Genomic DNA, 57,671 nt, shown 5'->3' with positions numbered 1-57,671 from the left:
AGCACGAGCGTGATCCGGTTGATCTGCCATGACACTTTTGCCGCAAGCGCCTGGTCGCCGGGCACGGCGACAAGCGCGGCCCGCATTGCCTTCGGCGCCACCAGCGTGGTCGAAAGACGCAGCGAAATCGGCAGGCCGATGCCGATGATCAGGAAGGCGCATGCCGCCAGGAGCAGCGAAAACTTGATCGCACTGGTTTCGGCCGGTACCGGGAACAGCAGCGCCGCCAGCGGCAGGAAGACACAGAATATCCCGAGCGCGGCAATGGCGATGAAGATCGCCGCGTTGACCAGCGTGAACAATTGGTAGGTGCCGCCGCCGACGGGTTTGGCGAGCGTGGTCATGCGCGCCCACTCCACTTCGGTGTAGGAAAAGCCCGGCCACTCCATATGGCCGTCGCGGATCGCCGTCATGCCCTTGGCCCAGAACGCCAGCCGCGCCAGCGCGCCGCCCGTCATACCACTCATCGCCACCCCCTATGAATGATGCCCCCGGGATCATACCATCCCCGGTGCAAAGCGACAGTCGCGTACGGCCTGTTTACTGGAACCCGACGGCATCGACCGCGCCCTTCGGGCAGCCAGCCTTGGCTGTCGGCGCCGAGGCAAGCAGCAGGGCACCGAGCGAAGCGTTCGAAGCGATCGGGCCGGTCAGGCCGAGCGTCAGTTCGCCGATCAGCCGCCTGCCGTTCGAAGGATCGACCACGCAGGACACGCGGACCCGGTCGCCCGCGCCTTTGCCGAAGGCACTGTCGAAGGTGCTGCGGATCTGATCGGATGTCAGTTGCTTGCCGATGTTCTTGATGAAGAGATCGCGCACCGGCGACGCATTCATCGCGCGCATCAGGTTCAAAGCGACGGCGAAATACTCCTGCTGGCTCTTGCCGTAGCAGGTGCCGTGCTTGATCCATTCATGCCTTTCGAGGGCGGATGCGGTGCCCGGCATCACCTGGTCGAGTTCCGCTCGCGTTTTCGGGTCAAGGGTGACCGGCGGCAAGTCTCGCCAGTGCGCCGGATCGTCGTTCGCCTTGTCGCTTGCGGCGACCTGGCAATAGAAATTTCCGTTCGGCTGCGGCCACAACCCATGCAAGGTGAAGTGGGTCGCCTCGAAACCGGCGGCGGTCTGCGCACGGCATTCGGCCTTGCTGGATTTGGTCTCGCAGAAAGCCGGCTGCCAGCTCAGCGCGAAGACATATTCCGGCTTTCCGGACGCCGATGGCTTGTTCGGCTCGGCAGGCGCCGGTGCAGCCGGCATCGTCGACGCGCTGCCGCCCGAAACACGACCGCAGCTGATCTTAACCCAGCGGCGCTCCGGATCGGCGCCCGGCACGCGAATGAGATAGTGCGTGGGCGCGTCCTTGTTGCCGGCCAGCAGATCATAACTCTGACCAGCCGCGGTCGAGACATTGCCGGGATTCTTGCTGCTCTTGATCGCCTGCGTTGCCGGACAGGCGGCATCGGCGACGAAAGAGCCGGTCATCTTCACATCGGCCCGCGCCGCGCTTGCGCCAGCAAACGCAACAAACACCGCCCCCCATATCGCCCAAATCCGCATTCCGGCACTCCTCGTGATTCACGCCGCAAGCTAGAAACTTGCGACATGTCAGAATTACGATTTCTTTCGCCGGCCGTAAAAACAATCGCCAGCGCATTGAGACGGCTCCCGCGCGGTCGATCAGGATCCGCCCGCCTCCACCCGTTCCGTCAGGGTGCGCAGCAGATCAAGCGAGGCTTTCAGCGCGTCGGCGTCCATACCCTCCGAAACGCGGTTCGCCCAAACATGCTGGCGTGTGCCGATATTCTTGACCGCTGCCCGGCCGGCATCGGTTATCGACAACAGCTTGGCGCGGCGATGCGCCGGGTTGTCGGCGTAGGCGGCAAGCCCCTCCGCAGCCAGTATGTCGGCCAGCCGCTGTACACTCTGACGGGCGAGACCCATGTCGCGGGCGATGTCGGCCACAGATTTCGGCTCCTTCAAAACTGCACCCAAAACCTGCCAGCGCGCTGCCGTCAGCCCGGTTGGAGCGGCCAGCCGGTCGGCCGCATCCAGAAAACTGCCGTTCATCCTGAACACGGCAAGCACCAGTTCGGTGAGCACATTTGCCGCTTCGGTCCTGGTCGTCATTTCTGGCCGGCCTCGATGGTCGCGACGAAATTATTAACGGCTTCGGCTACGACCTCGGGCTTGTCAAGCATCACCCAATGGCCGCTGCCCGCCACGATCTGGCGCGGAATGTCCGTGCGCAGCCGGTAGAGCGCGGCTGGAGTGTCACTGGCCTCGGTAGCCAATACGAACATAGGCCCGCGATACGCATCGAGTGCCGGCTCCGGGTTCCATTCGGCCAGTGCCTTGCCGACACTTGCCCTCGCCGCCGGATCGACCACTGCCGCATCGGCCAGAACACGCTGGCGAACAGCCGCGTTAGGGCCGGCAATCGACGTGTAATAGGCGTTCAGGACATCACGGCCTTGCGGACCGGCCAGATCGCGGACAAAGCCGTCACGAATCGCCTGCGGCAGCGCACGAGGATCGGTCGCCGGGTCGACGAGCAAGACACCGGCGACCCGGTCGGCATGGCTGGCGGCATAAGCGAGCGCCACGCCACCGCCGCCGCTGTGCGCGACAATGAGAAACCGCTTCAGGCCAAACGCGTCGGCCACGGCACCGACATCCATTGCACGACCGTCATAACCATAGTCACCGTCCTGCGCCGGCGCGGAGGCGCCATGACCGCGAAAATCGAAGGCTACCGCCTCGCGGCCTTCGACGGAGAGCTGCATCACCCGGTCCCAGTGGGAAGCGCGGCTGCAATCTCCATGCAGGAACATGATCGGCAGGCCATTGCCGGCGTTGATCCTATAAGTGGCAAGCTGGCCTTGCGGGCCTGGAACAGTGGACGTCATCATGGTCATCTCCCTGGTTTCCTGACTGAACGCAGCAATCCCTGACAACAGGGTGATCGTCGTGAAGGCGAAGCCCGCCAGCAAGATTGCACGCCGCGAAATGGCCCCGGTGGTTTTCATAGTCATACCCCCAATCTGCCGCTGACCATTTGACAGTATGCTGTCATGTAATCACATTGACAGCATGCTGTCAACTACCGTCGAATGGGTACCTACGTCCCTTGACGTCGATCGCTGCGTCGCCCAACAGTCGCCGACGGGAGCGAGACATGCCATTTGACAAGCAGAGGATGCTGGCATCGCCGACCGGCGCCGAGCTCAACCTTTATGTGAAACACGCCATCGGCCAACCGCGCGCCATTGTCCAGGTCAATCACGGGTTGGCCGAGCACGCGGCGCGCTATGCCCGTTTCGCCGATTTCCTTGGCGAGCGCGGCTACCAGGTCTACGCGCACGACCACCGTGGCCACGGCGCCACCAAGGCGCCCGACGCGCCACCTGGCAGGTTCGCCGATGTGGATGGCGGTGCCAAGGTCATCGCCGATGTCGCCGCCGTCCATGATCTCATCGCCAGGGAACAGCCGGGCCTGCCGGTCATCGTCTTCGGTCACTCCTTGGGCGCGTCGGTCGCGCTGAACTTTGTCCTCCGCCACTCGGCGCGCATCCATGCCGCCGCGATCTGGAACGGCAATTTCTCGGCCGGACTGCTCGGCCAAATCGCGCTGGCCATGCTTGGTTGGGAAAAGTTCCGGCTTGGCTCAGACGTGCCGTCGCGCCTGCTGCCCCGGCTGACGTTCCGGGCCTGGGGCAAGGCGGTGCCCAATCACCGGACGCCGTTCGACTGGCTGTCGCGCGATGCCGTTGAAGTCGAGAAATACATCGCCGACCCGCTTTGCGGCTGGGACGCATCGGTGTCGATGTGGCAGGACATCGTCATGATGACGCTGCATTGCGGCAGCGACCGCAATTTTTCCGGCGTGCGGCGCGACCTGTTCGTCAATCTGGTCGGAGGCGAGCAAGATCCGGCCTCGGACGGCGGCAAGGCGGTCAGCCATCTTGCCGGCCGGATGCACATGATGGGTTTTTCGAATCTCGTTTCAAAGGTTTACGCCAAAACCCGCCACGAAAGCCTGAACGAGATCAACCGAGACATCATCATGGAGGATTTTGCCGCCTGGGCCGACCGCGTGCTGAGGGCACAGTGATACTGGCCCATTGCAAGGGCCGTGACAGCGGCGCGCGGGATTGATAGAGGCTGCGCTTTCGATCAACCACGGTGATCCATGACTGAGCCTCCGCTCAAAGGCATCCGCGTCATCGAACTCGCACGCATCCTCGCCGGGCCATGGGCCGGACAGCTGCTTGCCGACCTCGGCGCCGACGTGATCAAGGTCGAGAGCCCGGACGGCGGCGACGACACCCGCAAATGGGGACCGCCCTTCGTCATCGGCCATGACGGCGAGAACCTTTCGGCCGCTTATTACCATTCCTGCAACCGCGGCAAGCGCTCCATCGCCATCGACTTCTCGACGCCCGAGGGTGCCGAGACGGTGCGCCGGCTGGTCGCGACATCGGATGTGCTGATCGAAAACTTCAAAGTCGGCGGACTGAAGAAATACGGCCTCGACTATGACAGCCTGAGGAAAATCAACTCGCGGCTGATCTATTGCTCGATCACCGGTTTTGGCCAGTCGGGACCGTATGCGCCGCGTGCCGGCTATGATTTCATCATCCAGGGCATGGCCGGCATGATGTCGATCACCGGCGAAGCCGGCCGCGAACCGCAAAAGGCGGGCGTCGCTATTTCAGATGTTTTCACCGGGCTTTATTCGGTCATCGCCATCCAGGCGGCGCTTCGCCATGCCGAGAAGACCGGCGAAGGCCAGCATATCGACATGGCGCTCTACGACACCCAGATCTCGACGCTCGGCAACCAGAACCTCAACTATCTCGTCTCCGGACAGTCGCCGGTGCAGATGGGCAATGCGCATATGAACATCGCGCCCTACGAAGTGGTGCCGGTGAAAAATGGCCACATCATCCTGGCGGTCGGCAATGACGGCCAGTTCGCAAAGTTCTGCGCTGCCGTCGGCCTCGATGAGCTGGCGTCGAACCCTGACTTCGCCACCAATCCCGCCCGCGTCGCCAACCGGGCGAAGCTGCGCGAGCATATGATCGAGGCGCTGAAAGCCTTCGATCGCGACCCGTTGCTGGCCAGACTTGAGACTGCCGGAGTGCCGGCCAGCCCGATCAACAACATCGGCCAGATGTTTGCCGACCCGCAGACCATAGCGCGCGGCATGCGGCTCGACCTCGATGACGGCCATGGCAATCTCTTGCCCTCGGTGCGGGCGCCGATGGTCATGTCCGGCACGCCGCTGGTCTATGAGCGCCCGTCGCCGCGTCTCGGCGAACACACCCAAGAAATCCTTGCCGAACTGGAGAGGTCAGGAAAATGAAGACCGGCGGACAACTCATCGTCGATGCGCTCGAAGCCAACGGAACGGACCGTATCTATTGCGTACCTGGCGAATCCTATCTGGCGGTGCTCGACGCGCTGCATGATTCACCGATCCGCACAATCGTCTGCCGCCAGGAGGGCGGTGCCGCAATGATGGCCGACTGCCACGGCCGCCTGACCGGCAGGCCCGGCATCTGCTTTGTCACCCGCGGCCCAGGCGCCACCAATGCCTCGGCCGGCATCCACATCGCGATGCAGGATTCAGTCCCCCTCATCCTGTTCATCGGCCAGGTCGCCAGCCACGCCAAGGGGCGCGAGGCCTTCCAGGAGGTCGACTACGTCAGGTTCTTCGGCGATATCGCCAAATGGGTGGTCGAGATCGACGACGCCGCACGCATACCCGAATTCGTCACACGCGCCTTTGCGGTGGCGACGTCCGGTCGCCCGGGCCCGGTCGTCATCTCGCTGCCCGAGGACATGCTGACCAGCCTCGCCGAGGCACCGGACGCCCGGCATTATACCCCTGTCGAGACGCGGCCTGGCGAAGTCGAGCTCGACGCACTGGAAGTGTTGCTCAACAAGGCAAAGCGGCCCTTCGTCATCCTCGGCGGTACGCGCTGGGACGCGCAGGCCGTTGCACGGATGCGGACGATAGCCGAAGCCTGGTCGCTGCCGGTCGGCTGCTCCTTCCGCCGCCAGATGCTGTTCGACCATCTCCACCCGAACTATGCCGGCGATGTCGGCATCGGCATCAATCCCAAGGTAGCAACCGCCATCAAGCAGGCCGACCTTGTGCTGCTGATCGGCGGCCGCATGGGCGAGATGCCGTCATCCGACTACACGCTGCTGAAGAGTCCCTACCCCGACCAGACGCTGGTCCATATCCATGCCGACGCCGGCGAACTCGGCCGCGTCTACCGGCCGGCGCTGGCGATCAATGCCTCGCCTGCCGCTTTCGTCGAAGCCTTTGCCAGACGCAAGCCGGCCGCAACGCCGGTGTGGGCGGCTGAGGCAGCGAAGCTGCACGCCGCCTATCTCGACTGGTCGACGCCTCCGGAGAGCGGCCCCGGCGCCGTCCAGATGGGGCCGATCATGAATTATCTCGAAACGATGCTGCCGGACGACGCCATCCTCACCAACGGCGCCGGCAACTACGCCACCTGGGTGCATCGCTACCATCGCTTCCGGCGTTTCGGCACGCAGGCAGCACCCACATCCGGCTCGATGGGCTACGGCACGCCGGCGGCGGTCGCCGCCAAGCAGCTTTTCCCCGACCGCGACGTGATCGCCTTCGCCGGCGACGGCTGTTTCCTGATGAACGGCCAGGAATTCGCCACCGCCGTGCAATACGGGCTGCCGATCATCGTCATCGTCGTCAACAATGGCATCTACGGCACCATCCGCATGCATCAGGAGCGCGAATATCCCGGCCGTGTCGTCGCCACGGACTTGAAGAATCCCGACTTTGCTGCTTTGGCCCGTGCCTATGGCGGCCATGGCGAGACGGTGGAAAAGACCGCCGACTTCGCCGCGGCCTTCGAGCGAGCGCGGGCCAGCGGCAAGCCGTCGATCGTAGAGATCAGGCTCGACCCTGAAGCCATCACGCCGACCCGCACGATGACCCAGATTCGCGACAAGGCCTGACAAAACAGGATGATTGCCCTGTTTTGTCGTCGTGATCTGCCTATTTGGCCTTCTCGATCTGGCCGCGGATCTCGCCGTCCGCGTGGGCCGCGGTGTGGATGTTGACGTAATATTTGCCAGCCTCAAGATCGGTGGCCTGGGCATCAGTCAATGTCGCCGAACCCTTGATCGGGCTCTTCAGCTTGCCTTCGAACGGCACCACTGGATCGGCGTTTTGACCCTTTTCCGCTGGGCCGTGAATGTGTGCGGCCTTCGCCGGCCCGCTGAGGCCGGAATATCTCACGGTCCAGCTGAGTTTCTTGGTGGCGGTGTTGAACCTGAGCGTGGCGGTGCCCTTGCCCTTCGTGGTGACGGGCGGGTTCTGCTGAGCACCATCGAGCGTCGCCGCCATCTTTATGGTTTCGGCCAAGGCCGGTGAAGCAGAGAAGATGGCTGCAGAAATGGCCAGCGCCGAAAGCATCGGCGTGAAGGACTGGATGCGCATGGAAACCTCCGTTGTGACACCCTTGGGCGGGTGCACCGGCACAACGATTTTGCGAGCGGATGTTTCCGCCGGTAACGTTCATTTTACCTCCCACTAAAAAGGGGCGGTCGCCCGCCCCTTTTCCGCTACAAGCCAGTTTGACAGCCCTATTTGATGGCCTTGTCGGTGATCGCCGTCGTGTAGGCGCCGGTAGGCTCCTTGCTGATGATCTTCTGGTCGAGCAGCGCCTTGGCGGTGCGCTCGTAGGTCGCCGGATCGAGCTTGCCATCGGCATTGTCGATCAGCTTGGCGACTTCGCCCATCATGCGCTTCTGGTGATTCTCGTCCTGGCCGCCATTGTCCATGACGATGCCGGCCGCTTCGTCGGAATTGTCGACGGCGTATTTCCAACCCTTCATCGAAGCGCGCACGAAACGCACCATCTTATCCTCGAAGGCCGGATCCTTGAGCTTGTCCTCCAGGGCATAGAGCCCGTCTTCGAGCAGATCGTTGCCCATGGCGGAATAGTTGAAGACGGTCAGCTCTTCCGGCTTGTAGCCGGCGTCGATGAGCTGCCAGTACTCGTTATAGGTCATGACCGAAATGCAATCCGCCTGCTTCTGGATCAGCGGCTGCACGTCAAAGCTCTGCTTGAGCACGGTGACGCCGTCCGGCCCGCCATCGGTCTTGAGGCCAAGCTTGTTCATCCAGGCATAGAACGGATACTCGTTGCCGAAGAACCAGACGCCGAGCGTGTGGCCCTTGAAGTCGGCTTCCGTCTTGATCGGACCGTCCTTCGGGCAGACCAGCTCCATGCCGGCCTTCTTGAACGGCTGGGCGATGTTGACCAGCGGCACGCCCTTCTCGCGCGCAGCCAGCGCACCGCCCATCCAGTCGACGATGACGTCGGCGCCGCCGCCGGCAATAACCTGCTCCGGTGCAATGTCCGGTCCGCCGGGCTTGATGTCGACGTCGAGGCCCTCGGCGTCATAGAAGCCCTTGGCCTTGGCGACATAATAGCCGGCGAACTGTGCCTGGGTGACCCATTTCAGCTGCAGCGTCACCTTGTCCGCGGCCATCGCCTGGAACGCGGCAAGCGACATCGCGCCGGCCAGCATCGAAACAACAAGTCTTTTCATGTTTTTACCCTCTGAAGTTAGCGCCCTAAACCCACCGCCCCTATCCACCACGGACAGAGGGATGCCAAAACGTGACTGCTCTCTCGAAAAGAGCGACCACGCCATAAAAGACCGAACCCGCAAGTGCTGCAACTGCGATTTCCGCCCACACCATGTCGATGTTCATCCGCCCGACTTCCGTCGAAATGCGGAATCCCATGCCGACCACCGGCGTGCCGAAGAACTCGGCGACGATGGCGCCGATCAGCGCCAGCGTCGAATTGATCTTCAACGCGTTGAAGATGAAGGGCGCGGCCGCCGGCAGCCGCAGCTTGAACAGCGTCTGCCAGTAGCTCGAGGCATAGGTGCGCATCAGGTCGCGCTCCATATGGCCGGAGGCGGCAAGCCCGGCGACGGTGTTCACCAGCATCGGGAAGAAGGTCATGATGATGACCACCGCTGCCTTCGACTGCCAGTCGAAGCCGAACCACATGACCATGATCGGCGCGACGCCGATGATCGGCAGCGCCGACACCATATTGCCGATCGGCAAAAGCCCGCGCCGCAGGAACGGCACGCGGTCGGCGGCGATGGCAACGAGGAAGCCGGCGCTGCTCCCCACCACATAGCCGAAGATAACCGCCTTGAAGATGGTCTGCCTGACATCGGCCCCCAGCACCGGCAGCGATCCGACGATGCGTGCACCGACGGCGCTTGGCGGCGGCAACAGGATGAAGGGAATGCCGGCACCACGCGTCACCGCCTCCCAGATGATCAGGATCCAGGCGCCGAAGATGGCCGGAATGATCAGGCGCAGGGCGGTTGACGCCCAGCGCGATGTCGGGCGAAACGACGACAGGACCGTTACGTAGCGCCAGGCCAAAAACCACGCCGCGACGAGCAGCAGATAGAAGGATGCGCGAGCGCTGCCCTCATTGCCGGTTATGCCGGCGAGCAGCATCCACGCTGCGCCATGCGCGCCAAGGAACAGCAACACCACCCCGATCATCGGTGGAAAGTTGTCGGCCTCGATTGCCACGAGCAGCAAAATGAAAATCAAAACCGTAGTCGCCATGCCGTAACCGGGCGTAGCACTGACGAGCGGCCAAAGAAGCAGCGCGCCGACAAGCAGGACAAGCGCGGCATACCCCTGCCAGCATCGAGGCGTGATTGAGGAAAGGCTCAGGATGGAGCTCATGCCGGCCTCCCGCCCATGGCGCGGTCGACAAGGCGCCCGGCGATGCCGACGACCATCACCAGCAGCGCCGCGACCACCGACCCGGCAACCAGAGCCGACCAGATGTCGATGGTCTGGCTGTAGTAGGCGCCGGCGAGCAATTTGGCGCCGATGCCGGCGACGGCGCCGGTCGGCAACTCGCCGACGATGGCGCCGACCAGGCTGGCGGCCACCGCCACCTTCATCGAGGTGAACAGGAACGGCACCGAGGCCGGCACCCGCAATTTCCAGAAGGTCTGCGAGGCACTGGCATTATAGGTGTGCATCAGGTCGAGATGGGTGAGCTCGGGCGAGCGCAGTCCCTTCACCATGCCGACCGCCACCGGGAAGAACGACAGATAGGTCGAGATCAGCGCCTTCGGGATAAGCCCGGTGATGCCGACCGCCGCCAGCACGACGATGATCATCGGCGCCACCGCCAGGATCGGAATGGTCTGCGAGGCGATGATCCACGGCATCAGGCTGCGGTCGAGCGTCGCCACATGCACGATGCCGACGGCGATGACGATGCCGAGCGCCGTGCCGAAAGCAAAGCCGAGCAGCGTCGACGACAGCGTCACCCAGGCATTGTAGACAAGGCTGCGGTTCGAGGTGATGCTACGCAGAAAGGTGTTTTCGAAAAAATTCACCGCCACCTGATGCGGCGCCGGCAGCGTCGGCTTCGGCTGTACCAGCGTCTTGCCGATGAATTCCACAATACCCGGCGTCTGATTGGCGCGGCGGTCGAGATCGCGCTGGAACGGCGCGTTGAGGATGACAGCCATGACGTACCAGACGACGACGACGCCCAGGAGGATCGAGGTCACCGGAACGATCTTGTCGCGAAACGAGTCCATCTAGCAGGCCTCGCCGGGTAAGCGCCCTCCTCTCCCCAACGGGGAGAGGGTGGCCGGAGCGAAGCGGAGGCCGGGTGAGGGGGTAGAAATCTTTCCGTCGAGGCAAGCCAAGATCGTATCAAGGACCGCTCGGCGTTCGGCCAAGACTTCATGGTTCCAGAACCGAAGAACGGAATACCCGTGACCATTCAGCCAAGCAGTTCTCGCGGCATCGGTTGGAGATTCCGCGTGCTGGCTGCCGTCGATTTCCACGATCAGCGCGCTCTCACGACAGACGAAATCTGCAAAGAACGGCCCAAGCGGCACTTGCCTCACAAATTTGTAGCCGTTGAGATGGCGCCCTCTTAGTTCCCCCCAAAGCCTGTATTCAGCCTCGGTCTCGTCAAACCGCAGCTTTCGAGCGCGAGCGGTCGCCCCGATCTTTCTTTTGGTCGGATCCGCCAAGGCCCCCTCACCCGACCTCCGCTTCGCTCCGGCCACCCTCTCCCCGTTGGGGAGAGGAGGGAGCTCATCTTCCGCCGCCTCAATCATCATAGCTGTGCCCTGCCCTCAGCCCGTCGCGCACGCGTGCCGCGATGGCCAGGAACTCCGGCGTCTCGCGGATATCGAGCGGCCGCTTTTTCGGCAGCGTCGATTCTATGACGTCGCTGACACGCCCCGGGCGCGGCGACATGACGACGATGCGCGTCGACAGATAGACCGCCTCAGGGATCGAATGGGTGACGAAGCAGATAGTCTTGTTGGTCCGCTCCCAAAGCTCCAGCAACTGTTCGTTGAGGTGATCGCGCACGATCTCGTCCAGCGCGCCGAACGGCTCGTCCATCAACAAAAGGTCGGCATCGAAGGCGAGCGCCCGCGCGATCGAGGCGCGCTGCTGCATGCCGCCCGAAAGCTGCCAGGGGTATTTCTTCTCGAAGCCGCTGAGGTTGACAAGGTCGAGAGTGCGCTTGATGCGCGCCGCCTGCTCCGCCCTGGACAGGCCCATGATCTCCAGCGGCAGTGCCACATTGCGCTTGATCGTGCGCCACGGATAAAGTGCGGCCGCCTGGAAGACATAGCCATAGGCGCGGCTCTGGCGCGCCTGCTCGGGCGTCATGCCGTTGACGGAGATGGCTCCCGATGTCGGCTTCTCCAGATCGGCGATGACGCGCAGCAAGGTCGTCTTGCCGCAGCCGGAGGGCCCGATGAAGGACACGAATTCCCCCTTGCCGATGGTCAGGTCGACATTCGACAGCGCCTGCACCGGACCATCATTGGTCTGGAAGGTCAGGCCAAGCTTGCTTGCCGAAACAACGGCTGGCGATACTCCCGTCATCGGCCGTAGCCTGTCGCTTCCGGCCACTGCGGCGCCGGCCGGAATCCCATTGATTTTACCCTGATGTTGCTTTCCACTCGCCCAGTCCTACTCGCCCCAGTTCTACTCGCCCCAGTTCTACGCGCCCCAGTTCTATGCGCCCTTGTCCCATCAGATAGACGCCCGGAGTTGCCCCGATGTCGCCCAAACCAACTTGCCATCTTATCCGCCCTGAAAGCTCTTATGAAGGCAAGCAGGGCCTGAGTTATTTCGCCGGTATCGCCGCCGAAACAGTCGGCTCGTCCGGCATCTGCATGCATCTGCTGACCATGCCGCCGGGTGCCCGCGCCAAGGCGCATATGCACGAAAACCATGAAACCGCGATCTATGTGCTCTCCGGCGAAGTCCATACCTGGTATGGCGACCGGCTCGAACAGCATATCGTGGTCAAGGCCGGCGATCTTTTCTATATTCCCCCCGGCGTGCCGCATCTGCCGGCCAATCTGAGCGACGGCCCCGCCTCGGCGGTCATTGCCCGAACCGATCCCAACGAACAGGAAAGCGTCGTCCTGCTGCCGGAACTGGACGGGTTGGTCGCCTGACGCCGGCATCGAGGCAGCGGTCGTCATCGGCACCGTCACGAACATGATTTCAGCGGCCCTATCTCCTCAAGGCCGGGAATGGTCACGAAGAAACCGTCCCCTCCTCTGTTGATGACCTTGACGACATCCGTGGTCGTGCCCTCCTCGCCCTCGGCGAAACAGGTGGAGCTCAACAACAAGGTGCCAGGCGCTGTCGTCAGTCGCTGTGCGAACTGGCAGCCGCTGCCATAGGTTTCGACGCCGTCGGCGGTCAGCACGACATAATCGTCGCTGTCCTGATAACCGAGCCGTACACCAGCGCAACCGACCTCATTGCCAAAGGAGCCGGCAAGGACGTCAGCCGCCGCCGGCCCGGCGGCAAGGATCACCGCGGCCATTGAGATAATCGCTCCGTGGCTCGCCAAGCTCAAACGCCCGTCGCCGGGATGCCCGTCCGTTCCACCTTGCGCGGCGCGGAAATTTCCTTCCACGTCGACAGCGCCCGGTTGACCGCCGCGTTCGGCTCGCGAGCGACGAACTCGCCATGGCCGGGCTTCGCCTTGACCTCGTTTTCCTCGATCGACAGTTCGCCGCGCGAGAAGACGAAGCGCGGCAGGCCGGTTACCTCAAAACCTTCGAAGACATTGTAGTCGATCACCGACTGCTGCTTCTTGGCCGTGATCTTCTTCTTGCGCTTCGGGTCCCAGACGATGATGTCGGCGTCCGCGCCTTCGACGATGGCGCCCTTCTTCGGGTACATGTTAAGGATCTTGGCGATGTTGGTCGAGGTCACCGCGACGAACTCGTTCATCGTCAGCCGGCCGGTGTTGACGCCGGTCGTCCACAGCACCGGCAAACGATCCTCGAGCCCGCCGGTGCCGTTCGGGATCTTGGTGAAGTCGCCGACGCCGTTGCGCTTTTGTTTGGTGGTGAAGGCACAATGGTCGGTCGCCACCACTTGCAGCGACCCGGCCTGCAGGCCGGCCCACAGCGAATCCTGGTGCCATTTGTTGCGGAAGGGCGGGCTCATGACACGCCGCGCCGCATGGTCCCAGTCCTTGTTGAAATATTCGCTCTCGTCCAGCGTCAGGTGCTGGATCAGCGGCTCGCCGAATACCCGCATGCCTTTCTGGCGCGCCCGGCGGATGGCTTCGTGCGCCTGCTCGCAGGAGACATGCACGACATAGAGCGGCACACCGGCCATGTCGGCGATCATGATGGCGCGGTTGGTCGCCTCGCCTTCGACTTCAGGCGGGCGCGAATAGGCGTGTCCCTCCGGGCCGCTGTTGCCCGCCGCCAGCAGCTTCTGCGACAGCGCCGCCACCACGTCGCCATTCTCGGCATGGACCAGCGGCAGCGCGCCAAGATCGGCACAGCGCTGGAACGACGAATAGAGCTCGTCGTCATCGACCATCAGCGCGCCCTTGTAGGCCATGAAATGCTTGAACGAGGTAATGCCCCTGTCGACGACGGTGGCCATCTCGTCGAACACCTGCTTGCCCCACCAGGTGATCGCCATGTGGAAGGAATAGTCGCAGGACGCTTTCGAGGTCTTGTTGTCCCACATCTGCAGGGCCTCGAGCAGCGACTGCTGCGGCGCCGGCAGACAGAAATCGACGACCATCGTCGTGCCGCCGGCAAGGGCCGCGCGGGTACCGGATTCAAAGTCGTCGGCCGAATAGGTGCCCATGAACGGCATTTCGAGATGGGTATGCGGGTCGATGCCGCCCGGCATCACATAGCAGCCGCTGGCGTCGAACTCATGGTCGCCATGCAAATCCGAGCCGATGCCGATGATCTTGCCGTGCTTGAACAGCACGTCGGCCTTCCACGTGCGGTCGGCGGTGACGATGGTGCCATTCTTGATGACTTTGGACATTTTCATGTTCCCTTTGTTCTCTTCGCGCTTCTTGTGAGCGGCGTTGCGAGGCTATCCCATCATTCGACAATCACCGCCGTGTCGACGACCGCATGGAACAGCACGTCGGCGCCGGCCGCTGCCCATTCCTTGGTGATTTCCTCGGCCTCGTTGTGGCTGAGACCGTCGACGCAGGGGCACATCACCATTGCGGTGGGTGCGACGCGGTTGATCCAGCAGGCGTCATGGCCGGCGCCGGAGACGATGTTGCGATGCGTATATCCCAGGCGCTCCGCCGCATCCCGCACAGCCTTGACGCAGCCCGCGTCGAAAGTGACCGGGTCGAAATGGCCGACCTGCTCGATTTGATATTTGATGTCGAGCGCGTCGCAGATCGTGTCGATGCCTTCGCGGATGCGCCCGTCCATGGCGTCCAGCACCTCCTTTTCCGGCGAGCGGATGTCGATGGTGAAGACGGTGCGCCCGGCGATGATGTTGCGCGAGTTCGGATAGACCTCCATATGGCCGACCGCGCCGACGGCGTCGGGCTGATAGTCCATGGCGATCTCGTGCACCAGTTCGATCACCCGCGCCATGCCGAGCCCGGCATTGCGCCGCTTCGGCATCGGCGTCGAGCCGGTGTGCGCCTCCTTGCCGGTCAGCGTCACCTGCAGCCATTTCAACCCTTGCCCGTGGGTGACGACACCGATATCGATGCCCTCGTCCTCAAGGATCGGGCCCTGCTCGATGTGCAATTCGAAGAAAGCGTGGATCTTGCGCTCGCCGACTTTCTCGGTGCCCTTCCAGCCGATCCGTTCGAGCTCCTCGCCGAATTTCTTGCCGTCCTTGTCGACATGCGAATAAACGTCGGCCTGGTCGAGCACGCCGGCGAATACCCCGGACGCCATCATCGCCGGCGCAAAGCGGGCGCCTTCCTCGTTGGTCCAGTTGGTGACGACGATCGGGTGCTTGGTCTTGATGCCGAGATCGTTGAGCGAGCGCACGACCTCCAGGCCGCCGAGCACGCCGAGCACGCCGTCATACTTGCCGCCGGTCGGCTGGGTGTCGAGATGGCTGCCGACATAGACCGGCGGCAGGCTGGGGTCGGTGCCTTCGCGACGGGCAAACATCGTACCCATCTCGTCGACGCCCATTTCGAGCCCCGCCTCATCGCACCAGCGCTTGAACAGATGCCGCCCTTCGCCGTCCTCGTCGGTAACGGTCTGGCGATTGTTGCCGCCGGCAATGCCGGGGCCGATCTTCGCCATCTCCATTATCGAATCCCACAAACGGTCTGAATTGATTCGCAAATTCTCGCCGGGGGCGGCCATATTCTAAAACCTCATTGGTTGTGGCACGCCAGCGTCCCCCTCCCCCTCGAGGGGAGGGTGGCCGCGAAGCGGTCGGGTGGGGTCGGCTGACATGCGCGCGACCTTCTCCTTGACCACCTGTGCGACATGCCAGGCGCTGTTTATGACATCGGGCTCATCGACGCGAAAGATATCGAACCCGAGCGATCGCAGATAGGCATCACGGACGGCGTCGTGCCGTTTGCCCTTCTCCTGTTCGTGCAGATCACCATCGACTTCAACGACCAGCTTTACCGCAAGGCAAGCAAAGTCGACGATATAAGGCCCGATCGGACACTGGCGGCGGAACTTGATGCCGGCCGATTTCAATTCGCGCAGTTCATACCACAGCAGGGATTCGCCTTTGGTCGCATGAACTCGAAGCGCGCGCGCCTTTTGGCGCATTTCGAAGCTCACGCGGGTCCGGGGCATCATAGGCACCTATGCGGCCGAAGGTCAGGCTGGCGCACTGCCGCACCGACCCCACCCGGCCGCTTCGCGGCCACCCTCCCCTCGAGGGGGAGGGAAAGCTGCGGCAAATTCGTCAATCCACGGCCCTCAGCACTTCGCGCACATGGTCGATCAATTCGTTGATCTGACCTTTGGTGATGATCAGCGGCGGCGATAGCGCGATGATGTCGCCGGTGGTGCGGATCAATGCACCACGCTCGAACGCCTTGACGAAAGCCGAGAAGGCCCGCTTCGTCGGCTGGCCGGTGATCGGCGCCAGCTCGATCGCGCCGATCAGGCCGATGTTTCTGATATCGATGACGTTCGGCTCGCCCTTCAGCGAGTGCAGCGCGTCCTCCCAGTACGGCGCCAGTTCCTCGCCGCGCGTCAGCAGCCCCTCTTCCTTGTAGGTGTCGAGCGTGCCCAACGCCGCCGCGCAGGCGATCGGATTGCCCGAATAGGTGTAGCCGTGGAAGAACTCGATCATGTGCTCGGGCCCAGTCATGAACGCGTCGTGGATTTCCTTCTTTACGAACACCGCGCCCATCGGGATGACGCCGTTGGAGACGCCTTTGGCGGTGGTCATGATATCCGGCGTGACACCGAAATAGTCGGCGGCGAACGGCGTGCCGAGACGGCCGAAACCGGTGATGACTTCGTCGAAGATCAGCAAGATGCCGTGCTTGGTGCAGATCTCGCGCAGCCTCTCGAGATAGCCCTTCGGCGGCAGGATGACGCCGGTGGAACCGGCCACCGGCTCGACGATGACGGCGGCAATGGTCGAGGCGTCGTGCAGTGCGACGATGCGCTCCAGCTCGTTCGCCAGTTCCGCGCCATGCTCCGGCACGCCCTTGGTGAAAGAGTTCTTTTCCGGCAGATGCGTGTGTGGCATGTGATCGACGCCGCCGAGCAGCGTGCCGAACATCTTGCGGTTGGTGACAATGCCGCCGACGGAGATGCCGCCGAAATTGACGCCGTGATAGCCGCGCTCGCGGCCGATCAGACGGGTGCGCGAGCCCTCGCCTTTTACGCGGTGATAAGCGATTGCCATCTTCAGCGCCGTCTCGACCGATTCCGAGCCGGAATTGGTGAAGAACACATGGTCCATGCCCTTCGGCGCGATGTCGACCAGCCGGTTCGCCAGCTCGAACACGATCGGATGGCCCATCTGGAACGCGGGTGCGTAGTCGAGCTCTGCCGCCTGGCTCTGGATCGCCTCGGTGATCTTCGGGCGGCAGTGGCCGGCATTGACGCACCACAGGCCGGCGGTGCCGTCGAGCACCTTGCGCCCGTCGCTGGTCGTATAGTGCATGTCCTTGGCCGACACCATCATGCGCGGCGCCTGCTTGAACTGCCGGTTTGCCGTGAACGGCATCCAGAATGCGCTGAGATCGTTCGGCGTGACTTTCAGCCGGTTGGACATGACCAAGACTTCCCCTTGTAACCTGTTTCGGTGCGGCTAACGCTTGGTCTTTCCAACGCTTGGTCTTCGCGACGTTTTCGTGCTACGCAAATTTTTGACCGGTTGGACAAACGTTAGCACCGCCTTATCAGCGGTCAAGGGATTACTAGCGGAAATGCGGCTTTCGAAGTGCGCTCCACAGGGCGAGGAAAAACTGGTCCAGAGAATTGGTCCAGACACTCCTCACGGCGAAGGTTTTGCGGGGTGACGGGGGCGGTCGAAAGCTCCCCTCCTCGCCGCACCCGCATTCAGCTGGAAAAGCGCGAGCTCATCCTGGAGGCGGCGCTAGAAGTCTTCTCCACCAACGGTTTTCGCGGCTCGACCATCGACCAGATCGCCGAAGCCGCCGGCATGTCGAAGCCGAACCTGCTCTATTATTTCCGCCGTAAGGAGGACATCCACGAGACGCTGATCCAGCGGCTTCTCGACACCTGGCTGGCGCCGCTGCGCGAACTCGACGACATCGGCGATCCGCTAACCGAACTGCGCAGCTACATCAGGCGCAAGCTGGAAATGGCGCGCGATTTCCCGCGCGAGAGCCGGCTGTTCGCCAATGAGATCCTGCAGGGCGCGCCGCGCATCATGCCGATGCTGGAAGGGGAGTTGAAGACGCTGGTCGACGAGAAAGCCAACGTCATCAAGGGCTGGATGCGCGCCGGCAAGATTGCCCGCACCGACCCCTGGCACCTGATCTTTTCGATCTGGGCGACAACGCAGCATTACGCCGATTTCGACGTCCAGGTCCGCGCCGTGCTCGGCCCCGACCGCGGCGGCGACGGCCGCTTCGAGGACGCCGCAAGATTTCTTGAGCAACTGTTCATCGACGGGCTGAAGCCGAAGGGCTGACGACCATGATCCCGAAAAGTGGAAGCCGGTTTTCGGACAAGATCATGGTCAAAACAAAGATAGGGTTCAGGCGCTGCGCCGCTCGGCCGGAAGCGTCTCCAGCAGTTGTTCGAGCTTGGCGATCGAGTTCTGCTCGGCGAGCGGCGTGTAGACGATCAGCTTCATGTCCGAGCCGTCGTCGATCGACAGGCTCATATGCTCGAACGCCATGGCGCCTGCCGTCGGATGCCTGACATGCTTCACACCCGACAGGTTGCGGGCCACATCGCGCAGCGGCCACCATGCCCGAAACTCCGGGCTCGAGCGTGTCATCAGCGCGATCAGCCGCTCGAAATCCGGGTCGCCGACATATCTGGCGCTTTCCGCCCGGAATGACGCCAGCACGGCACGCGCCAGTTCCTCCCAGTCGACGAGCAGGCGCCGATGCTGCGGGCTGGTGAAAACCATATGGACGATGTTGCGGGCATCGCCCTCCAGCAGGCCATAGTCGCCGAACACGGCTGCCGCGGCAGAATTCCAGGCCAGCACGTCCCAGCGCCGCCCAAGGACATAGGCCGGCTGCAGGACCAGGCTCTGCAGCATGTGCAGCAACGGGCCATCGACCTTTTCCGGCGCATCGAGACGACGCTCCGGCTGCGGCCGGCCGGCAAGGATGAACAGATGCCGTTGCTCGGCCGTGTCCAGGCGCAACGCCTGACTGAGCGCCGTCAGCACCTCCACCGATGGCCTGACGTCGCGGCCCTGCTCCAGCCAGGTGTACCAGGTCGTGCCAACGCCGGCGATCATCGCCACCTCCTCGCGCCGCAGCCCGGGTGTGCGCCGGCGCAGGCCGGTCGAGATGCCCGTGGCCGATGGCGTCAGCCTTTCGCGCCGCGAACGCAGAAAGGCGCCAAGCTCGCGGCGACGGCTGCCTTCGGCAGAATGCGTGGTGGAATCCATCGGCGCTATTATAGCAGTACCGATACCAGGATAAAGTTTGAACTGTTTGGCATGCGTCTGGTGCCCCATCTTTCTGCTCAGAGCGATGACATGGAGGCTCTGAACATGGAACTGAAAGACAAGACGATCCTGATTACCGGCTCGACCGACGGCGTCGGCAGAGTCGTGGCGCAAAGGCTCGGCGCCGGCGGCGCCCGCATCCTGGTGCATGGCCGCGACGCGACAAGGGGCAAGGCGACCGTGGCCGAGATCGAAGCCGCCGGCGGCAAGGCCGAGCTGCTTGTCGCCGACCTCTCCTCCCTGGCCGAAGTCCGCCGCCTCGCCGAAGCCGTCCGCGCCAGGACTGACCGGCTCGATATCCTCATCAACAATGCCGGCGTCGGCACAGCCGGCCCCAACGCGAAACGGCAGGTCAGCGCCGACGGCTACGAGCTGCGCTTTGCCGTCAATTATCTCGCCGGCTTCCTGCTCACTACGGAGCTGCTGCCGCTGCTCAAGGCCAGTGCGCCGGCGCGCATCATCAATGTCGCCTCGGCCGGGCAACGGGCGATCGACTTCAGGGATGTCATGCTGACCCGCTCCTACGACGGCGTTCGTGCCTACTGCCAGAGCAAGCTGGCGCAGATCATGTTCACCATCGATCTGGCGGAGCAGCTGAACGGCACCGGCGTCACGGTCAACAGCCTGCATCCGGCAAGCTACATGAACACCACGATGGTGCGGCAGGCGGGCGTCACACCCTGGAGTTCGGTCGAAACCGGCGCCGAAGCCATCATCAATCTCGCCACATCGCCCGCGCTGGAAGGGCGAAGCGGCCTCTATTTCGACGGCCAAAGGGAATCCCGCGCCGATGCGCAAGCCTATGACGCGAAGGCGAGGCAGCAGTTGCGTGAATTGAGCCTCGGTCTTGTCGGGCTCGCACCCGCTTCCGCCACATCGAAGAAAGAAAATTCATGATCGAGAAAACGCAGCACGCCGTGATCATCGGCGGCTCCTCCGGCATTGGCCTCGCCACCGCGAAAAAGCTGCTTGGCCCGGGGATGAAGGTGACGATCACCGGGCGCAGCAGGGAAAGGCTCGACAATGCATGGCAAAGCCTTGGCGGCGCCGTCGAAAAAGCTGCCTTCGATGCCGCGAAGCCGGACGAGGTTCGCCGGTTCTTCAACGAACTCGGCCCTTTCGATCACCTGGTGCTGGCCGCCAGCGGCGGCAAGGGCCTCGGCCCGTTCGAAACGCTTGACCTGACCGACATCGGCGGCGGCGTCGACGAGAAGGTCCGGCCACAGCTCTCCTGCCTGCAGGCCGCCTTGCCGACGCTGAACAAGAGCGGCTCGGTGACTTTCATCTCGGCGGTGTCGGCGCAATTGTCGGCGCCGGGTGTCGCCGGCATCGCCGCCGTCAACGGCATGCTGCTGACCGTGGTGCCGATCCTCGCGATGGAGCTGAAGCCGTTACGCGTCAATGTCGTGGCGCCGGGCGTCATCGACACGCCGTGGTGGGATTTCCTGCCCGATGAACAGCGCCATGCGGTGTTTGCCGAGTATGCCGGCAAGACGCCGGTCGGCCGTATCGGCCGCGCCGAGGACGTCGCCAGCGCGATCGCATTCCTCGTCTCCAACGGGTTCATGACCGGCCAGGTGCTGACCTGCGACGGCGGCCTGCGCTTTGCGGCGTGAGCGGTGATGCGTCCACCGTTTCGGGACGGTCGCTGCTATGCCGCCTGCCCCATCAGCGAGAGAAACCCGCCGGTCAGCGCGACATTGGCGACAAACCCATTGATTCGGGCTGCGCGTTCCGGCCCCTGATGGTCCCAGAAATTGTGGAACATCGGCGTCGCGGCAATGAGGAACAGGATTAGCGCCGCCGCCGCGACAGCAGTCCACAAACCCGTCAACACCAACGCGCCGGCGCCGATCTGCAGGACGATGCCGGCCCACAGCGCCAGCCGCGCCTGCGGCACGCCGCGCGTCGCCATCAATTGGGTCACGAAAGCCCGGTTCTGGATGTTGCGCAGGCCGGCAAAGACGAAGGCGCCACCAAGCAGCAGACGGGCGGCAAATAGAATCTCGTTCTCAAAGTTTGCAAACATGTTCTTGATCTCCAACTGAAAACGGGCGCGCAGCTCGCGCGCCCGTTTCGTCGATCAGGCGGCCTTGGCTGCCGGCATCGGATGAAGGGCGTGGAACGGGATGCAAAGCCGGTTCCAGGTGTTGATCATGCCGAGCGCGACCGACAGCTTGACCAGTTCCTCTTCCGAGAAATGCTCGAGCGTCTGCACATAGAGTTCGTCCGAAACACCGCTTTCGGCGATCTTCGTCACCGCATCCGTCCAGGCAAAGGCGGCGCGTTCGCGTGCCGAAAATAGCGGCGATTCCTTCCAGGCCGAGACGAGATAAAGCCTCTGCTCAGTCTCGCCATCGCGCCTAGCCTCACGGCTGTGCATCTCGACGCAATAGGAGCAACCATTGATCTGCGATGCCCTGAGCTTGATCAGATGCAGCAGGCTCGCCTCGAGCCCGCATTCGTCGACCGCCTTGTTGAGTGCCGACACCGCCTTCATGATCTCCGGCGCCTTGGCGAAAAATTGCATCCGCTGTTTCATCGTCTTTCCTTTCATGCTTGCTTGGTTGAACTGGATTTCTGCGGCCGCTGATGGCGCGCCACAAAGGCGCAACTGGCAGCAATCGATCTCGGATCGCCTTCTGCCGCGTAAGTGGCCACGATGTCGGACAGCTTGGTTTCGGCAAGTGCGGCACGATAGGCGCGCTCGGCCTTCAGCATCGCGGCATTGATGCCGCATAGTTTGACGTAGGCCGATGCATCGAGCTTGACGGGACCGTTGCGGCGGATCTCGCCGCAGCGAAAGGCAGGTTCGCGCCCTTCGACAGCGAGCACGATATCGAGCAGCGTAATGCGCTCGGCCGGCCGTGCTAGCCGATAGCCGCCGGACGGCCCCGGCACTGATTCCAGAATGCCGGACGCAGTCAGCGCGTTGAGATGCTTAAGCAGATAGCTCGGCGACAGCCCGAACGCCTCGGCCATGGCAGCACCTGGCAAGGTCGCGGCGCCATCAACGCCGGCGAGCATCGCGGCGCAGTGGATGGCCGCTTCGACGCCTTCGCCCAGCTTCATTTCGCTCTCCTGTTCATGGATATAGATTATCGTGGATAACTTTTATCCGCAATAGGAAAGTCAAAAAGCGGCGCCATGAACGCCGCTTTTTTTCGCAATGCTATTCCGCCGCCACCTTGGCCATCGGATTGTTCGGATGCGTCGTCCAGTTGGCATAGATCGGCGACACCGGCCTGCCGGTGCGCTGGTCCATCACGCCGACCGCCAGCGCCTCCATGGTGATGCAGTTCTCGACCGGACAGACATTGACGCAGAGATTGCAGCCGACGCATTCGGCCTCGATCACCTCGAAATGCCTGACGCCATCGACGATTGCGGTGATCGCCTGGTGCGAAGTGTCCTCGCAGACAATGTGGCAGCGGCCGCATTTGATGCAGGCATCCTGGTCGATATGCGCCTTGGCGACGTAGTTGAGGTTGAGATACTGCCAGTCGGTGACGTTGGGCGTGGCACGGCCGACGATGTCGTCGAGCGTGGCATGGCCCTTCTCGTCCATCCAGTTTTCCAGGCCGGCGATCATCTCCTGCACGATCTTGAAGCCGTAGGTCATCGCCGCCGTGCACACCTGCACATTGCCGGCGCCGAGCGCCATGAATTCGGCGGCGTCGCGCCAGGTGGTAATGCCGCCGATACCGGAGATCGGCAGGCCATGCGTTTCCGGATCGCGCGCGATCTCGGCCACCATGTTCATGGCGATCGGCTTCACCGCCGGACCGCAATAGCCGCCATGCGAACCCTTGCCGTCGATCGTCGGCTCCGGTGCGAAATTGTCGAGGTTGACGCCGGTGATCGAATTGATGGTGTTGATCAGCGACACCGCGTCGGTGCCGCCGGCAAGGGCAGCGCGTGCCGGCTTGCGTATGTCGGTGATGTTGGGCGTCAGCTTGGTGATGACCGGCATGCGGGTATTGGCCTTGCACCAACGCACCACCATTTCGATGTATTCCGGCACCTGGCCGACCGCCGCACCCATGCCGCGTTCCGACATGCCGTGCGGGCAGCCGAAATTGAGCTCGATGCCGTCAGCGCCGGTCTCCTCGACCACCGGCAGGATCGCCTTCCAGGCATGCTCCTCGCACGGCACCATCAGCGAGACGACGATCGCCCGGTCGGGCCAGTCCATCTTGACCTGCTTGATCTCGCGCAGATTGACCTGCAGGTCACGGTCGGTGATCAGCTCGATATTGTTCAGACCAAGCAGGCGACGATCGGCGCCCCAGATGGCGCCGTAGCGCGGCCCGTTGACGTTGACCACCGGCGGCCCTTCTTCGCCGAGCGTCTTCCAGACAACGCCGCCCCAGCCAGCCTTGAAGGCGCGGATGACGTTATAGGCCTTGTCGGTCGGCGGCGCCGAGGCCAGCCAGAACGGGTTCGGCGATTTGATGCCGACGAAATTGTTGCGGATGTCTGCCATGCTCATGCCCTCCCGTTCGAGGTCAGTGCCCGATGAATGCTTTCCGCCGCGTCGCGGCCTTGTGCGACGGCCGAGACTGTCAGGTCGTCGCCGCCAAAGATGCAGTCGCCGCCGGCCCAGACGTTTGGCAGCGAGGTGCGGCCTTCGGCGTCGACCTTGATGCGGCCGGCTTCCAGGTCAAGCAAAGCCCCGCTGCCGTTGAGCGCAGCCGGGACAAAACTCTGGCCGATCGCCTTGAACACCTGGTCGGCGGTCAACGTCAGCCGCTCGCCGGTGCCGACGAGCCGGTCGCCGTCCATCGCGGTGTATTCGAGCTCGATCGCCGACACCTTGCCGGCGTCGGCAATGACCCGCTTCGGCTGCAACCAGTGCCGGATGATGACGCCGTTGGCGGCAGCCAGATCCTGCTCGAATTCGGAGGCGTTCATGTGCTCCGGGCCGCGCCGATAGCAGATCGTTACCTCTTCGGCTCCGAGCAGCTTCGATTGCACCGCCGCGTCGATCGCCGTCATGCCGCCGCCGATGACGACAACACGCCGGCCGACCGGCAGGCTGGCCAGATCACTGGCCTGGCGAAGCTCGGCAATGAACTCGACAGCATTGCTGACGCCCGGCGCCTCCTCGCCATCCGCTCGCAAGGCATTGACGCCGGCAAGCCCCATGCCGAGGAACACCGCATCGTAATTCCTGGTCAGATCCGACAGCTGGTAATCACGGCCGAGCGCCTTGCCGTTCTGGATGTCGATGCCGCCGATCGACGTGACATAGTCGACTTCAGCCTGGGCGAAATTGTCGACGCTCTTATAGGCGGCGATACCGTATTCATTGAGGCCGCCGGGCTTTGGCCGAGCTTCCAGGATGGTCACGTCGTGGCCGTAGCGGGAGAGCCGATGCGCGGCGGCAAGCCCCGCCGGTCCGGCGCCGACCACGGCGACCGTCTTGCCGGTCGGTTCGGGGCGCTCGTAGAACTGCTTGTTTTCGGCCATGGCGACATCGGTGGCGTAGCGCTGAAGGCGACCGATCTGCACCGGCTTGCCTTCGGCCACCTCGCGCACGCAGACTTCTTCGCACAGCGTCTCGGTCGGGCAGACGCGGGCGCACATGCCGCCCAAAATGTTCTGATCAAAAATAGTCTTGGCTGAGCCGATCGGATTGCCCGTCGAAATCTGGCGGATGAACAGCGGGATGTCGATCGAGGTCGGGCATGCATTCATGCACGGCGCATCATAGCAGAAATAGCAGCGGTCGGACTCGACCAGCGCCTCGTGATGATCGAGCGGCGGGTGCAGGTCGGCGAAGTTATCAGCATATTGGTCCGGCGAGAGCCGCCCGCCGGCAATGCCTTGCTTGAACTGGCCTTCTGGCATCGTCAGTTCCCCATGTTCTTGTTTTGGGGAAGGCTAGCACGTTTTATTTTTTTATCAATTGGTCAATTTTCGGTGCAAACCGCTGAAAGGGCTGAACAAAACATGATAGATGCACTCATGTTTTTTGAGCACCGTCCGTTGCGCCTCAAGGATGCGGCGCGCAGAATTGGCTATCAGGGCGGTAGGCGCTTGAGCATCGTGCGCGACTTTCAAACATTGGAGAAGGTGATGGACATTGTTCAGGAGGCGGTTCAGCGGTGGGAGCCTGTGCAAGATTTACCGCTGGCTGCCTGCCAGGTGTGGCGTCTGAAATCCGACAACTACTTTGAATTGGCCGTCGAAGGCGACTTCTTCGTCGGGACGTCCGAACGAACCCTCAAGATCAACTTCCACGGAGTGCTAGCAATTTCGGCTTATGACGACATGTTGGGAGTGACCCATGTCAGCGCTAGCAGCTCAATCCCCTTGATTGGCTCTGGCAGGCAAGCCTCCTATAGATGGCCCCTCCTCCGAGTCGAGAACTCGCACTGGTTGCGATCAATACCCGGGCCGACAGACGACTGTTCGCATTTCCTATTGCTCAGTCTCGAATGCACGGTAGAGGTGATTGCTCGTGAAGCCATAGCCGCTTGGATCTGATCACTGCGTTGCGCACCACGCCTTCCACAACCATTCCGGGCAGCGGGATAGGCCTTAGACTGGTGATGGTCCGCTCTGGTCAGGGAAGTGAGCGACATCCGGCGCATGGATCAACAACCCCTCGTTGACTGAGAGCAAAGTCGAAAACCGCAGGGCGCGCAACCCGGTAACATTTCCAATTTGCCGTCATCTTTTTTGGCCGCTGTCGGATTTTCGTCGTGAAGATCGTCCTAGAATGGATCGCGCATGATCGATGTACAAACCGCAAGGAGCACGACAATGCCACAGTCCCCCATGCCCTTCTTCTGGTACGAGCTGATGACCACCGATCTCGACGCCGCCGAGGCGTTTTACACCTCCGTGGTGGGCTGGAGGGGGCAGCCTTTCGAAGGGGCCCAGGGCATGCCGCGCTATATCGTCATGAATGTCGGCGAGCGCGGCGTCGGCGGGTTGATGACGCTGCCCGATGACGCGCGCAAGATGGGCATGCCGCCGGCCTGGGTCGGTTATATCCTCACCAGGGATGTCGATGCCGCAACGGCCTCCCTCAAGAAGGCTGGTGGCGCGGTTCACCGCGAGCCCGACGACATTCCCGGCGTCGGCCGCTTCGCCGTCGTTGCAGACCCGCAAGGCGCGATGTTCAACTTCCTGCAGCCCAGCGGCCCCGACCAGCCGCCGCTACCGTTGGCGACCCCCGGCAACATCGGCTGGCATGAGCTCTACACGTCAGACTGGAAGGCGGCGTTCGATTTCTATTCCAGCCAGTTCGGCTGGGAGAAGGGCGACGCCATGGATATGGGTCCGATGGGCGTCTACCAGCTTTTCGCCTTCGGCGGCGAGCCCGTTGGCGGCATGATGAACAAGCCCGAGCAGATCCCGGCGCCGGTCTGGCAGTTCTATTTCAACGTGCCCGGCATCGACGCGGCAGCCAAGCGCGTCACCGACAATGGCGGCAAGATCCTGATGGGTCCGATGGAGGTCTCCGGCGGCAGCTGGATCGTACAGTGCACAGACCCGCAAGGCGCGCACTTTGCTCTGACAGCGCCCGGGCATTAACGCCGCGCTGATCGCGGGGCCGCCATCGTGCGGCCCCAAGGCTGCAGCACGCCTCACGACTCACTCACCGACAGTTGAATGCAGGCCGGACTATGTGAATGGTCCGGCCTTTGGCGATGACCTATGGCCGGGCTAGGTGAAAATGGAGTCGTAGATGAAGCTTTTCGAAGGCCTCGCCGGATATCAACCGTTCGCCCTTGCCGCCTTGCGCATCATGACGGCGCTGCAGTTCATTGAGCACGGCACTCAGAAATTGTTCAATTTCCCCGTCGGCGACCATGCCGGCACCATGAGCGGGCTATCGCTGACCGCGGCCATCCTGGAATTCGGAGGCGGCATCCTGCTGGTATTGGGGCTTTTCACCAGGCCGGTGGCATTCCTTCTCAGCGGCGAGATGGCGATCGCCTATTTCATGGCGCACATGCCGCGCGACTTCTTCCCGGTCAACAATGGCGGCGATGCGGCAATATCGTTCTGTTTCATCTTCCTGTATCTGGTGTTCGCCGGCGCCGGCGCCCTGGCGCTGGACAACCGCCGCGGTGCCTGAAACGTCACCCACGCATCCGCTCGAAATTCGCGTCGAACAGCGGGATCGGCTGCATGCGCGCAGCGTGGCGTTTGCCCAGAAGCTCAATCTCGAAGCCGTCGGCTTCGTCGGCAATCTCTTTCGGCACATAGCCGATGGCGACGGACTTTTTCGAATGATGCGCGTAGCCGCCCGACGTGACCCAACCGCGCACGGCACCGCCGTACCAGATTGCCTCGTCGCCGATGACGTCGGCATCGACAGTATCGACGACAAAGGCCCGCAGCCGCAGTCTGCCGCCTTGCTTGCGCTCGGCCAACGCCGCCTGCTTGCCGATGAAATCGGCCTCTTTGCCGTAGGCGACGAAGCGGTCGAGGCCGGCCTCCAGCGGCCCATAGATCGGCCGGTATTCGCGCGCCCATGAGCCGTAATTCTTCTCGAGCCGCAGCGCATTGAGCGCGCGCGAGCCGAACAGGCCGATGCCGAATTCCTCGCCCGCCGCCATCAGCGCCTGACAGGCGGCACGCTGATATTCCGGCGCCACCCAGATCTCGTAGCCGAGGTCGCCGGTGTAGCTGACGCGCCCGACCAGGCACGGCGCCATGCCGATATCCATCCTGCTGATGGCCATGAACGGAAAGGCCGTATTCGACACGTCAGATCGTGTGACCTTTTCAAGAAGGTTCCGCGCGCTCGGCCCGGCGATCGATAAGCCGGTGAGTTTTGCTCCCAGCGCCTCGATGCTAACAGAGTCGTCCTTCGGCAGGTGCGCTTCGAACCAGCGCATGTGGTACTGCTCGGCGACACCGCTGCCGGCCAGGAACCAATCCTTACATGCAGAATTTGGACCGCCGAGATTGGCCAGCGTGAAATCGCCGATTAGCCTGCCGTCTTCCTTCAGCATCGGCGCCAGCGTCATGCGGCCGGGCCTTGGCAGCTTGCAGGCCAGCAAGCGGTCGAGCCAGGTTGCTGCACCCGCGCCGGTCACTCTGTATTTGGCAAATGACGAGATTTCCGACAGACCAACGCCCTGCCGAACCGTCTCCACTTCTTTCGCGACATGCTCGAAGTCGCTCGAGCGGCGCCAGGAGAATTCGTCCTTGACCCCTTCGGGCGCATACCACAGCGGCACTTCCAGCCCATAGGCGACGCCCCATTGCGCGCCCTCGGCCGACAACAGATCATAGACCGGCGTGGTCTTGAGCGGTCGCCCAGCCGGCAGTTCCTCGTTCGGGAAGCGGATCGAAAACCGCCGCGAATAGTTTTCGCGCACCTTGGCATTGGTGTAGGCCATCGTCGCCCAGTCACCGTAGCGCGACACATCCATCGCCCAGATGTCGGCGCCGGGATCGCCCTCGATCATCCAGTTCGACAGCGCCAGGCCGACGCCGCCGCCCTGCGAGAACCCGGCCATGACACCACAGGCCACCCAGAACCCCGGCAGGCCGCGCACCGGCCCGACCAGCGGATTGCCGTCCGGTGCGAAGGTGAAGGGTCCGTTGATGATCTGCTTGATGCCGGTGTTCTGGAACGCCGGGAAATGCCGGAAGCCGACCTCCAGCGACGGTGCGATGCGGTCGATGTCGGGTTCGAGCAGCTCGTGGCCGAAATTCCATGGCGTCTGGAACTCGGACCATGGCTTGTTGGCCTTTTCGTAAGTGCCCATGAGCATGCCGCCGCGTTCCTGGCGCAGATAGAGCTCGCCGTCGAAGTCGACCGCATGGATGATCTCCGTGCCGGTCTTCTGGTTCCAGGCGGCGACCTCCGGCATGTCCTCGGTGATCAGGTACATGTGCTCCATCGCCAGCACCGGCAGCTCCAGCCCGACCATGCGGCCGACCTCGCGCGCCCACAGGCCGCCGGCATTGACGACATGTTCGGCCACAACCTCGCCCTTGTTGGTGATGACGCGCCACAGCCCGTCGGCGCGCCGCGCAATGTCCTCGACCTTGGTGAAACGCTCGACCTCGGCACCAAGCTTCCTCGCCGCCTTGGCGTAGGCGTGGGTAACGCCGGACGGGTCGAGATGACCGTCCTCCTTGTTGCGGACGGCACCGACGAACTGCTTGGGATCGAGCAACGGCATCAGCTCGGCCGCCTCGTCAGGCGATATTTCTTCGAGGTCGATGCCGAGATAGCGGCCCTTGGCGACGACGCCGCGCAGCCAGTCGAGGCGCGCCTCGGTCGCCGCCAGCAAGACGCCGCCAGTCAGATGCACGCCGGTCGCCTGGCCGGACAGTTCCTCGATCTCCTTGTAGAGCGAGATTGTGTATTTCTGCAGCTTGGCGACATTGGGATCGCCATTGATCGTGTGCATGCCGCCGGCGGCGTGCCAGGTCGAGCCGGAGGTCAATTCATCGCGCTCCAGAAGCACGATGTCTGTCCAGCCGTGCCGGGCCAGATGGAACAGCACGGAGCACCCGACGACGCCACCGCCGATAACCACGACCTTTGCATGCGATTTCATGGGATTCTCTCTGACGCCAACGAGTTGGATGGGAACGATGAATTCGGGGAGGAGCCCCACGAGCGCGAGCCTTCGATCATCACGGCTCGCTTTGCCCGATCGCTTCCTTGCGCTTGGCCACGTACGTCTCAAGCGCCTCGCGCCTGGAGACTTCCATCACCGGCTCGACATAGTCCTCCAGCGCCTTCTTCCAAAGCCTCGTCGCCCGCGCCGTGGCATCGAGCCCGCCAGCCTCCTGCCAGGCCTCGAAATTTTGCCAGTTGGACAGCATCGGCTGGTAGAAGGCTGTGGCGTAGCGCTCCAGAGTGTGCGGCTCGCCGAAGAAATGGCCGCCGGTCGGAACCGCACCCAGAGCCTCGACAGCAAGCTCGGCCTCGTTGACCTCGATCGGGCGCAAAAACTCCATCATGTGCTGGATCATCTCGACGTCGATGATGAACTTTTCGAACGACGCTGTCAGTCCGCCCTCTTGCCAGCCGGCGGCATGGTAGACCAGGTTGCCATGGCCGAGCACCGCGCCCCACAGCGCCATCAGCGTCTCATAGGCGCCTTGCGCGTCGGCGGCATTGGAAGCCGAGCCCGGCGTTGTGCGATAAGGCAGGTTGTAACGCCGCGCCAACTGTCCGGACGCGATATTCGCCTTGGTGTTTTCAGGCGTGCCGAACGCCGGCGCTCCCGATTTCATATCGACATTGGAGGTGAAGGCGCCATACATCACCGGCGCTCCGGGGCGGACGAGCTGCGTCAGCACCACGCCGAACAGCGCCTCGGCATTCTGCTGGGCGAGCGCGCCGGCAAGCGTCACCGGGCTCATCGCCCCCATCAGCGTGAATGGCGTTACCGCCACCGACTGGCCGAACTCGGCCATCGTCATCAGCCCCTCGGCCATCATCTCGTCGAAGCGGCGCGGCGAATTGACCGAAATGATCGTGGTGACGCCGGGATCGTCGCGCATCTCGTCAAGCGTCAGTCCGCGCGCGATTGCCATCATTTCGATGCCGTCGAGCGCCCTGCCGCTGCCGATGGCCGAGACGTGAAAGCTTTTGTCGGTCAGTGTCAGATTGGCGAAATAGGTGTCGAGATGACGGGAATTCGCCGGCAATTCTACCGGCGCGCAGACCTGGTTGCCTAGCATGTGGATGCAGTTGAAATGCTGCGCCAGCCGGACGAGATCGGAATAATCGCGCAAATTGCCGGCACGGCGGCCGCGCTCCATGTCGTGCACATTCGGCGGCCCGGCGACGAGCGTGAAGTTGATGGTATTGCCGCCGAGGTGGACGGCATGGGCGGGATTGCGCGGCGTCAGCGTATAGCTGGACTGCGTCGTCTTCAGCGCTTCCTCGATCATGCCGCGATCGATGCGGACGTTCATCGTTGCATGATCGACCTTGGCCCCGGCCTTCTCGAACAGCGACAGCGCCCGCGGGCTCATCACCTCGATGCCGAAATTCTCCAGGATATGCATCGACGCTTGGTGGATCGCCTCGATCTGGTCGGCCGAGAGCATCGCCATCGGCGGATAAGGGTTTGTCACCCGCCTGAGCGGCAGTTGCGGGATGGCGGTCGGTCCCCTGTTGCTGGTTCGCTCGGCGCCGCGCTTGCGTCTTGGTTCGCTCATGCGGCGCATCAAAGCGCCGGCACGAGGATCGAGCTGTCAAGAATCCGCCACCTGCGGGCGTGATTTTAGCCAAGGCGCCATTGTGGGAATTTCACGTCGGTAAAAGCGACAACAAACGTCGGAATGTTTATACCTGCTCAGTGTCGGCCAAAGCGGCCGATGAGCCGTTAAGGAACGCAGCAAGATTCCTTTTATGTTTTCGGCCTAATGCTCTTGCAATGCGTAGGTTGAGTTTTAGTAAAATTGTAGCGATTGCCGTGCCGCTGGCGCTTTCGGCCTGCGCAACGCCGCCGAACCACATCAACGATGTCTGCGCCGTTTTCGACCAGAATGACGGCTGGTTCGACAATTGGCAGGCGGCGGCACAACGCACCGAGCAGAAATACGGCGTGCCGGTTCCCGTGCTGATGGCGACGGTGCGCAAGGAATCCGGCTTCAAGAGCAACGCAAGGCCGCCGCGCACCAAGCTGCTGGGCTTCATTCCCTGGAAACATATCTCCAGCGCCACCGGCTTCTCGCAGGCGCTCGACGGCACCTGGGCGCAATACCAGAACGAGACCGGCAGCTGGGCGGCGCGCCGCACCAGGTTTGCCGATGCCGTCGATTTTGTGGGCTGGTATCATTCCAAGACCGCCGACACGCTCGGCGTCGCCCGCAACGACACCTACAATCTGTATCTCGCCTACTATCTCGGCTGGAATGCCTATAAGCGCGGCAATCGCGGCGACGCCGACGTGCAGCGCTATGCGCATGCCACCGAACAGATGGCGCAGGACTACGCCGCGCAGCTTCGGCAATGCGCGCCCTAGCCTATTAACGGCTCTCAGCCGCCCTTGGGTTTGCGCGGCTTGCGGGTGGCGTCCTCGGCCTGTCGGCCGTCGCCGACAGTCGGCGGCATGATTGGTGCCACCTGGCTGTCGGCAGAGCTTGAGGTGCCGGTCTCTGAAACCTCGTCGCGAACCTCGTGACGGCGGGCTTTGGCGACCGCTTCGGCATTCTCCACTGCCTGACCCTCGGCATCGGCTTCAACGCTGCCAGTCTTTCCATGCGGGCGCTTTGGCGGATCTCCGGCAAAGCCCGGGCCAACACCGTGGTTTGCATCATCCGGCACGCCCTCATTTGCGGCGTGCTCCTTGTCGAATTTGATCACCGGCTCCATTTTCGCCAGCACGTCGTCGGACAGCCAGCACAAGCTCATATGGCCGTCGCCGAGATTTTTGACTGGCGGCACCGTGGTTTCGCAAAGGTTGTCCGGCACCAGTTTCTTGTAGCCGCAGCGCGTCTGGAACGGACAGCCGGACGGCGGGTTCATCGCCGAAGGGATGTCGCCCTCCAGCACGATGTGCTTCTTGACCACGCTTGTGTCGGCGATCGGGATCGCCGACAGCAATGCCTCGGTATAGGGGTGATAGGGCGGCGCGAATATCTGGTCGGTCGTGCCTTGCTCAACGATATAGCCGAGATACATGACGACGACGCGGTCGGCGATGTAGCGCACCACCGACAGATCGTGGCTGATGAACAGCATCGTCGTCTTGTTCTTGCGCTGGATGTCCATCAAGAGCTCGGTCACCGCGGCCTGGACCGACACATCCAGTGCCGAGACCGGCTCGTCGGCCACCACCACCTTGGCGTCGCCGGCAAAGGCACGCGCAACGCCGATGCGCTGTTTCTGGCCGCCTGAAAGCTGGCGCGGCTTGCGTGTCTCGAATGCCCTCGGCAGCTTCACCAGGTCGAGCAATTCCAGCATCCGCTTGCGTCGGTCGGCCACCGTGTCGCCGACATTGAACTTTTCCAGCGTACGGATGATCTGCGAACCGACCGAATGGCTGGGATTGAGCGTGTCGAACGGATTTTGGAACACCATCTGGATCGACGACACCGTGTCGACGCTGCGCTTCTCGATCCCGGTCGACTGGATCTCCTTATTGCCGAGCTTCACGCGGCCGGAGCTTGCCGTTTCGAGGCCGAGCAGCACCTTGGCCAGGGTCGATTTTCCGCAGCCGGATTCGCCTACGATCGCGACGGTCTCGGATTCGCGCGCCATGAACGAGATCGTCTCGTTGGCCTTGACGACACGGCCCTCGCTCGAGCCGAACACTTCGCTGCCGCCGACCTTGTAGTACTTCCGGAGGTCTTCGATCTGGAGCACCGGCGCACCGGGCACCACCCGCTCGTTGACCTTCTTGGCGCCGGGCGGCAGCGCCTCCCAGTCGATCTCGTTGAAGCGCACACAGCGCGAGAAATGCCCGTCATGGCCTTCGACCGCGATCATCGGAATTTCGGCGGCGTTGCAGACGCCCTCGACGAAATGGTGGCAGCGCGGCCCGAAATTGCAGCCCTTCGGCCGCTCGTGCGGTAGCGGCAACTGCCCCGGGATGGAAATCAGCGGCCGCGAATTCTTGTCGGCGCCCGGCAGCGGGATCGAGCGGAACAGGCCTTGCGTGTAGGGATGGCGCATCCGGTCGAAGACGTCCTTGATCTTGCCCGTCTCCACCGCTTCGCCCGAATACATCACCGTGATGCGGTCGCAGGTCTCCAGGATCAGGCCGAGATTGTGCGACACGAAGATCATCGAGGTGCCGAACTTCTCGCCCAGCCCCTTGACCAGGTCGACGATGCCGGCCTCAACCGTCACGTCGAGCGCTGTCGTCGGCTCGTCGAGCAGAAGCAGCGCAGGCTTCGACAGCAGCGCCATGGCAATGACGATGCGCTGCTGCTGACCGCCGGAAAGCTGGTGCGGGTAGGAACGCATCATGCGCTCGGGATCCGGCAGCTTCACCGCGCGCACCATTTCCAAGGCGCGTTTGTAAGCTTCGTCCTTCGACACCTTGTCGTGGATCAGTGGCACTTCCATCAGCTGCTGGCCGACCTTCATCGCCGGGTTAAGACTGGCCATCGGTTCCTGGTAGATCATCGCGATCTTGTTGCCGCGGATAGCTCGCAGTTCTTCGTCGGACAGTTCTCCCATGTCCTTGCCCTGGAATTTGATCTTTCCGCCAACGATCTTTCCGATGTTGGAGAGGTCGCGCATGATGCCCAGCGACACGGTCGACTTGCCGCAGCCGGATTCGCCGACAATACCCATCGCCTCGCCGGGCATGACCGTGCAGGAAAAATCCATGACCGCCGGGATTTCGCCCTTGCGGGTGAAGAAGGAGATCGACAGGTTCTCGATCTCGATGATCGGCCCATTGGTCGGCCCATTGGTCGGCTTGGCGGGATTTCGAACTGCCTCATTCATGGGTCGCTCCAATCCTTGTTCTTCAGGCATGTCGGGCCGAACCCGGCATCGATCTTCCCGGCATCAATCTTTCATAGACTGTTCGCGCAACGAATCCGCCAGGAGGTTGAGGCCGAGCACGAACGACATCAATGCGATCGTCGGCGGCAGCGCCGGGTGGATGAAGGAGCGCAGCAGCCGGCTGGCATCCTTGATCGCCGTGCCCCAGTCCGGGCTTTCCGGCGCCAGTCCCAGCCCGAAATAGCCGAGCGTGCCGAGCAGGATCGTGGTGTAGCCGATGCGCAGGCAGGCGTCGACGATCAGCGGCCCGCGCGCATTGGGCAATATCTCCCACAGCATGATGTACCAGGGCGATTCACCGCGCGTTTGTGCCGCCGCAACATAGTCGCGCGTTTTGATGTCCATGACCAGGCCGCGCACGATGCGGAACACGCCGGGGCTGGAGGCGAACACCACCGCCACGAAGATGTTGAGCTGGTTGGGATCGATGTGGATGATCTTGAACGGATCGGCATCGAAGACAAGGCCCGCATAGATCCAGCCGCCAAGTACCAACGTCAGGCCAAGCAGGATATAGAGGCGGTCGGGGCGGTTCTTGTAGCGCGTCCAGAACAGCACACTGAAGAAGATGATCGGAAACAGGAAGAACAGCCCTGCCATCGCGTAGGGGATCGGCGTGTCCATGATGCCCGGCGTCACCAGCAGGTAGAACAGGAGGATCACCGGGAAGGCCAGCACAAGGTTGGCGAGGAAGGACAGCACCGTATCGATCTTGCCGCCATAATAGCCGGCCGGCAGGCCGAGCGTAATGCCGACCATCAGCGCAAAACCGGTCGCCGCCGGCGCGATGATCAGCACGATCTGGCTGCCATAGACCATGCGGGAGAACACGTCGCGGGCGAGCTTGTCGCCGCCGAAATAGTATACAAGTTTCGACGCCGGCTCGATTGCGCCCGGCAGCGCGTCCTTCATGATCGGCACTTGGGCGAGCGGATCGAAGGGCGAGATGGTCGACGCGAAGATCGCCGTAAACAGCCAGAACAGGCAGATGCCGACGCCGACGATGCCGACGCCGCTGTCGAAAAGCTGGCCGTAAAGGCCTAGCTTCTTCTTGTAGCCGAAGCTCGCCCCCATCACCAGGGCGAGAGCGATCCAAACCGGCCAGAAGCGGGTAAGCACGCCGAGTACGACGTTGAAGGCGCTGAGATATTCGACCTGCATCCGCCGGTCTCCTATTGAACTCTGATGCGCGGATTGAGGAACGCGTAGCCGACATCGGAGATGAGCTGTGTGATCAGGACGATAAACACCGAGACCAGCGAGCAGCCGAGCAGAAGATCGATGTCGTTGTTGCCGGCGGCCTCGACCAGGGTGTAGCCGAACCCCTGGTAGCGGAACATCACCTCGACGATGACGACGCCGGTGAGCAGCCAGGGGAACTGCAGCATGATGACCGTGAATGGCGCGATCAGCGCGTTGCGCAGAGCGTGCTTTATCACCACGCTGCCGAAGGAGAGGCCCTTCAGCCGGGCGGTTCGGATATATTGCTGTGTCATCACCTCCACCATCGAGGCGCGGGTCATGCGGGCGATGTAGCCGATGCCGTAGATCGCCAGCGTCATCACCGGCAAGGTGAAATTGTAGAAGGTGATCCCTTGGCTGGCCGAGGCCGCCGAACCGTTCAGCACGCCGAGCCAGGAGGCAAAGATCACGGTGAAGATGACGCCCGAAACATATTCGGGCGTCGCCGTCGAGGCGATCGACGCCACCGACAATGTGCGGTCGGTGCGTGAGCCCTCGCGCATGCCGGCAAGAATGCCGATCAGAAGCGAGACCGGCACCATGACGGCCAGCACGCAGAGCATCAGGATGCCGGTGGCGCTGAGCGCCGGAAAGAGTTTCGAAGCGACCGTCGTCTTGAACTTGGTCGAGCAACCGAAATCGCCTTGCAGGATGCCGGAGAATGTCGGCACGACCGGATCGTTGCAGAAGGAGAAACGCTGTGCGGGCTTGCCGGTCGCCGGGTCGGTCACCGGCTGCTTGGGCATGATGCCCAGCCATTGGCCGTAGCGGATAAAGAAATTCTGCCGGTAGCCATGGTTGACCAGCCAAGCCTCAAGCTGCTCGGCGGATGTGTGCATTTCGGTCTGGCTGATCGCGAGCTTCTTCAGATTAGGCCCGAGATTGACCAGGAAGAAGACGATCATCGTCAGGCACAGCATCGTCACTGCCATGGTGCCGAGACGCCTGATAACGAAAGAAAGCATGGCGGTCCCCTGCCGGTCGGGTTGGGGGGTGGAACCGGTTTGCAAGCCGTGCGCTGCCGCCAGCGGCAGAACAAGCCTTCAGACCAGTCCCAGATGCAATACCCTTTTTATTGCAGACCCAGGCCGAAGAGTCCGCAACTTTTTGCTGCGTCGACTTCCGGTCCAAGGACCATGCAAAGAGCGAGGGAAAGGGGCGAGACGCCCCTTTCCGGATCGTCCGGTCAGGCCTGGTCGAGCCAGACCTTGCCGTAGTCGCGCTCGAAGGTCGGGTGCATCTTGTAGTTCTGCACCGCCTTGACCGAATGGCTGTAGAGCTTGCGCCAATAAGGCTGGATGATAATGCCGGAATCCTGCAGGATCTGCTCGATATCCTTCATCATTTCCTTGCGCTTGGCGGCGTCGGCAACTGCCAGCGCAGCGTTGAGCTTGGCATCCCACTCCGGATTCGACCAGGCCGTCTCGTTCCAGGCCTCACCTGTGCGATAGCCGATCGCCAGAACCTGGACGCCGAGCGGCCGCATGTTCCAGTTGGTCATCGACAGCGGATACTTCGTCCAGTCGTTCCAGAAGGTCGAACCCGGCAGCACCGTACGCTTGACCTTGATGCCGGCGTCGCGCATCTGCGCGGCGATCGCATCGCCGGTGTTCTTGTGCCAGTCTTCGTCGACCGTGATCAGCTCGTGCTCGAAATCGGCCTGGCCGGCTTCCGCCATCAGCGCCTTTGCCTTGGCCGGGTCGCGAGCAACCTTCGGCAATTCGTAGTATTCCGGATGGATCGGGGCGACATGGTGGTTTTCGGCAACCGTGCCGGCATTGCCGTAGCCGAGTTGCAGGACGACATTGTTGTCGACCGCGAGCTGCAGCGCATTGCGAACCTTCTGGTCGCCGTAAGGCTTGTTGCTCACGTTGGTGCGGCAGACGATCGTCGACGCGGTGACGACCTCCGACTTCGCCAAATCCATGCCGTCGAGGATCGACACATAGTCGGCCGACGTTTCGAAGTTGGTGTGCACTTCGCCTGCCTCGAAGGCGCTGACCATGGCCGCCGGATCGGTGCCGTAGTCGATGAACTCGATGCCGTCGAGGAAGACCTCGCCGTCCCACCACTTGTTGTCTTCACGACGCTTGTAGACCACTTTCTGGCCGACATCGTAGGAGACCAACTCGAACGGCCCAGTGCCGATCGGGCAGGCTTTGAAGTCGCCGCCTTTTTCGTCGAACGTCTTGTGGACGATGAGGCCGGGATAGTCGCACACGTTGGGAATGAGGGCGATATCCGGCTTGCTGAGCGTCAGCTTGATCGTGTGGTCATCGACCTTGGTCACCGCGCTCTCATCCAGCTTGTCGTCCTTGACCAGCGAACCGAGGCGACCTGGCATGGAATTGCCTTCGGCCTTCTTGTCGGCCCAACGCTTGAGGTTGAAGATGACGTCGTCTGCGGTGAACGGATCGCCGTTGTTCCAGGTGACGCCTTTGCGCACATGCAGCGTGTATTCGGTGGCGTCGTCATTCACGTCCCAGCTCTCCAGCAGATAGGGGCGGAACGTGTATTCGGTGGTGTATTTGACCAGCGGCTCGAGCGCCTGGCGCTCGGCATTGGCGATTTCCGACCAGTCGGACTTGCGCGGATCCTTCGGATCCTTGATCCATTGCGCGACCTTCAGTATGCCGCCTTTCTTGCCCTTCACCTCTTCCGCCTTGGCCGGCGTGGGGTCTGCGAGGCCAAGCATGCCATAAGCCATCGCCGTCGACGCGCCGAAGACGCTGGCGAGAGCCAGAAATTCGCGACGATCCATCTTGCCTGCCTTGGCATCTTCGGCCATGGCCAGGATGTGATCGGGAACGCGGTCGCCGTTACTCTTGTAGATCGTCATGACTAACTCCCATTGTTGGCTTTCTGCCTTTTAACATTCCGCATCCGCGCCATGATGTCAAAGACGGCAGGGATTGGGAACATGCCAAGGAATGTGCAACTTTGAAAGCAGGGCGGTTCGCGCGATAACGACAGTCTTGGCGCAAATTTGCTACTGCGCCAGGGATTTCGTCCGAAATCCCCACGGGCAATTAAACTGGGACATTCGCCGCTGCGCCGTTGGTTCTTCAGACAACCAACTGTTCTGCGCGAACGGCCGGTTTCAATATTCCCGTTCGTAGAAAACACCGCCTTTGGCTTCGCCGGCGTCGGTTGCCTCGCCACGCAGCTTGACGCCGCGCCCGACGTCGAGATCGACGGTTGCCTTGCCCGAGCCCGGCCTGTCGCCCTTCTGGATCGTCACGTAGGTGCGGTCGTTGAGATACTTGCCCGCCGAGACGGCGGTGCCGCCCTGTTCGTCGGTGATCACGTCGAGGTCGTCGACGCCGATCGCGCTGCGCAGGTTCTGCAGCAGGGAGGTCGAGCCGCCGACGCCGGCCAGTTGTCCGGCAGCCTCGGCAAGCTGCGCGATCTGCAGCGGCGACAGGTTCGACATCGAACGGCCGAAGATCAGCTGCGCCAGCACCTCATCCTCCGGCAACGCGGGTACCGAGGAGAAGGTGAATTTCGGGTTGTTCGCCTCGCCCGACACCACGATAGTCACGGTGGCGCTGGTCGTCTTCGATTGCGCCGTGAGATTGAGGTAGGGCACCAGAGAGCCGGAAAAGCCGACGGTGCCTTCCGTGAAGGTCAGCCGCTTGGCAAGGATCGTCAACCGCCCGCGCCGCAAGGTGAAGGTGCCGACCGCCTGGGGTGACGATGCCGGGCCGGTCAGCCGCAGCGAACCGCCGAGCTCGGCGTCGACACCCCTGCCCTGGATGAAGATCTGGCTCGGCGCATTGACCGTGACGTCGAGATTGAGGCCGCTGCCGCCGCCACCGCTGCTTGCAGCGGCCGGGCGCAACGCCTTGTCCTGGGCACGCACGGCGGCCGGCGCATTCTTGTGCTTGACGTTGAGCTCGGCCAGCGAGCCGGGCAGCTTTTCCGGTACGGTGATGACGGTCTTGGCCAGGTTGACGGTACCGGAAATCACCGGCGCGGAGATGAGCGGTCCCTTGACGGTCAGGTCGCCGCCAAGATTGGCGGTGACCACCTTGCCGTCGGTATAGCGGCCGTCGACGAGCTTGATCGACAGATCGGCCGGAAAACCCTTAGCCGGATCGATGCCGACGGTGCCGCTGGCCGAAAGGCTGCCGCGTGTCGACAGCGTGCCGGTCAGGCGATTGATCCTGGCCACGCCATTGCCGATAGCGACATCGGCAGTGATGTCGTTGATCGCAAGCCCCGAGCGCGCGTCGAGCAGGCGGGCGCCCGACGTGCGGACCGTGCCTGAGATCACCGGCGACGTCGCCGGGCCGCGCACCTGCACATCGACGTCGGCCGTGCCGCTCAGGGACAGGCCTTGCGCGGCGAGTGTCCTGGTGAGGAAGGCGAACGGCACCTTGCCGGAAAAGTTGAGATCAAGGGTGGGCCCGCCTGATGTCGTCATCGTGCCGCCGCCCTTGAGGCCGAGGCCGGCGGCATCGCTCATGTTGGCGTCGAAGGTCAGTCTGTTGCCCGAATACGTACCTGAGGATGAAACGCCCATGTCGCCGAAACCTGCACCACGGGTCTGCGACGTCTGAACGCCTGCGGCGTCGATCTTGAAGGCAACGGCCGGATTGGCCGGCGCGCCCGTCACCTTCACAGTGCCTGAGATGGAACCGGCGGCATCGAGGCCCGGCGAAAAACTGTTGGCTATCGAGATCGGGACGCGGGCCAGCGTCGCGTTGAGGTCGAACGCCTGCCCAGCCTTGCCCGTGACCGTCGCCGTGCCGCCGCCGAGGTTGAGCACCAGCCTGTCGAGGCTGGTCACTCCATTGGCGATGTTGATGGTCGAGGCCTGGGCGATGGCCGCCTTGATGCCGCGGATGGTCGCCTCGCCGGAGGCAAGTTCGACCGTCGTCGTGCCCTTGACCGCCTTGACCCGGCCGGCCGCCCTCAGCGGAATATCCTTGATGGTGGCGCCACCGGAAAAGCCGGTCCATTCGCCGTCGCGCTTGAGATCGACGTTGACGCCCCGAATAGCCGTGCCGCCGGAAGTTACGCTGTCGGCACGGATTTTGCCCGAGATCACCGGTGCCGCCAGATAGTTGGCGATCAGCGCATCGATGCTCACGGCCTTGGCCGAGACATCGCCGCGCGAGATCGAGGCCGTCGTCGCCTTGACGGCGACTTGCGGCACGGTGCCCGCCTTGGAGAAGGCGATCGTGCCGCGCACATCGCCATCGGCCTTTTCCAGTGCCAGGGCCGCAAGCGGACCGATATCGGGCAGGTCGAGCGCCACGGTGCCGGCCGGCAGGAAGGCATCGTCGAGCGCCAGGTCGCCGGAGATACGGTTCTTGCCGAGCGACAGCAAAAGTCCATTGATGGCGCGTTTGCCGTCCGATGTCGCCAGCACGGCGCTGCCCTGCAGCGGTTGGCCCGCGACATTTCCGGTGAGTTGCACATTCGCAGCCGGGTTGGCGGCATCAGCCTTGCCGGTGGCAGTGAGCTTCAGACCGGTGATCTCGCGCGCCGCGACCGAAAGCCTGTCGCTGTTGACACTCAGCGACAGATCCGGCGCGGTGCTGGCGCCTTGCGCATTCAGCGCGAAAGAGATGGCGCCTTTGGCGTCCTTGGATAGCAGCGAGACGTCGCCTAGCGCGCCTTTGACGTCGGCGCTGAGCTTGTTGTCGGCAAGGCTCGCCTGGCCGTCTGCCGTCAGCGAACCGGACGACAGCCTGACGGTATTGGCGGTGACATTGCCATTGGCGTCCCGCTTCAGCGCGGCACTGAATTGCGTTCGCTCGGCGAGCACGCCACGTACCGCCCCCGGCAGTGCCGCCGAGGCGGCGTCCGCCTTGACATTGAGGTCGATGGCGCCGTCGGCCAGCGAGACCCGCCCGTTGAAGCCGCTGTTCAACGCGTCGCTGGTCACCGTGCCGCTATCGATGACGATGGCATCGGCGGCAAGGCTGCCGGCGAGTTTGGCGGTGACCTTGCCGGCGATCAGCGGCGCGATAGTCGGATTGTCGAGGCCGATTTTTTCGGCAGTCACGGTGCCGGTGATCGGCCCGCTCCGGGCTTTCACGTCAAAGCGATCGGAGTGCAGTGCAAGCGTGATACCCTCGATCATAGCTAGATTGGTGGCGGCCGATGGCAGCGTCGCGGAAATGTCGAGCTTCGGCTGGGCGCCCTGCCCGGCCGCCGTTAGCGATATCGCCTGTAGCTCGAGCTTGATCGGGCTCTCCTTGCTGCCAAGCGACAACGGCAGGCTCGGACCGGTAGAGGCCAGGTCGAGCGAAAAATCGCTGGCACCGTTCGGATTGATGATGCCGGCTGCCTTGCCGGAGATTTTCTCGCCGGCAAGCGTCGCCTGCTCGATGGCCAGGCCGCTGGCCGACGAGAAACGGCCTGCCGCGTCGAGATCCAGCGGCCCGAGCCCAGCCTGCCGGGTCTGGCTGGTTTCGGCGCCGCTGAGCCGGGCGGTGAAGCGAATATCTGGGGCAGCCGACGATCCGGTGACCTGCGCGGTGCCGCTGAGCGCGCCCACGGCATCGAGACCCGGTGAAAAATCATTGGCAAGCGCTGCCGGCACCGCCGACAAGGTGGCAGCGAGATCAAGCGTCTGGCCGGCCGTACCCGACACGGCAACCGAACCACCGCCGACACCGAGCGCCAATTTCTCTATGCTCACCCTGCCATTGGCGATTGTCAGCGCTGATGGCTGCGCGACAGCTGCCTTGATGCCGCGGATGGTCGCCTCGCCCGAGGCAAGCTCGATGCTGGTGGTGCCGTTCGCAACCCTGACCAGCCCGGACGCGCTGGCCGGAATGCCGGCGACCGTGGCGCCGCCGCTAAAGCCGGTCCAGTCGCCATCGCGCTTCAGGTCGACATCGATGCCGCTGATCACCGTGGTTCCGGAGGTGATCGTGTCGGCCTTGATCTTGCCGGCGATTGCCGGTGCTTTGAGATAATTGGCGACCAGCGCGTTGACGGCGATTGTCTTCGCCGCCAGTTCGCCGCGCGAAATCACGGCGCTCGTCGCATCGATCGCGACCGTCGGCGCTCCGTTGTCGTTCGCAAAGCGGATGGTGCCGCGCACGTCGCCGGCTACCGACTGGCCTGCGAGTGCGGCCAGCGGAGCAATATCGGCGGCATCGAGGGTCAACGTGCCGAGCGGCAGCAGGTTGTCGTCGAGCCCGAGGTCGCCGGAGACCTTGTTGTCGGCTAACGAGACGGCAAGTCCATTGATGGAGCGCTTGCCGTCGGTTGTGACCAGCGATGCCTTGAGGTCGAGCGGCTGGTCGTCGACCGAGCCGGTCAGCGAGACATCGGCGGCGGGACTGGCGATATCGGCCTTGCCGCTCGCGCTCAGCTTGATCTGCTTCACCGCATGGCCGGACGCCGTTAGGCTGTCGCTGTTGGCCGAAACCGAGAAATCCGGTGCGCTGCGCGCGCCGCTTGCGGTAAGCCCGAAACCGACGGCGCCGCCGACCTTGGCGCCGACCAGCGGCGACAGCACCGACACGTCGCCCAGCGTACCCTTGATATCGGCCCGGATATCGGTGCCTTGCGCACTGGCGGTGCCGCTGGCGCTAAGCGTGCCGGAGGTGAGTTGCAATGCGTTGGCGGCGAACGCACCGTCCGGGTCGCGTGTCGCGGTTGCGGAAAACTGCACGCGCTCGCCGAGAACCGAGCTGATTTGCGGCGGCAGCGCCGTCGAAGCCGCGTCGGCATTCATCTTGAGCGTCATCGACAGATCGGCAAGCGCCACTGTGGCTGTTACGGACGCATTGAGCGCGTCGCTGCGTAGCGTGCCTTCGTCGACGACAATCTGTTCCTTGCTGACGGAGCCGGCGAGACCGGCGCTGACCCTGCCCGTTATCAGCGGCGCCAAAGTCGCGACGTCGGTGTTCAGGCCGGCCGCCGTCAGCTTGATGGTGACCGGCCCGCTACGGTTCTGGATGTCGAAACCATCGGAATGCACTTGCCCGATCAGGTCGTCCACCCGCGTGCCGCCCGCCACCACCGAGACCAGCGACGCGCCGATATCCACCATCGGCGCCTTGCCATCGCCGAAAGCGCGGGCCGTGGCATCCTTGATTGCCACGGTTATCGGTTGCGCCTCGCTGCCGAGGCTGAGCACGATCGGCGGCCCCTTTGCGGCGAGCTTCACCGAAAGGTCGCTGGCGCCGTTCGGATCGACAATGCCGGCGGCGGTCGCGTGCAAGGCGCCGCTGTCGATATTGGCGCGCTCGACATCGACGCCGCCGGCCGCGGTCGCCGTGCCGGCGAGGTCGAAGCTGGTCTTGCCGGCAAACAGCGGTTTCAGGGTTTCGGGCAGGAAGCGCTCGAATTCGCCATCGCCGTTGGCCTCGACATAATGACCCTTGTCGGTGAGCTGATGGCGACCGGTAAGCTGGGTGACGATCCGGCCGTCGACAACGAAGGTCCCGATGCCATTCCAGTTGGCGAGCGGTCCGGTGCCGGAAACGACAATGTTGACCGGCGGCGCGCCCGGCAGGTTGAGCAGGTTGGCGATGATGCCGCCGGCCGGCTCGGATGCCTTAAGGTCGAGGTCGAGCTTGTTGTCGGCCGGCGCGAAATGGGCTTTGGCGTCGACCGTGCCTTGCTTGCCGTCGTGGCGAACGATGTTGAGGTTGGTCTCGATCGCCAATGGTGAGGCGTCCGCCTTGAGCGCTCCCTTGGCTGCAAGTTCGGCGACACCGCTGCCGGCCAGAGCCTGCCCGAGCGCGATTTCGGGAAGGTCGAGTTGCCTGACGTCGATGGAAACCGGCAGCGTCGTCGCTCCGCTTTGGCTCGACTGTGTATTGGCCACCGGCAGCCTTGCCAACTCGATACGCTCGGCCCCAATGCGATCGGCGCTGAAGCTCTTCGACAGGAGTGCCAGCGGCGACCAATCGACGGCCACGTTGCGCGCCACCATCCAGGCGCCTTCGCGATCCTCCAGAACGACATGATCGACCCTCAGCGCGCCCGACCAGATACCGTCGATGCCGACGACAGTGACCTTGCGATCACCGGTCGAGGCCATGGTCGAGATGATGCCGGCAAGGTTTTCGCGGCCGCGCTCGGTTTTGGTCAGCACGACGAGCGCCCCCACCGCCGCTGCCACGACGATGAGCAGCGTGTAGAAAAGGATACGGAGGATGCGCCTGAATATTGCCATCAGAATGCCTGGCCGATGCCGGCATAAATGCCGAAATGAGGATCGTCGGGGCCGCGGTTGAGCGGCACCGCCGCGTCGACGCGCAGCGGCCCGAACGCCGTCAGATAGCGCAAGCCTACACCCGCGCCGACCTTCATGTCCGAAAAATCGGGGACCTGCCTGGTCGACACCGTGCCGGCATCGACGAACGGCACGACGCCGATCTTGTCGGTGACGGCGATGCGCATCTCGACCGAGGTCTCGAAGAACGAAAGCCCGCCGATCGGCTCTCCATTGCTGTCCTTCGGGCCGATGCCTTGATAGGCATAGCCGCGCACCGAACCGCCGCCGCCTGAGTAGAAGCGTCGATCTGCCGGAACATCTTGAAGACTGGCGCCGATGATAGAGCCGATGGCGACACGTTCGGCGAAAACGAATTTCGAGGCCGAATCGAGTGACTGGTAGGCCGACCCCTCGCCCTTCAGCTTGACAAACGCAGCCCCGCTCAAAATGTCGTAGCTCGGCTCGCCATAGGCCAGCACCCTGAAGCCCCGGGTCGGATTGAGCTTGCTGTCGCGATTGTCGTAGACATATTGCAGTGGAATGCTGGCGATCAGATAGGTGTGCTTGCCGAAAGCGTCGTGGATCCTCGAATAATCCAGCGCGACTTGCGCGGAAACCGTCTGCTTCTTGTCGAGTTCGTAGGATAGGCCGGTGCTGCCCTTGACCGAGAAATGGTCGTAGGCGTCGGGGTGCTCCAGCACGGTATTGACGCTGGCAATGAACTTCGACGCCGGCCCGACCACGCCCGGCTTTTCGAACATGACGCCGGCATTGTAATTGAGCTGGGTCAAGTCGTTGCTGCCGATGCCGCTGATCTTGCCGTCGATGCGCAGCTTTTCGGCGCGGCCAAACAGATTGCGGTGCCCCCAATAGCCTTCGAGGCCCAGCCCCTCGGTGTTTGAGAAGCTGCCGCCAATGCCGAAATAGCGTGGCTTGCGCTCGCTGACCTCGACACCGATCGGGATGTTGCCCTCGGCGTCGAGCGCGTCGGCTTCCTTCACCGTCACGCTGTTGAAGACCTCGAGCCCAAGCAGCCGGTCGCGCGCGTCGTCGATCTCATCGGGCGAATACTGGCGGCCGCGCTTCAGGCCGGTCATATATTCGGTGAAGTCGCGGTCGACCTTTTCGGTGCCCTCGACAGTGGTGTCGCCATAGCCGGCGACCGGGCCGGCCGCGACGGCAAGCGTCACGTCGAGCGTCGAACCGGCGTGCTCGGCGACGATCTCGCGGCCCGTCACCTTGGCCAGCGGTCTGCCTTCTTGCTTGAGTGCCCGCACGATCGCCGCCTCGGCCTTGAGCACGGCGCCCGAACTGGCGTCACCGCCGGCGATCAGGCCGAAATCGGCACTTGCCAGCCCCGCCGCATCGCCTTCCAGTCTGATGTTGCCAAGCGTGAATTTCGGCCCGGCTGCTATGCTTATCACCACCGGTATCGGCTGCGGACCCGAAAACTCGGCATCGGGCGGCAGATCGTCGAGCGGCTTGCCCTGAATAGTGATGGTGACGACACCCTCGTAGCGGGCGTCAGTGTAGAGTGCGGCAACAAGTTGCTCACGGTCACTGCGCGCCTTGGCCAGCAGGCCGAGAGAACCGGATACCGGGTGTTCCTCGTCGGCCTTCAGCGCCGAGGCGTTTTCGAGCTTCTCGGCGAGATCCTTGTCGGCGTCCGGCGCCTCGATCGTCACCGCATAGCGCAGCGGGTCGACGATATCGGCATCTTCGTCTTTGGATCCCCACAGCTTGATGCCGAAAATCTCGAAGGCTGCCGCACTTCCGGTTTCGGCAACAAGTGCCGTAGAGCACAACAATGCGAAAAGCAGGGCGCGCGAAAGCGCGCGCCGTGGCGCGGTTCCTCCCGACATCTGCCTTTCATACGCCGGCATTACGCTCCTAGCCTAGCTCGCAAACCTAAAATTGGAATGAAGTTCTGAAGCACTCGTAAAGGGGCCACAATCCAATTGCTGAAATAGACAGGGCTTGGAACTCACACCTTCTGCGTCGCCGCAAGAAAGCGTGATCCCCTGTCCTATGGAGCTACTACCGGTCACCGGCCGGAAAGCAAACCGTTGGCAGGCGGATCCTGCCGCGTCCCGATGTTGACAAGCGCGACTGAAGCTTGAAGATTTCTGGACGTAAGCACTTGTCTGGAGGGGTTTATGGCAATGCGCGCGGCTCGTGGTTTATCGATTCTTTTCCTTCTCTTTTTTGCCTGGAGCGGTGTCGCGCAAGCGGCCGAAGCCCGGCGGGTGGTGACATCGGACAATTCCGACTATTTCGGTTTCGATCTCAGATCCGACCAGAATGTCAGCCTCGACCAGTGCAAGACCACCTGCCTCGGCGACCCGGCCTGCCGCGCCTTCACCTACAACCTCAAGGCCAAATGGTGCTTCCTTAAATCCGATTACAATTCGTTGAAACCCTTCGGCGGCGCCGTCGCCGGCAAGATCGTCAACATCGATGGCGATCCCGACATCGGCGCGCCACCCGAACTCGCCTTCTTCCCCAACTGGATGGCCGACCAGGCCCAGCAATACCGCAACAAGCTCACTGGCCCGACCTACACCAAGCCGACAGAAGGGCTGACGGCGCTGAGGGCCGCCGCCGAACAGTCGGTGCTGACGGGCGATCATCGCTCGGCCATGCACAAATACGAAGCGGTGGTTTCGGTGTTGCCTTATGATGGCCAGCTCTGGCTCGAGCTGGCGCGCGAAACGCTTGCCGTCCATCCGACCGCCAACAGTTCTGAGCCGTCGACGCTGCCGGCGAACGCCACTTCCGCCGCCTTCAATGCCTACAAATTGCTGCGCACCACCAAGACGCGCGCCGACGTGCTGGCGCTGCTCGGGGACGGCCTTGATCGCCGCGATCTCTACAGGCCGGCCCTGCAGGCCTACGAGGCGAGCCTCGCTCTCGTCAATTCGCCGGCAGTCAGGGCCGCCTATCAGGATCTCAAGGCCCGCAAGGGCTTCCGCGTCATCGATCATACCGTCGATGCCGACACCAGCGCGCCACGCATCTGCGCGCAGTTCTCCGAGGAACTGGTCAAGACCGGCGTCGACTACTCGCAGTTCGTTACTGTCGACAACGCCGCTCCCAAGGGCGTCGAAGCCAAGGACAAGCAGATCTGCGTCGAAGGATTCGAGCACGGCCAACATTATGACGTGACCTTCCGCGCCGGCTTGCCGGCCGCCATTGGCGAAGTCACCGCGGCACCGGTGGTTCTGTCGATCTACGTGCAGGACCGCGCGCCTTCGGCCCGCTTCACCGGCGACAGCTTCGTGCTGCCCGCAGGCGCACGCCGCGGCCTACCGGTCGTCACCGTCAACATGAATGCCGCCGAAATGAAGCTCTTCCGCGTCGGCGACCGCTCGCTGGCCCAGCTTCTGTCGGGATATCAGTTCCTGCGCCAGCTTGACGGCTACGACATTTCGAACATCTCCGAACAGATGGGCGAGCCGGTCTGGCAAGGCCAGCTCGACATCGCCAACGACCTCAACAAGGAAGTCACCACCTCCTTCCCAATCGACGAGGCTTTGCCGAAGCGCAAGCCCGGCGTCTATGTGCTGACCGCACAAGCCGTCAACGATCGCAGCGACGACTATGATTCGCACGCCACGCAATGGTTCGTCGTCTCCGATATCGGCCTGTCGACCTATACCGGACAGGATGGGCTGAACGTCTTTGCCCGTTCGCTCGCAACCGCCAAGCCGATCGCCGGCGCCGAGCTGACGCTGCTGGCCAGGAACAATGAAATCCTCGGCACCGCGACCACCGACGCGGAAGGGCGGGCGGTGTTCAATCCCGGCCTGACGCGCGGCGACAGCGGCATGGCCCCGGCCGTGCTGATGGCCAAACAGGGCGACGACGATTTCGTCTTCCTCGATATGGGCCGCGCCGGCTTCGACCTGTCCGACCGTGGCGTCGCCGGACGGCCGGCACCTGGCGCGCTCGACGTCTATGCCTGGACCGAGCGCGGCATCTACCGCGCCGGCGAAGATGTCCATGTCGCGGCTCTTGCCCGCGACAGTGCCGCCAAGGCGGTCGAGAACCTGCCGCTGACCTTCATCTTCTCGCGGCCCGACGGCGTCGAGGACCGCCGCATCGTCAGCGACGGCGCATCGGCCGGCGGTCACGCGGTCGACCTGCCGCTGGAACCCAACGCCATGCGCGGCACCTGGACGGTGGCGATCCATACCGATCCCAAGCAGGCGGCGGTCGCCAGCCAGATGTTCCTGGTCGAGGACTTCGTACCGGACCGCATCGAGTTCGACCTGTCCTCCGACAAGCAGGAGATCGCCCAGGGCGAGACCGCCAACATCACCGTCGACGGCCGCTTTCTCTATGGCGCGCCGGCCGCGGGCCTCGCGCTCGAAGGCGAATTGACGCTGTCGACCGCCCGCGACTGGGACCGCTTCAAAGGCTATTCCTTCGGTCTCGCCGACGAACAGTCGGCTGAACCGACAGTGACGCCCTTCACCGGCCTGCCGGTGGTCGGCGAGGACGGCAAAGCGACCTTCCCGGTCTCCGTCGATCAATTGCCATCCACCACCAAGCTGGTCGATGCAAAGGTCACTGTCAGGATGCGTGAAACCGGCGGCCGTGCCGTCGAGCGCTCGCTGAATATCGGCATCCGCCCGCAGGGCCACATGATCGGCATCCGCCCGGATTTCGACGACGACGAGGTGCCGCAAGGCGGCACGGCCAAGTTCAGCCTGATCGCTGTCGACCCAGACGGCAAGCGTGAGGCGCTGAAGGGCGCGCAGTGGTCGCTGGTCAAGGTCGAGCGCAGCTACCAGTGGTACCGCTCGAGCAACTCCTGGAACTATGAGCCGGTCACCTTCACCAAGGCGGTGGCCAACGGCCAGGTCGACCTGAGCGCCGATGGCGAGGCGACGGTGTCGCTGCCGGTCGACTGGGGCCGCTACCGGCTCGAGATCGAGACAGCGGATCCGGAAGGCCCGGCCACAAGCTACGAGTTCGACGCCGGCTGGTATGTCAGTTCCACCACCACCGAAACGCCCGACGGCCTCGAGATCGCCCTCGACAAGGATACCTATGCGGCGGGCGAAGTGGCCAAGCTCAAAGTGTCGCCGCACTTTGCCGGCGAGCTGCTCGTCACCATCGGCGCCGACAAGCTCCTGAAGACCGTCACCGCCAGCGTGCCGGCCGGCGGCAGCACCGTCGACATCCCGGTCGGCGACGACTGGGGTGCCGGCGCCTACGTCACGGCAACGCTGTTCAGGCCGGGCGATGCGCAAGAGACACGTATGCCGGCGCGCGCCATCGGCGTCAAATGGCTGAAGCTCGATCCCGGCTCGCGGAAGCTTGCCGTCAGCTTGGCGCCGCCGGACAAGACCATGCCGCGCCAGCAGCTGTCGATCCCGGTGGCCGTAGCCGGCGTGCAGCCCGGCACCAACGCCTATGTCATGGTCGCGGCCGTCGACGTCGGCATCCTCAACCTGACCAACTACAAGGTTCCGGATCCGGAGAACTGGTTCTTTGGCCAGCGCATGCTCGGTCTCGAGGTTCGCGACATCTATGGCCGGCTGATCGACGGCTCGCTGGGCACAACCGGTAAGCTGCGCACCGGCGGCGACGGCGCCAACATGCAATCGCAAGGCAGTCCGCCGACCGAAAAGCTGGTCGCCTTCTTCTCCGGCCCGGTCCAGCTCGACTCCGACGGCAAGGCGCGGATCGACTTCGACATTCCGCAGTTCAACGGCACCGTGCGCGTCATGGCCGTCGCCTGGACAAAGGAAGCAGTCGGCCATGCCCAGTCCGACGTCATCGTTCGCGATCCGGTGGTGATCACCGCCGGCCTGCCGCGATTCCTGGCGCCCGGCGATTCCGCCGTCATGCGGCTCGACGTCGCCGACACCGACGGCCCCGCTGGCGACTACAAGCTGACCATCGACACGACGGGCGACCTGTCTACCGGCAGTGCCGCCTTGCCTGAAAAGCTGACGCTGGCCAAAGGCAAGCGGCAGACGCTGACCGTGCCGTTGATTGCGCAGACCGCGGGCAACGCCTCGATCACCATCAAGCTTGCGCATGCCGACGGCACCGCCGTCGAGCAGACGCTCTATGTGCCGGTGCGCCCAGCGCAACTGCCGGTGACCACCCGCATGGTCGTCGACCTCAAGGGCAATGGCGGCGCGCTGCGCGTCGACAAGGAACTGCTGGCGGCAAGCCTGCTCGATGGCGCTTCGGTCAGCGTCGGCGTTTCGCAGGCGGCTGCCTTCGATGTACCGTCGCTGCTGATGACGCTCGACCGCTATCCCTATGGTTGCGCCGAACAGACCACCAGCCGCGCCATGCCGCTTCTCTACGTCAACGAGATGGCTTCCGGCATCGGCATGGCCAGCGACCCCGATCTGCATGGCCGCGTCCAGGACGCCATCTACAAGGTGCTGAGCTATCAGGCCTCGGCCGGCAGCTTCGGCCTGTGGGGTCCGGGTTCCGGCGATCTGTGGCTCGACGCCTATGTCACCGATTTCCTCACCCGGGCGCGCGAGCAGAAATACGACGTGCCGGCCCTGGCGATGAACCAGGCGCTGAGCAATCTGCAGAACGCGATCGGCTACGATCAGGACGTCCAGGATCGCGGCAGCGAGATCGCCTATGCGCTTTATGTGCTTGCCCGCAACAAGAAGGCCTCGGTCGGCGATCTGCGTTATTATGCCGACACCCAGCTCGAAGCCTTTACCAGCCCGATGGCCGTCGCCCAATTGGCGGCGTCTCTCGCGCTCTACGGTGACACCCAGCGCTCGGAGGCAACCTTCCAGGCCGCGCTGCAGCTGGCCAAGTCGACGCCCGAATATGACTATTACCGGTCCGACTATGGCTCGCCACTGCGCGACGGCGCGGCGATCCTGGCGCTTGCCGCGGAAAGCAAACCGGTGCCGACCATCGTGCCGGCGCTGATCCAGCTAGTGACCAGGGAACGCGCCGACGCCAGGTGGACCAGCACACAGGACGAGTCCTGGATGCTGCTGGCGGCCCGCGCGCTGAAGGCCGGCAATGATTCGATCGCGCTGACCGTCAACGGCGCACCGCATGCCGGCGGCTATTCGGACCAGATCGCCGGTGGCGACCTGGCCGACAGTCCGCTGACCATCGTCAACACCGGCAGAAATCCGCTGCAGGCGGTCGTCACCACCGTGGCCTCGCCGATCCAGCCTCTGCCGGCCGGCGGCAACGGCTTTACCATCAGCCGTACCTACTACAAGCTAGACGGCACAGAGGCCAACGTGACGGAGGTCAAGCAGAACGAACGCTATGTCGTCGTGCTCAAGGTTTACGAGCAGAACACCTGGCCTTCGCGGCTGCTGATCACCGACCTGTTGCCGGCCGGCTTCGAGATCGACAATCCGGGCCTGGTCTCCAGCGCCCAATTGACGAACTTCTCCTGGCTGGCGCAGACCGATGCCGCCCATCTCGAATTCCGCGACGACCGTTTCGTCGCGGCTTTCAATCCCAACGACGGCGACGGCGACCGCAACATCACGCTCGCCTACGTCGTGCGCGCGGTGACGCCGGGCACCTATGCCCACCCGGCGGCAACGATCGAGGACATGTACCGGCCGCAATATTCGGCCCGCACCGCCACCGGCATGATGGAGGTCAAGGCGCCGTAAGGAAAAAAATGGCGGATAGGAACATGGCGATGGCGCCTTCGCAAAGGATTTTGCCAATCTTCAGCGATGCAGAAAGGGAGCCGAGGTCGCGGCCGGCTCTCCCTTCTCCCCTTGTGGGAGAAGGTGGCCTCGCGAAGCGAGGTCGGATGAGGGGTGTTCCAGCTTGGCACCAATAGCGCTCTGGCCAGCACCCCTCAACCGTCTTGGCGCTGCGCGCCAATCCACCTTCTCCCACAAGGGGAGAAGGAAGAAGGGCAGCGCCGTGCTCTCCAAAAAATTCCTCCGCCGTTCAGCCATCACGGGCATCTCCGTCACTGGCTTCCTCGCCCTCTCCGCCGCCGCCCTCTGGCAGCTCGACCGCGCATTTCCGCCGCCGCTGCCCGCTGCTTTGACGGTCTCGACCGAGGTGCAGGACCGAGACGGCCAGCTGCTGCGCGCCTTCGCTACGCCGGATGGCTACTGGCGGCTCGCTACCAGCCTGGACCAGGTCGACAAGCAGTTCGTCGACATGCTGGTCACCTATGAGGACAAGCGTTTCTGGGATCATCAAGGCGTCGACGTGCTGGCACTGGCGCGTGCCGCCGGCCAGTTCGCGACCAGCGGCCATATCGTCTCCGGTGGTTCGACGCTGCCGATGCAACTCGCCCGGCTGATCGAACCGCGCGACAGCCGCAGCCTCGGCTCGAAGATCAAGCAGATGCTGCGCGCCCTCCAGATCGAACGGCGGCTTTCCAAGCGCGAGATCCTCGAACGCTATCTGACGCTGGCGCCCTATGGCGGCAATCTCGAAGGTGTGCGCGCCGCTTCGCTTGCCTATTTCGGCAAGGAGCCGAAACGGCTGACGGTCTCGGAGGCGGCCCTGCTCGTCGCTTTGCCGCAATTGCCGGAAAAGCGGCGCCCTGACCGCAACCTCGACGTCGCCCATGCCGCCCGCGACCGCGTGCTGACCCGCATGGTCTCGGCAGGCCTGCTCGGCGAACGTGAGGCCGCGCGTGCCGCGCTCGACGATGTGTCGGGGCTGCGGCGGACCTTGCCGGCGCTCGCTGCCCATGCGGCCTATACGATGCTGTCCAAGGCTGTTCCCGGCCAGAAGCTGCAACTGACGATCCGCAAGAGTGTCCAGGAAGGGCTGGAGCAGGTGGCCAAGGATGCGGCCGCCAGGCTCGGCCCTCGCCTCTCGGTGGCCATGGTACTGGCCGATGCCCGTACCGGCGATATTCTTGGTGAGGTCGGCTCTGCCGATTTCTTCGATGCCAGCCGTTCGGGCTGGGTCGACATGACCAAGGTCGTTCGCTCGCCTGGCTCGACGCTGAAGCCGTTCATCTATGGCCTCGCCTTCGAACAAGGCCTGGTGGCGCAGGAGATGCTGATCGAGGACAGCCCAGCCGATTTCTCCGGGTATCGGCCGAAGAACTTCGACATGGGCTATCAGGGCGATGTCAGCATCAGGCAGGCGCTGCAATTGTCGCTCAACGTGCCGGCGATCCGCGTGCTCGACGCGGTCGGCCCGGCCCGGCTGATGGCACGCTTTCGCCAGGCCGATGTGACCCCTATCCTGCCCGTCAACGAAGCGCCCGGCCTGGCGATCGGCCTCGGCGGCGTCGGGGTGACCCTGCGCGACCTGGTCCAACTCTATGCCGGCCTTGCCAATGGCGGCAAGGCACACACGCTGCATGACGGCACCGAGCCGGCGAATGCCGAACGCTCGACCACCACCATCCTCGACGGGCAGGCGACCTGGCAGATCACCGACATCCTGTCGGGCGTCAAGCCTCCCCAGGGTGCCGCCCAACGCGGCATCGCCTACAAGACCGGCACCTCCTACGGCTATCGCGACGCCTGGTCGGTCGGCTTCGACGGCCGCTACGTGCTCGGCGTCTGGGTCGGCCGCCCCGACGCCGGCGCGGTGCCCGGCCTGTCCGGCTATATCTCGGCTGCGCCCATCCTGTTCGAAGGTTTTGTCCGTTCCAGCCTAGCCGCCGTACCGCTGCCGAGCCAGCCGTCCGGCGTCCGGCGTCCGGAGCGCGAGGAGCTGCCGGTGACGCTGACGCGCTTCGGCGCCGGCGCCGACGGACTGGTGCAGGCGACGCCGACCGAACCTGCGCCGACCATCATCTTTCCGCCCGACGGCGCTCGCGTCGATCTCGACGCCTCCTCGGCCGCCGCCTCGCCGCTGGTGCTCAAGCTGCAAGGCGGCCGCGCACCGTTCCGCTGGCTGGCCAATGGCAAGCCGCTGGTCGGCATCGACCGGCGGCGCACCGCGACCTGGCAGCCTGATGGCGCCGGCTATTCGACCCTGACCGTGATAGACGCGGCGGGACGCGCCGCCAGCGTGAAGATTTTTGTCGAGTGAAAGTTTCCCTTGAATAAAATGCGGCAGGTGATTCAGGGGATTGGGTTTCACGCCTTGCTTTTGGCCGCCGGTAGTTCCCCCGCTTTCACCGCTGAGCTCCCCGCCAGCTTTGTTCGGCTGGCCGACATCGATCCCAATATCCGGCAGGATATCCGCTATGCCGGCCTCGAAAATTTCCTGCATCGCAAGGTAAGCGGCTACGATGCGCCGGTATGCGTCCTCACCAGGCAAGCGGCGCAAGCGCTTTCGGCAGTGCAGAAAGCGATTGCCGCCGAAGGACTGACGCTGGTCGTGTTCGACTGCTATCGCCCTGCGCGGGCTGTCTCCGACATGGGTGACTGGACAAAAACGAGTGGACCACCGGACCCGCAATGGTACCCAAAGGTCAAGCGCAAGGATCTCATCCCCAAGGGCTATATCGGCGAACTGTCCACCCATTCGCGCGGATCGACGGTCGATGTCGCGATCGCGCGAGCCGACCGCAAGAGCGCTCCGAAACCGGCCTGCGGCGCGACCGATGCCGACACGCTCGATTTCGGCACGGGTTTCGACTGTTTCGATCCAGCGAGCGAAACGGCTCACCGACCGATAGCCAGTGAAGCGGCGGCTAACCGCAAAAGGCTTGTCGAGGCGATGCGTGCCCGCGGCTTCAAGAATTACGCCCGCGAATGGTGGCACTTCACGCTGGAGAACGAGCCGTTTCCAAAAGAGCGCTTCAACTTTCCCGTTACCGCCGAATAGCCGGCCGCCTTCGGGCGCGACGCAGCCATTGCCGAAGAGCTAGCCGTCTCTAGATAATTGCGTCGGGAGCGCGATCATGGTCCATGCGGGAAAATAGTTTCTCGCATCGCCGAAACTAGGCGAAAAATTGCTTCAATAGGCCAAAAAAGGCAACATTGAATGCATCTAAATTCTATCAATTCGGTAGATTTGGCGCGAGTTCAACGGAGGCGGAAATGACCAAACCTCATTTCAGGAAACTGCTCGGCGCACTGGTCGCCACGTCTGTCCAGTTCGGCACGCTCGGTTTCGCGTTTGCCGACACCACCATTCTCAACGTGTCCTATGATCCGACGCGTGAGCTCTACAAGCAATTCGACGAGGCCTTCACCGCCCACTGGAAGGCCGAGACAGGCGAGACGGTCACCGTCCAGCAGTCGCATGGCGGGTCGGGCGCGCAGGCTCGCGCCGTGATCGACGGCCTCGACGCCGACGTGGTGACGCTGGCGCTCGAAGGCGATATCAACGCCATTGTCTCGAAAGCGAAGAGGATCAATCCCGACTGGCGGACGAAATTCGAAAACAATTCGGCGCCCTACACCTCGACCATCATCTTTCTCGTCCGCAAGGGAAACCCCAAGGGCATCCATGACTGGGGCGATCTGGTCAAGGACGACGTCCAGGTGATCACGCCGAATCCCAAGACCTCCGGTGGTGCGCGCTGGAACTATCTCGCCGCCTGGGCCTACGCCAGCGCCAAGGATGGCGGCGACGAGGCCAAGACCAAGGAATTCGTCGGCAATCTCTATGCGCATGTCCCGGTTCTCGACACCGGTGCGCGCGGCGCAACCGTGACCTTCGCGCAAAAAGGGCTGGGCGACGTGCTGCTCGCCTGGGAAAACGAGGCCTATCTGGCGCTCGACGAGTTCGGCGCCGACAATTTCGACATCGTCTACCCGCCGACCTCGATCCTGGCCGAGCCGCCGGTCGCCGTGGTCGACGCTAATGTCGACGCCAAAGGCACGCGGAAAGTTGCCGAAGCTTATCTGAGCTATCTCTATTCCAAGGAAGGCCAGACGCTCATCGCCAAAAACCATTATCGCCCTTCGAAGCCCGAGTTGGTGCCGGCGGAGGACTTGGCCAAGCTGCCTGAGATCAAGCTGATCACCATCGACGACCCGCTTTTTGGCGGCTGGAAGAAGGCACAGCCTTATCATTTCGGCGATGGTGGTATATTCGACCAGATCTACAAACCGGCCCAGTAGCATTTAGATCAGGACGACATGACCACAGCACCCGCCAAGGCGGGGTGGCGATTCAGGCAGCCGAGCGTCATTCCGGGTTTCGGATTGACGCTCGGCTTCTCGCTTGCCTACCTCACCCTCATCATCCTCATTCCCCTGTCCGGGCTGATCTGGCGCTCGGCGGCGCTCGGCTGGACCGACTTCTGGGCGATCGTCACCGACCGCCGCACCATCAACGCGCTTGAAATCAGCTTCGGCACCGCCTTCATTGCCGCCGCGGTCAACGTCGTCTTCGGCACGATCGTCGCGTGGGTGCTG

At 63.3% G+C, this 57,671-nt stretch carries 44 protein-coding genes and 1 pseudogene (1 of these 45 running past the window's edge); 16 read left to right on the top strand and 29 right to left on the bottom strand.

Features of this window, described 5'->3' with window-relative positions:
- From NKI47_RS09305 to NKI47_RS09290, 4 genes are all read right to left on the bottom strand, one after another.
- Positions 1–467, bottom strand: partial view of a hypothetical protein gene (locus NKI47_RS09305; protein ID WP_156937311.1) — the 5' portion only. Its footprint begins 148 nt before the window's first position; 467 of the gene's 615 nt are visible here — the first part of the coding sequence; the start codon lies at positions 465–467; its stop codon lies beyond the left edge, outside the window.
- 73 nt (positions 468–540) lie between these two features.
- On the bottom strand, positions 541–1,554 hold the full coding sequence (locus NKI47_RS09300) for a ribonuclease T2 family protein (protein ID WP_352589406.1): 1,014 nt from the start codon (positions 1,552–1,554) through the stop codon (positions 541–543).
- Between the two features lie 120 nt (positions 1,555–1,674).
- Positions 1,675–2,124, bottom strand: coding sequence for a MarR family winged helix-turn-helix transcriptional regulator (locus NKI47_RS09295; protein WP_023675882.1), 450 nt, complete (start codon positions 2,122–2,124; stop codon positions 1,675–1,677).
- On the bottom strand, positions 2,121–3,023 hold the full coding sequence (locus NKI47_RS09290; RefSeq protein WP_352589403.1) for an alpha/beta fold hydrolase: 903 nt from the start codon (positions 3,021–3,023) through the stop codon (positions 2,121–2,123). The genes NKI47_RS09295 and NKI47_RS09290 overlap by 4 nt, the downstream gene beginning before the upstream one ends.
- Positions 3,024–3,172: 149 nt before the next feature.
- Between NKI47_RS09290 and NKI47_RS09285 the strand changes: the two genes are divergently transcribed.
- From NKI47_RS09285 to NKI47_RS09275, 3 genes are all read left to right on the top strand, one after another.
- Entirely contained in the window at positions 3,173–4,108 is a 936-nt protein-coding gene (locus tag NKI47_RS09285; RefSeq protein WP_023675880.1) for an alpha/beta fold hydrolase, read from the top strand.
- A gap of 78 nt (positions 4,109–4,186) precedes the next feature.
- Complete coding sequence (locus NKI47_RS09280; protein WP_352589400.1) at positions 4,187–5,362, top strand: CaiB/BaiF CoA transferase family protein; 1,176 nt, start codon at positions 4,187–4,189, stop codon at positions 5,360–5,362.
- Positions 5,359–7,008 (top strand): thiamine pyrophosphate-binding protein, encoded by a 1,650-nt coding sequence (locus NKI47_RS09275; protein ID WP_352589397.1) that lies wholly within the window; start codon positions 5,359–5,361, stop codon positions 7,006–7,008. Before NKI47_RS09280 ends, NKI47_RS09275 begins: the two co-directional genes overlap by 4 nt.
- A 40-nt stretch (positions 7,009–7,048) precedes the next feature.
- On the opposite strand, the gene NKI47_RS09270 is transcribed toward NKI47_RS09275, so the two are convergent.
- From NKI47_RS09270 to NKI47_RS09245, 6 genes are all read right to left on the bottom strand, one after another.
- A complete protein-coding gene (locus tag NKI47_RS09270) occupies positions 7,049–7,492 on the bottom strand; it encodes a CHRD domain-containing protein (RefSeq protein WP_352589394.1) in 444 nt (147 codons plus the stop codon).
- A 146-nt stretch (positions 7,493–7,638) separates the two neighbouring features.
- Positions 7,639–8,610 carry an ABC transporter substrate-binding protein gene (locus tag NKI47_RS09265; RefSeq protein WP_023675876.1) on the bottom strand — a complete coding sequence of 324 codons (972 nt, stop codon included), beginning with the start codon at positions 8,608–8,610 and terminating at the stop codon, positions 7,639–7,641.
- 40 nt (positions 8,611–8,650) lie between these two features.
- Positions 8,651–9,787 (bottom strand): ABC transporter permease, encoded by a 1,137-nt coding sequence (locus tag NKI47_RS09260; RefSeq protein WP_352589391.1) that lies wholly within the window; start codon positions 9,785–9,787, stop codon positions 8,651–8,653.
- The gene (locus NKI47_RS09255; protein WP_352471508.1) at positions 9,784–10,662 is read right to left on the bottom strand and encodes an ABC transporter permease; all 879 of its coding nucleotides are present in this window, start codon (positions 10,660–10,662) and stop codon (positions 9,784–9,786) included. The genes NKI47_RS09260 and NKI47_RS09255 overlap by 4 nt, the downstream gene beginning before the upstream one ends.
- Positions 10,663–11,193 carry an endonuclease domain-containing protein gene (locus NKI47_RS09250; protein WP_352589726.1) on the bottom strand — a complete coding sequence of 177 codons (531 nt, stop codon included), beginning with the start codon at positions 11,191–11,193 and terminating at the stop codon, positions 10,663–10,665.
- A complete protein-coding gene (locus NKI47_RS09245) occupies positions 11,186–11,977 on the bottom strand; it encodes an ABC transporter ATP-binding protein (RefSeq protein WP_352589388.1) in 792 nt (263 codons plus the stop codon). Before NKI47_RS09245 ends, NKI47_RS09250 begins: the two co-directional genes overlap by 8 nt.
- 176 nt (positions 11,978–12,153) lie before the next feature.
- On the opposite strand from NKI47_RS09245, the gene NKI47_RS09240 reads away from it, so the two are divergent.
- The gene (locus tag NKI47_RS09240) at positions 12,154–12,558 is read left to right on the top strand and encodes a cupin domain-containing protein (RefSeq protein ID WP_023675871.1); all 405 of its coding nucleotides are present in this window, start codon (positions 12,154–12,156) and stop codon (positions 12,556–12,558) included.
- 35 nt (positions 12,559–12,593) lie between these two features.
- On the opposite strand, the gene NKI47_RS09235 is transcribed toward NKI47_RS09240, so the two are convergent.
- From NKI47_RS09235 to aptA, 5 genes are all read right to left on the bottom strand, one after another.
- Positions 12,594–12,935: a hypothetical protein gene (locus tag NKI47_RS09235; protein WP_031211553.1), complete on the bottom strand. Its 342-nt coding sequence runs from the start codon at positions 12,933–12,935 to the stop codon at positions 12,594–12,596.
- Positions 12,936–12,964: 29 nt separating this feature from the next.
- The gene (gene hydA, locus NKI47_RS09230; RefSeq protein WP_352589385.1) at positions 12,965–14,416 is read right to left on the bottom strand and encodes a dihydropyrimidinase; all 1,452 of its coding nucleotides are present in this window, start codon (positions 14,414–14,416) and stop codon (positions 12,965–12,967) included.
- A gap of 59 nt (positions 14,417–14,475) precedes the next feature.
- On the bottom strand, positions 14,476–15,726 hold the full coding sequence (locus NKI47_RS09225; protein ID WP_352589382.1) for a Zn-dependent hydrolase: 1,251 nt from the start codon (positions 15,724–15,726) through the stop codon (positions 14,476–14,478).
- A 3-nt stretch (positions 15,727–15,729) separates the two neighbouring features.
- Positions 15,730–16,161: an endonuclease domain-containing protein gene (locus tag NKI47_RS09220; protein WP_352589379.1), complete on the bottom strand. Its 432-nt coding sequence runs from the start codon at positions 16,159–16,161 to the stop codon at positions 15,730–15,732.
- 127 nt (positions 16,162–16,288) lie between these two features.
- Complete coding sequence (gene aptA / locus NKI47_RS09215; RefSeq protein WP_352589376.1) at positions 16,289–17,617, bottom strand: omega-aminotransferase AptA; 1,329 nt, start codon at positions 17,615–17,617, stop codon at positions 16,289–16,291.
- Positions 17,618–17,860: 243 nt separating this feature from the next.
- Here aptA and NKI47_RS09210 point away from each other — a divergent pair, with 243 nt between their 5' ends.
- On the top strand, positions 17,861–18,502 hold the full coding sequence (locus NKI47_RS09210; protein WP_352589373.1) for a TetR family transcriptional regulator C-terminal domain-containing protein: 642 nt from the start codon (positions 17,861–17,863) through the stop codon (positions 18,500–18,502).
- A 66-nt stretch (positions 18,503–18,568) separates the two neighbouring features.
- Here NKI47_RS09210 and NKI47_RS09205 read toward each other — a convergent pair whose 3' ends face one another.
- Positions 18,569–19,441 (bottom strand): helix-turn-helix transcriptional regulator, encoded by an 873-nt coding sequence (locus tag NKI47_RS09205; protein WP_352571786.1) that lies wholly within the window; start codon positions 19,439–19,441, stop codon positions 18,569–18,571.
- Between the two features lie 105 nt (positions 19,442–19,546).
- Between NKI47_RS09205 and NKI47_RS09200 the strand changes: the two genes are divergently transcribed.
- Positions 19,547–20,398, top strand: coding sequence for an SDR family NAD(P)-dependent oxidoreductase (locus NKI47_RS09200; protein ID WP_352589370.1), 852 nt, complete (start codon positions 19,547–19,549; stop codon positions 20,396–20,398).
- The gene (locus tag NKI47_RS09195) at positions 20,395–21,117 is read left to right on the top strand and encodes an SDR family oxidoreductase (protein WP_352589366.1); all 723 of its coding nucleotides are present in this window, start codon (positions 20,395–20,397) and stop codon (positions 21,115–21,117) included. Before NKI47_RS09200 ends, NKI47_RS09195 begins: the two co-directional genes overlap by 4 nt.
- Positions 21,118–21,152: 35 nt before the next feature.
- Here NKI47_RS09195 and NKI47_RS09190 read toward each other — a convergent pair whose 3' ends face one another.
- The 5 genes from NKI47_RS09190 to NKI47_RS09170 form a co-directional block, all read right to left on the bottom strand.
- On the bottom strand, positions 21,153–21,530 hold the full coding sequence (locus NKI47_RS09190) for a DoxX family protein (RefSeq protein ID WP_023675861.1): 378 nt from the start codon (positions 21,528–21,530) through the stop codon (positions 21,153–21,155).
- A gap of 54 nt (positions 21,531–21,584) precedes the next feature.
- Complete coding sequence (locus NKI47_RS09185; protein ID WP_023675860.1) at positions 21,585–22,043, bottom strand: carboxymuconolactone decarboxylase family protein; 459 nt, start codon at positions 22,041–22,043, stop codon at positions 21,585–21,587.
- A gap of 11 nt (positions 22,044–22,054) precedes the next feature.
- On the bottom strand, positions 22,055–22,573 hold the full coding sequence (locus tag NKI47_RS09180; RefSeq protein ID WP_023675859.1) for an RrF2 family transcriptional regulator: 519 nt from the start codon (positions 22,571–22,573) through the stop codon (positions 22,055–22,057).
- A 100-nt stretch (positions 22,574–22,673) separates the two neighbouring features.
- Positions 22,674–23,987 (bottom strand): NAD-dependent dihydropyrimidine dehydrogenase subunit PreA, encoded by a 1,314-nt coding sequence (preA, locus tag NKI47_RS09175; protein ID WP_352589363.1) that lies wholly within the window; start codon positions 23,985–23,987, stop codon positions 22,674–22,676.
- A gap of 2 nt (positions 23,988–23,989) precedes the next feature.
- A complete protein-coding gene (locus tag NKI47_RS09170; protein WP_352456222.1) occupies positions 23,990–25,354 on the bottom strand; it encodes an NAD(P)-dependent oxidoreductase in 1,365 nt (454 codons plus the stop codon).
- Here NKI47_RS09170 and NKI47_RS09165 point away from each other — a divergent pair.
- The 3 genes from NKI47_RS09165 to NKI47_RS09155 all read left to right on the top strand — a co-directional run bounded on the left by NKI47_RS09165 (position 25,331) and on the right by NKI47_RS09155 (position 27,596).
- Positions 25,331–25,993: a hypothetical protein gene (locus NKI47_RS09165; protein WP_352589360.1), complete on the top strand. Its 663-nt coding sequence runs from the start codon at positions 25,331–25,333 to the stop codon at positions 25,991–25,993. The two genes, NKI47_RS09170 and NKI47_RS09165, sit on opposite strands and share 24 nt — an antisense overlap.
- A gap of 279 nt (positions 25,994–26,272) precedes the next feature.
- Positions 26,273–27,049: a VOC family protein gene (locus tag NKI47_RS09160; protein ID WP_352589357.1), complete on the top strand. Its 777-nt coding sequence runs from the start codon at positions 26,273–26,275 to the stop codon at positions 27,047–27,049.
- 154 nt (positions 27,050–27,203) lie between these two features.
- The gene (locus NKI47_RS09155; RefSeq protein ID WP_023675853.1) at positions 27,204–27,596 is read left to right on the top strand and encodes a DoxX family protein; all 393 of its coding nucleotides are present in this window, start codon (positions 27,204–27,206) and stop codon (positions 27,594–27,596) included.
- 4 nt (positions 27,597–27,600) lie between these two features.
- On the opposite strand, the gene NKI47_RS09150 is transcribed toward NKI47_RS09155, so the two are convergent.
- Both NKI47_RS09150 and NKI47_RS09145 read right to left on the bottom strand, forming a co-directional pair.
- Positions 27,601–30,042 (bottom strand): GcvT family protein, encoded by a 2,442-nt coding sequence (locus tag NKI47_RS09150; RefSeq protein ID WP_352589355.1) that lies wholly within the window; start codon positions 30,040–30,042, stop codon positions 27,601–27,603.
- A gap of 79 nt (positions 30,043–30,121) precedes the next feature.
- Positions 30,122–31,660 (bottom strand): trimethylamine methyltransferase family protein, encoded by a 1,539-nt coding sequence (locus NKI47_RS09145; protein ID WP_352589352.1) that lies wholly within the window; start codon positions 31,658–31,660, stop codon positions 30,122–30,124.
- A gap of 218 nt (positions 31,661–31,878) precedes the next feature.
- Between NKI47_RS09145 and NKI47_RS09140 the strand changes: the two genes are divergently transcribed.
- Positions 31,879–32,469: a transglycosylase SLT domain-containing protein gene (locus tag NKI47_RS09140; protein WP_352589349.1), complete on the top strand. Its 591-nt coding sequence runs from the start codon at positions 31,879–31,881 to the stop codon at positions 32,467–32,469.
- 14 nt (positions 32,470–32,483) lie between these two features.
- On the opposite strand, the gene NKI47_RS09135 is transcribed toward NKI47_RS09140, so the two are convergent.
- The 6 genes from NKI47_RS09135 to NKI47_RS09110 all read right to left on the bottom strand — a co-directional run bounded on the left by NKI47_RS09135 (position 32,484) and on the right by NKI47_RS09110 (position 47,282).
- Positions 32,484–34,904, bottom strand: a complete 2,421-nt coding sequence (locus tag NKI47_RS09135) for a dipeptide ABC transporter ATP-binding protein (protein ID WP_352578709.1) — start codon at positions 34,902–34,904, stop codon at positions 32,484–32,486.
- Between the two features lie 63 nt (positions 34,905–34,967).
- Positions 34,968–36,125, bottom strand: coding sequence for an ABC transporter permease (locus NKI47_RS09130; protein WP_023675848.1), 1,158 nt, complete (start codon positions 36,123–36,125; stop codon positions 34,968–34,970).
- Positions 36,126–36,136: 11 nt separating this feature from the next.
- Complete coding sequence (locus NKI47_RS09125) at positions 36,137–37,171, bottom strand: ABC transporter permease (RefSeq protein WP_352589346.1); 1,035 nt, start codon at positions 37,169–37,171, stop codon at positions 36,137–36,139.
- Positions 37,172–37,392: 221 nt separating this feature from the next.
- Entirely contained in the window at positions 37,393–39,045 is a 1,653-nt protein-coding gene (locus NKI47_RS09120) for an ABC transporter substrate-binding protein (protein ID WP_352589343.1), read from the bottom strand.
- A gap of 261 nt (positions 39,046–39,306) precedes the next feature.
- Positions 39,307–45,357 (bottom strand): translocation/assembly module TamB domain-containing protein, encoded by a 6,051-nt coding sequence (locus NKI47_RS09115; RefSeq protein WP_352589340.1) that lies wholly within the window; start codon positions 45,355–45,357, stop codon positions 39,307–39,309.
- Positions 45,357–47,282 (bottom strand): autotransporter assembly complex protein TamA, encoded by a 1,926-nt coding sequence (locus NKI47_RS09110; protein ID WP_352571778.1) that lies wholly within the window; start codon positions 47,280–47,282, stop codon positions 45,357–45,359. Before NKI47_RS09110 ends, NKI47_RS09115 begins: the two co-directional genes overlap by 1 nt.
- 273 nt (positions 47,283–47,555) lie before the next feature.
- On the opposite strand from NKI47_RS09110, the gene NKI47_RS09105 reads away from it, so the two are divergent.
- From NKI47_RS09105 to NKI47_RS09085, 5 genes and pseudogenes are all read left to right on the top strand, one after another.
- Positions 47,556–53,036, top strand: coding sequence for an alpha-2-macroglobulin family protein (locus NKI47_RS09105; protein ID WP_352589337.1), 5,481 nt, complete (start codon positions 47,556–47,558; stop codon positions 53,034–53,036).
- A gap of 262 nt (positions 53,037–53,298) precedes the next feature.
- Complete coding sequence (pbpC, locus tag NKI47_RS09100; RefSeq protein ID WP_352589334.1) at positions 53,299–55,389, top strand: penicillin-binding protein 1C; 2,091 nt, start codon at positions 53,299–53,301, stop codon at positions 55,387–55,389.
- Between the two features lie 54 nt (positions 55,390–55,443).
- Positions 55,444–56,130 carry a M15 family metallopeptidase gene (locus tag NKI47_RS09095; RefSeq protein ID WP_352589331.1) on the top strand — a complete coding sequence of 229 codons (687 nt, stop codon included), beginning with the start codon at positions 55,444–55,446 and terminating at the stop codon, positions 56,128–56,130.
- Positions 56,131–56,345: 215 nt separating this feature from the next.
- Positions 56,346–57,374: a sulfate ABC transporter substrate-binding protein gene (locus NKI47_RS09090; RefSeq protein WP_023675840.1), complete on the top strand. Its 1,029-nt coding sequence runs from the start codon at positions 56,346–56,348 to the stop codon at positions 57,372–57,374.
- A gap of 18 nt (positions 57,375–57,392) precedes the next feature.
- A pseudogene (locus NKI47_RS09085) lies at positions 57,393–57,671 on the top strand (molybdate ABC transporter permease subunit); the annotation flags it as partial.

Source organism: Mesorhizobium sp. M0633 (genome assembly GCF_040320645.1).
In the GTDB taxonomy this organism is placed as follows: Bacteria; Pseudomonadota; Alphaproteobacteria; order Rhizobiales; family Rhizobiaceae; genus Mesorhizobium.
This window is presented reverse-complemented; position numbering and strand designations above follow the sequence as displayed.

Bases quoted from the DNA above. Each gene is read 5' to 3' on its own strand.
- NKI47_RS09300 (WP_352589406.1), bottom strand. From the start codon at position 1,554: ATGCGGATTTGGGCGATATGGGGGGCGGTGTTTGTTGCGTTTGCTGGC.
- NKI47_RS09295 (WP_023675882.1), bottom strand. From the start codon at position 2,124: ATGACGACCAGGACCGAAGCGGCAAATGTGCTCACCGAACTGGTGCTT.
- NKI47_RS09290 (WP_352589403.1), bottom strand. From the start codon at position 3,023: ATGAAAACCACCGGGGCCATTTCGCGGCGTGCAATCTTGCTGGCGGGC.
- NKI47_RS09285 (WP_023675880.1), top strand. From the start codon at position 3,173: ATGCCATTTGACAAGCAGAGGATGCTGGCATCGCCGACCGGCGCCGAG.
- NKI47_RS09280 (WP_352589400.1), top strand. From the start codon at position 4,187: ATGACTGAGCCTCCGCTCAAAGGCATCCGCGTCATCGAACTCGCACGC.
- NKI47_RS09275 (WP_352589397.1), top strand. From the start codon at position 5,359: ATGAAGACCGGCGGACAACTCATCGTCGATGCGCTCGAAGCCAACGGA.
- NKI47_RS09270 (WP_352589394.1), bottom strand. From the start codon at position 7,492: ATGCGCATCCAGTCCTTCACGCCGATGCTTTCGGCGCTGGCCATTTCT.
- NKI47_RS09265 (WP_023675876.1), bottom strand. From the start codon at position 8,610: ATGAAAAGACTTGTTGTTTCGATGCTGGCCGGCGCGATGTCGCTTGCC.
- NKI47_RS09260 (WP_352589391.1), bottom strand. From the start codon at position 9,787: ATGAGCTCCATCCTGAGCCTTTCCTCAATCACGCCTCGATGCTGGCAG.
- NKI47_RS09255 (WP_352471508.1), bottom strand. From the start codon at position 10,662: ATGGACTCGTTTCGCGACAAGATCGTTCCGGTGACCTCGATCCTCCTG.
- NKI47_RS09250 (WP_352589726.1), bottom strand. From the start codon at position 11,193: ATGATTGAGGCGGCGGAAGATGAGCTCCCTCCTCTCCCCAACGGGGAG.
- NKI47_RS09245 (WP_352589388.1), bottom strand. From the start codon at position 11,977: ATGACGGGAGTATCGCCAGCCGTTGTTTCGGCAAGCAAGCTTGGCCTG.
- NKI47_RS09240 (WP_023675871.1), top strand. From the start codon at position 12,154: ATGTCGCCCAAACCAACTTGCCATCTTATCCGCCCTGAAAGCTCTTAT.
- NKI47_RS09235 (WP_031211553.1), bottom strand. From the start codon at position 12,935: ATGGCCGCGGTGATCCTTGCCGCCGGGCCGGCGGCGGCTGACGTCCTT.
- hydA (WP_352589385.1), bottom strand. From the start codon at position 14,416: ATGTCCAAAGTCATCAAGAATGGCACCATCGTCACCGCCGACCGCACG.
- NKI47_RS09225 (WP_352589382.1), bottom strand. From the start codon at position 15,726: ATGGCCGCCCCCGGCGAGAATTTGCGAATCAATTCAGACCGTTTGTGG.
- aptA (WP_352589376.1), bottom strand. From the start codon at position 17,617: ATGTCCAACCGGCTGAAAGTCACGCCGAACGATCTCAGCGCATTCTGG.
- NKI47_RS09205 (WP_352571786.1), bottom strand. From the start codon at position 19,441: ATGGATTCCACCACGCATTCTGCCGAAGGCAGCCGTCGCCGCGAGCTT.
- NKI47_RS09200 (WP_352589370.1), top strand. From the start codon at position 19,547: ATGGAACTGAAAGACAAGACGATCCTGATTACCGGCTCGACCGACGGC.
- NKI47_RS09195 (WP_352589366.1), top strand. From the start codon at position 20,395: ATGATCGAGAAAACGCAGCACGCCGTGATCATCGGCGGCTCCTCCGGC.
- NKI47_RS09190 (WP_023675861.1), bottom strand. From the start codon at position 21,530: ATGTTTGCAAACTTTGAGAACGAGATTCTATTTGCCGCCCGTCTGCTG.
- NKI47_RS09185 (WP_023675860.1), bottom strand. From the start codon at position 22,043: ATGAAACAGCGGATGCAATTTTTCGCCAAGGCGCCGGAGATCATGAAG.
- NKI47_RS09180 (WP_023675859.1), bottom strand. From the start codon at position 22,573: ATGAAGCTGGGCGAAGGCGTCGAAGCGGCCATCCACTGCGCCGCGATG.
- preA (WP_352589363.1), bottom strand. From the start codon at position 23,987: ATGGCAGACATCCGCAACAATTTCGTCGGCATCAAATCGCCGAACCCG.
- NKI47_RS09170 (WP_352456222.1), bottom strand. From the start codon at position 25,354: ATGCCAGAAGGCCAGTTCAAGCAAGGCATTGCCGGCGGGCGGCTCTCG.
- NKI47_RS09160 (WP_352589357.1), top strand. From the start codon at position 26,273: ATGCCACAGTCCCCCATGCCCTTCTTCTGGTACGAGCTGATGACCACC.
- NKI47_RS09155 (WP_023675853.1), top strand. From the start codon at position 27,204: ATGAAGCTTTTCGAAGGCCTCGCCGGATATCAACCGTTCGCCCTTGCC.
- NKI47_RS09150 (WP_352589355.1), bottom strand. From the start codon at position 30,042: ATGAAATCGCATGCAAAGGTCGTGGTTATCGGCGGTGGCGTCGTCGGG.
- NKI47_RS09145 (WP_352589352.1), bottom strand. From the start codon at position 31,660: ATGAGCGAACCAAGACGCAAGCGCGGCGCCGAGCGAACCAGCAACAGG.
- NKI47_RS09140 (WP_352589349.1), top strand. From the start codon at position 31,879: ATGCGTAGGTTGAGTTTTAGTAAAATTGTAGCGATTGCCGTGCCGCTG.
- NKI47_RS09135 (WP_352578709.1), bottom strand. From the start codon at position 34,904: ATGAATGAGGCAGTTCGAAATCCCGCCAAGCCGACCAATGGGCCGACC.
- NKI47_RS09130 (WP_023675848.1), bottom strand. From the start codon at position 36,125: ATGCAGGTCGAATATCTCAGCGCCTTCAACGTCGTACTCGGCGTGCTT.
- NKI47_RS09125 (WP_352589346.1), bottom strand. From the start codon at position 37,171: ATGCTTTCTTTCGTTATCAGGCGTCTCGGCACCATGGCAGTGACGATG.
- NKI47_RS09120 (WP_352589343.1), bottom strand. From the start codon at position 39,045: ATGACGATCTACAAGAGTAACGGCGACCGCGTTCCCGATCACATCCTG.
- NKI47_RS09115 (WP_352589340.1), bottom strand. From the start codon at position 45,357: ATGGCAATATTCAGGCGCATCCTCCGTATCCTTTTCTACACGCTGCTC.
- NKI47_RS09110 (WP_352571778.1), bottom strand. From the start codon at position 47,282: ATGCCGGCGTATGAAAGGCAGATGTCGGGAGGAACCGCGCCACGGCGC.
- NKI47_RS09105 (WP_352589337.1), top strand. From the start codon at position 47,556: ATGGCAATGCGCGCGGCTCGTGGTTTATCGATTCTTTTCCTTCTCTTT.
- NKI47_RS09090 (WP_023675840.1), top strand. From the start codon at position 56,346: ATGACCAAACCTCATTTCAGGAAACTGCTCGGCGCACTGGTCGCCACG.